Raw genomic sequence first — 57,671 nt, 5'->3', positions numbered from 1 at the left:
GGGTCAGCGGGCTGACGTCCAGCAGCAGAACGTCTTTGACATCGCCAGCCAATACGGCGCCTTGAATCGCAGCACCCATCGCAACCGCTTCGTCAGGGTTGACGTCCTTGCGAGCTTCCTTACCGAAGAAGTCGGTGACCGCTTTCTGAACCAGTGGCATACGAGTCTGACCGCCGACCAGGATCACGTCGTTGATCGAACCAACGTCGATGCCCGCGTCCTTGAGTGCGATACGGCATGGCTCGATGGTGCGCTGAACCAGGTCTTCTACCAGCGACTCCAGCTTGGCGCGGGAAATCTTCACGTTCAGGTGCTTCGGACCTGTGGCATCTGCAGTGATGTACGGCAGGTTGACATCGGTCTGCTGGCTGGAGGACAGCTCGATCTTGGCCTTTTCCGCCGCTTCTTTCAGACGCTGCATGGCCAGCGGATCACCTTTGAGGTTCATGCCGCTTTCTTTCTTGAATTCGTCGACGAGGTAATCGATCAGACGAATGTCGAAGTCCTCACCACCCAGGAAGGTGTCGCCGTTGGTGGCCAACACTTCGAATTGGTGCTCGCCATCCACTTCAGCGATTTCGATAACCGAGACGTCGAAGGTACCGCCACCCAGGTCATAGACGATGACGGTGTGGTCGCCCTTGGCTTTGTCCATACCGTACGCCAGCGCCGCAGCGGTGGGTTCGTTGATGATGCGCTTGACCTCCAGACCCGCGATCCGACCAGCGTCTTTGGTCGCCTGGCGCTGACTGTCGTTGAAGTACGCTGGAACGGTGATGACCGCTTCAGTCACCGGTTCGCCGAGGTAGTCTTCGGCGGTCTTCTTCATTTTTTTCAGGACTTCCGCAGAAATTTGCGGAGGCGCCATCTTCTTGCCGCTGGCCTCGACCCAAGCGTCACCGTTGTCGGCTTTGACGATTTTGTAAGGCACCAGCTCGATGTCTTTCTGAACGACGTTTTCTTCGAAACGACGACCGATCAGACGCTTCACCGCGTACAGGGTGTTATGCGGGTTGGTGACGGCCTGACGCTTGGCGGACTGACCGACCAGGATTTCCCCATCGTTCGCGTACGCGATGATCGACGGCGTGGTACGCGCACCTTCGGCGTTTTCGATGACCTTGGCGACACCGTTCTCAAGCACCGAGACGCAGGAGTTGGTGGTCCCCAGGTCGATACCGATAATCTTGCCCATGTTTGACTCTCCCGAAACTTTAATTAGGTTGCCGCAACTGCATTTACAAATTGCGGTAATTCTTTAAATGCATGGCCTTGTAATGGGGGCCGCTCAGCCGATTTCAAGCCTGCTCATCAATCGATGGCGCAACGGGCGACGGCGCCTTGCTGACCACGACCATGGCTGGGCGAAGCAGACGACCGTTGAGCTGATAACCTTTCTGGAACACCTTGAGCACGCTGTTTGGCTCGACCTCAGCGCTTTCCTGCATCGCCATGGCCTGGTGGTGCTCGGCGTTGAAAGGCTGGCCATGCGGATCGATGGCTTCCAGGTGGTAACGCTTGAGGGTGTCACCGAACATTTTCAACGTCAGCTCGATGCCTTCGCGCATCGGGCGGATGCTCTCGTCGTCCGGATTGGACAACTCCAGACCGCGCTCGAGACTGTCGACGATGGGCAGCAAGTCGCCAGCGAATTTTTCCAGGGCGAATTTGTGTGCTTTCTCGACGTCCTGTTCGGCGCGACGGCGGACGTTTTGCAGATCCGCAGCAACACGCAGGGACTGGTCTTTTGCTGCGGCCAGTTGCTCTTCCAGCACTTGCACGCGGGTCGCCAAATCCTCTCCGGAAGTCGCCGCTTCAGCAGTCTGGTCCTGGGCTTGCGTATCCGGGTTCTGTTCGTCAGCCATTGTTCTCTCCTCCTGATCACTTCCGTGAGCTGAACTCACGCTTCTGCCCGGGTATATGGGGCCGCAATCCACGGCTTCAAGGGGTGAAAGTGCGGGATTGAACGAATAACCCCACAAATATTCCGACATGACCGTTCGCCACTCTCCGGCCAACGGCGCCTTGGGCGCCTGCTGGAAATTCCAGACGACCTGCCCGCTTAGGCCGAGGCCGGGCATTGTCAGCAAGAATCAAAACACTGTATAAATAACCAGACCTCACGTTTGGGAGCCGCTCGCATGCTGGTGCACCTGTCCATACATAACTACGCCATCGTTGAACACCTCGATCTGGAACTGGACCGAGGCATGAGCGTGATTACCGGAGAAACCGGTGCGGGCAAGTCGATCATGCTCGACGCGCTAGGCCTGACGCTGGGCGATCGCGCCGACAGCGGCGTGGTCAGGCCGGGCGCCGACAAGGCCGACATTCTCGCGACGTTCGACATCGCCGATATTCCGGAGGCCCGCAGTTGGCTCGCTGAACGCGACCTGGAAAATGACGGCCCGTGCATCCTGCGGCGAGTGATCACGGCCGAGGGGCGATCCCGGTCCTACATCAATGGCACGCCCTGCCCGCAAGGCGACCTGAAAGCCTTGGGCGAGTTGCTGATCGACATTCACAGCCAGCACGAGCATCAGTCGCTCCTGAAAACCGACACCCACCGTCGCCTGCTGGACGAATACGCAGGCGCGACCGAACTGGCGCGCCAGGTTCACCTCGCTGCGCAGCGCTGGCGCCAGACCCGCCAGGAGCTGGAGCGTCTGTCCAATTCTGGTGACGAGCAACGCTCCAAGCATCAACTGCTCAGTTACCAGCTCGAAGAACTCGAAGGCTTGAGCCTGGGCGAAAACGAGCTGGAATACCTCGAACAGGAGCACACCACGCTCACGAATGCCGAGAGCCTGCTGGGCATCTGCCGACAGGTGGTCGAACTGTGCAGCGAAAGTGATTCGGGCAATGCTCTGAACGCACTGACCGCCAGTCTCAATCGCCTGACCAGCGTCAACAACTCGCCCGATGCGCTGAACGAAGCGACCAACCTGCTCTCCAGCGCGCAGATCCAGGTCGAAGAAGCGGTCGGCGAAATCAACCGCTTCCTTGATCGCTTCGAAGCCGATCCGGCACGCCTGCAACAGGTGGAAGAACGGCTCGACACCATTTATACCCTCGCCCGCAAGCACCGGGTCCAGCCAACGGAAGTTCCCGCGCTGCATCAAAAGCTGCTGGACGAGATCGAAACGCTCAACGCCAATGACGAAGCCATCGAACGTCTCGAGCACGAACTGGGGTCTTACGCCCGCCACTATCAGGAGAAAGCACGGGAGCTGAGCGACCTGCGGCACCGCGCCGCCCCTGACCTTGCCTTGGCGGTGGAGCAGGAAATTCAACGACTGGGCATGCCAGGTGGTCGTTTCAACATCGAGTTGCGCCAAAGCGCCGACAAGGAGCTTTCTCCACACGGACTCGAGCACGTCGAACTGCTGGTCAGTGCCAACCCCGGGCAGCCCCTCAAAGCGCTGGCCAAAGTCGCATCAGGGGGTGAGCTGTCGCGCATCAGCCTGGCGATTCAGGTGATCACTGCACAAACCTCCCGCGTGCCAACACTGGTGTTCGATGAAGTCGACGTCGGCATTGGCGGCCCTACGGCGGAAATCGTCGGTCAACTGCTACGCAGGCTGGGCGAGCGCGGCCAGGTCATGACCGTCACTCACTTGCCACAAGTGGCTGCCCAAGGCCATCAACATCTATTCGTGCACAAAGTGCGCGAGAACGACGCGACGCGCACTGCAGTCGCCAAGCTGACCAAGAACGAGCGTGTCGAAGAGGTGGCAAGAATGCTGGGCGGCATCGACCTGACGAAAGAGTCGCTGGCCCATGCCAAGAAGATGGTCGTGACGACGAAGTCTTGATATCCACCCGCCCTCTGGCGGAATGACGCGCTGAAACGACAAAGGCGACCCGAGGGTCGCCTTTGTTTTGTCTCGAAAACGACTTACGCCTTTTTCTTGCGCACGTAGAGCACGAGATTGTGATCCACCAGTTCGAAGCCATGTTCGGCCACGATCTGTTTTTGAAGCTCTTCAATGCCCTTGTGAAAGAACTCGATCACTTCGCCGGAATCCACGTTGACCATATGGTCGTGGTGGCCTCCGTCTGCCAGTTCGAATACGGCATGACCGCCGTCGAAGTTGTGGCGAACCACCAACCCGGCTGCTTCGAACTGAGTCAAAACACGGTAAACCGTCGCCAGACCGACGTCTTCGTTGGCCTCCATGAGTGCCTTGTAGACGTCCTCCGCGCTCATGTGGCGCTGCTCTGCAGAATCGAGCATTTGAAGGATCTTGACCCTTGGCAGGGTCACTTTAAGTCCAGCTTTGCGTAGTTCGCTATTTTCAACCATGGTCAGCTTTCTCGCAGACGCTGCTTCGCAGCTTCTCTTAATGCAGGTATGATCGGGGTTTACGTTGCCAGCCAAGATAGTGGAAGTCGCCCACCGATGCAAAACACCAAGCTCTTGCTAACCAGTTTCACCTTCGTGGGACTGCTCGCACTCGCCGGTTGTTCATTCCCCGGGGTTTATAAAATCGACATCCAACAGGGCAATGTCGTCACGCAAGACATGATAGACCAGTTACGCCCCGGAATGACCCGACGGCAAGTAAGGTTTATCATGGGCAACCCCCTGTTGGTCGACACCTTCCACCCTAATCGCTGGGACTATCTGTACAGTCTCCAGCCCGGTGGCGGTGAACGTCAGCAGGAACGTATCAGCCTGATGTTCAACGGCAGCGACCAGTTGGTGAGCCTGTCTGGCGACTTCAAACCCGGTGTCAGCCGTGACGAAGCCATCCTCGGCAAAGGCAGCGATACCACTGTCACCCCCGAAAACAAAGGGGATCAGCCGCAGAAAGAAGAGCCACCGAAGCCAGGCTCACTGCTGGAGCAGATCCAGAACGACGTCGACAAAGTCGAAACCGTCCCCGTTCCCTCTCAGGAACCCCTGGACACCAACCCGCAGTAATTCCACCTGCCGCCTCCGCGTGGCGAGTAGAAAAAAGCCCGGAATACCCGGGCTTTTTCATGCCTGCTCAATCGACCCCATGTAAAAGTTAAATCGACTTCGCCTGCCGCTTCGCCTTGGCTGCTTTCTCGGCGCGGAGACGACGCACGGCTTTGGGATCGGCGAGCAGGGGTCGGTAAATCTCCACCCTATCGCCCGCGTTGAGAATGCGTTCCTGAGGATGGGCGATGACTTTGCCGAATACACCCAAGGTGCAGCGCGTCACGTCCAGCCCTGGGATTGTTCGAGCGATACCCGAAGCGTCGACCGCTGCCGATACCGTCGCGCCCACAGGCACATCGACGGCCAATAGCGTCTGATGCTCAGGTGTGGCATACACCACCTCGACGCGCATCAGAGGCTCAGCCATACAGCTCTTTGGCCCGCTGGCAAAACGCATCGACCAAAGTGTTCGCCGCCTGGTTGAACAGCGGGCCCAAAGTGGCGCGCACGATCGAGCCGGAATAATCGAACGACAAATCAAGGCTGATCTTGCAGGCCTTTTCGTTCAAGGCTTTGAATGTCCAGACGCCATGCAGTTGGCTGAAAGGGCCTTCTTCGAGATTCATCTCTATGGACTGCCCCGGCGTCAGCGTGTTGCGGGTGATGAAGTGCTGGCTCAGCCCGCCCTTGGCCACTTCCACCCGTGCACGCATGCTGGTTTCACTGTGCTCTAACACTGTTGCCCCTGAACACCAGGGCAGGAATTCCGAATACCGGGCCACGTCATTGACCAGGTCATACAGTGCCTTGGCCGGATACGGCAGCAGGGCCGAACGTTGAATATGCGTAGTCATGTCAGCGTCATTTCCAAAGCTGAGCGGCAAAGACAATCAGAATGCCGATCGGCGCCACATAGCGCATCAAAAAGAACGTCAGAGCGAAAAGGACCGGGCTGCGCACCGACAATTCGTCGCGCACCGCTTCACGGCCCATCACCCAACCCGCGAAGATCACAAAACACAAACCGCCCAGCGGCAGCATGATCCTCGACGTGAAGAAATCGATCACCCCGAAGAAATCCAGCCCCGCTGTCGCGCCCCATTGATAGAGGTGGAAGGCGCCACCTTCGTTCACGAAAAACTTGGCCTGCTTCCAGATGTTGAACGAGAACACCGTCCCCAATCCCACGAACCAGCAGATGAACGACAGCCAGAACGTTACCCAGCCGCGACGGACTTTGGTTCGCTCCACCAGGTACGCAACCATCGGCTCGAGCAGCGAGATCGCTGAACTCCAGGCCGCAACGGCCACGAGAATGAAGAACACCACGCCCATGACCGTACCGAACGCAACGTTACCAAATGCGAAAGGCAAGGTAACGAACATCAGCCCCGGCCCCTCGCTCGGGTTGAGGCCTGCGGCGAACACGATCGGGAACAGAGCCAAACCTGCCAGAAGGGAAACGAAGGTATCCAGCAATGCAACGCCAACGACAGTGGCGCTGATCGACGCCTCCTTGGTCATGTATGCACCATAAATCATGATCGAGCCAACACCGACGCTCAGCGAGAAGAAGGCATGCCCCATCGCCGGCAACAGCCCTTCCATCACTTTCTCCGGCTTGAAGTCGAACATGAAATGCAGGCCTTCCATGAAGTGCCCGGTGGTCAGGCTGTAACCCAGCAGAATGACCATCAGCACGAACAGCAGCGGCATCAGGATACGCAGGCTGCGTTCGAGCCCCGCGTTCACGCCCTTGGCGATGGTGATTGCCGAGAGCAGCATGAACAACGTGTGCCAGCCCACCATGCGCCAGGGGTCGGCGATCATCTCACCGAAGAACCCGCCTACGCTGTCCGGGGTGACCTCCCGAAAACTGCCCTTGCCGACGTCAAGGATGTACTCCAGCGACCACCCCCCCACGACGCTGTAGAAGGAAAGGATCAGCAAAGCCGTAATCATCCCGCCGAAGGCGCCCCAGGACCATTTGCCGGAGTGCCCGGCTTCATGCGCCAGCACTTTCAACGCGTTGGCCGGGCTCTGTCGGGCGCGCCGACCGATCAGGGTTTCAGCCATCATCACGGGAATGCCGATCAGCGCGATGCACGCCAAAAACACCAGCACGAAAGCGCCGCCGCCATAGACGCCAACCATGTAGGGGAATTTCCAGATGCTTCCCAACCCCACGGCCGAGCCTGTGGCGGCCAGGATGAACACCCAGCGGCTTGCCCAACTACCGTGAACCGAAACCTTGTCCTTCGACATCGTTGACACGCCCAACACCCAAAAAAGAGCGCGCATTGTCCGGGATTCACACTGTGCGCTCAAGCACACAGGTCACGTCGTCTCCCCATAGCCGAGAGCACCGTTGATCCCTATAATGCGTCGCCTATGGCCAAGCTCAAGAAACATCCCACAGGGACCATCGCGCAAAACAAAAAGGCGCGACACGATTACTTCATCGAACACAAGTTCGAGGCCGGTCTGGTCCTGGCCGGTTGGGAAGTAAAAAGCCTGCGTGCCAACAAGGTGCAGCTGGTGGACAGTTACGTGCTGCTCAAGGACGGCGAGGCCTGGCTGATGGGCAGCCACATCACGCCGCTCACGACCGCCAGCACTCACGTCATCGCTGACCCGACACGCACCCGTAAACTGCTGCTCAACAAGCGCGAACTCGATCGGCTCAATGCCTCGGTCGCGCAGAAAGGCTACACCGCCGTCGCGCTGTCGCTTTACTGGAAGGCGCACCTGATCAAGTGCGAAATCGCGCTGGGCAAGGGCAAGAAGGAATACGACAAGCGCGACACCGAGCGCGCGCGGGATTCCGATCGCGAACTCCAGCGGGCGGTGCGCAACAAGGGCAAGGAAGACTGATCCGATTAGCGTGCTCTACAGACGCCGACCCCTGTCGGGGTCTGTGAGCTTGCACAAAAGCGCTTTCACCACAGGCGCGTCGGGCTCTAAATCCCGTTCCGCCTTTCCGCGCGCGCCGTGCGCTGCACCTGCTGACGCACTTCTTCCAGCACTTCCTGCACATAGAGCAGATGACGGCTGGACACTTCCCTCGCCTCCTCAGCGCGCCCTTCGATGATTGCCAGGTACAGCTCGCGGTGCTGCTTGATCAGCATGTCGCGGGTTTCCGCGCGCTGCTTGTACATGCCACCGATGTTGATCACCACATTGCGCTTGAGCAGGTCGAACAACCCCCGGATGGTGTGCAGCAAAACGGCGTTATGGCTGGCCTCGGCAATCGCGAGGTGAAAATTGGCATCGGCGGCGCCCTCTTCCGCACGGCTCACTTCGTCGACTCGGCTGTAACAATCCTGCAGGGCATCGAATGCCTCGCGCAGACGAACGCGATCAACATCCGTGGCGCGCATCGCCGCGTAGTAAGCACAGGAGGCTTCCAGGGTGTGACGGAACTCCAGCAGGTCACGCTGGGCCTCGGAACTGCTTTCGAGCAAATGCAGCAACGGGTCACTGAAGGTCGAGCCGAGGCTTTCGACGACGTAGTTGCCGCCACCCTGGCGACTGACCAACAGGCCCTTGGCCGTCAGTTTCTGAATGGCTTCGCGCAGCGACGGGCGCGACACGCCAAACTGTTCAGCCAGGACACGCTCGGCCGGCAGCCGCCCACCGGGGCGTAGCGTGCCTTCCAGAATCATTCGTTCGAGTTGTTCGACAATATCGTCAGACAAGCGGCGCTGACGCACCTGATCAAAGCCCATACCCCATCACTCCGCATCCCCTACTGCCCACGCCTCACACTACAGCGGGGGCGCATATTCTCGCCGATTGTCATCCGACATTCATCCGGCAGATGTAGGAGAAATCAACGTTTCAGGAAAAAAACGAGATAACTGCTACAAAAGTTCTAGAGCCATAAATTGACACGCCAATGCCAAGGCTCTTAACCTAGCGCCAAGACATTGTAAATTGGTATTACCAATTTATCGATGCCGGTGACCAGTGGCCATCCCCACGGGGCACCGCAAGCGCTTCGCGACGGCGAAAGCTTGAGCTGGTGGGCTGTGCGACTCGTTCGTCAGCATCGGCAGGACGACAGACCAGCAGTTGTCGCTTGCAGAGCAGCGCACGTACGACACGGACACCGGGCCTAACCAAAAACAATTAGGGGCCTCCTACATGCAAACCTGGCAACAGTTCTACACACCCCTCGGCAGCCTGGGCCTTTCGGCGCTGGTTGCAGTCATTCCGATCGTGTTCTTCTTCGTGGCGCTGGCCGTCTTTCGGCTGAAAGGGCATGTCGCGGGCACCATTACCCTCTTGCTTGCCGTGCTGATCGCGATCTTCGCTTTCAACATGCCAGCGGACATGGCTATCGCCTCGGCCATTTATGGCTTCTTCTATGGCCTGTGGCCGATCGCCTGGATCATCGTCGCGGCGGTGTTCCTCTACAAACTTACCGTCAAAAGTGGCCAGTTCGAGATCATCCGCAGCTCGGTCATGTCGATTACCGACGACCAACGCCTGCAGGTGCTGCTGATCGGTTTCTGCTTCGGCGCTTTTCTGGAGGGTGCAGCCGGTTTTGGCGCGCCAGTGGCGATCACGGCTGCGTTGCTCGTCGGCCTGGGCTTGAACCCGTTGTATGCCGCCGGGCTTTGTCTGATCGCCAACACCGCGCCGGTCGCCTTCGGCGCATTGGGCATCCCGATCATTGTGGCGGGCCAGGTGTCGGGCATCGATGCATTCAAGATCGGCGCCATGGCGGGCCGTCAGTTGCCCGTGCTATCGGTGTTCGTACCGTTCTGGCTGATGTTCATGATGGACGGTGTGAAGGGTGTGAAAGAGACCTGGCCAGCAGCCCTGATCGCAGGCGGCAGCTTCGCCATCACCCAGTACCTGACCTCCAACTTCATCGGCCCTGAACTGCCGGACATCACCTCTGCATTGGTCAGCCTCGTGGCTTTGACGTTCTTCCTGAAAGTCTGGCAACCAGCGCGCGCCAGCGACGTGCAAGTCGCCAGCGCAGGCGGCGGTGCCGTGGTGATGGGCGGCGGACCGGGCGGCTTCGGCCAACCACGCACGACGCAAAAATCCCCCTACTCCACCGGCACTATCATCAAAGCTTGGTCGCCCTTTCTGATCCTCACCGTGGTCGTGACCATCTGGACGCTCAAGCCTTTCAAAGCATTGTTCGCTGCGGGCGGTGCGCTCCAGGCGCTCACCAAGAGTTTCCCGGTCCCCCACCTGGATCAACTGGTGATGAAAGCCGCCCCCATCGTTGCCAACCCCACGGCGATGCCTGCGGTCTACAAGTTCGACCTGCTCGCGGCATCGGGCAGCGCCATTCTGATCTCGGCCATTCTGGCGATGATTGTGCTGCGGATTGGCGTTAGAACTGGTCTGACCACTTTCAAGGAAACCTTGATCGAACTGCGCTGGGCGATCGTGTCCATCGGCATGGTGCTGGCGTTCGCTTTCGTCATGAACTACTCAGGCATGTCCACCACGCTGGCCCTCGTACTGGCCGGCACTGGCGCTGCGTTCCCGTTCTTCTCGCCATTCCTGGGGTGGCTGGGAGTGTTTCTGACCGGGTCGGACACCTCGTCCAACGCCCTGTTCGGCTCGCTGCAGGCGACGACCGCGCACCAGGTCGGGGTAAGCGACGTGCTGATGGTGGCCGCCAACTCCAGCGGCGGCGTGACCGGGAAGATGATTTCGCCACAATCGATTGCAGTCGCTTGTGCGGCCACCGGCCTGGTCGGCAAGGAATCGGACCTGTTCCGCTTCACCCTCAAACACAGCATTTTCTTCGCCGCCATCGTCGGCTGCATCACCTATGCCCAGGCGTACTGGTTCACCGGCATGCTGGTTCACTGACGAGAGAGGCCCGGGCGCAAGCGAATGCGCCCGGCGCCTGCTCGGCTCAATCGGCTTTTTCCCTATAGCAGCGAGTCCTCATGATCATTTCTGCCTCTACCGACTACCGCGCTGCAGCGCAACGCAAGCTGCCGCCCTTTCTCTTTCATTACGCCGACGGCGGTGCGTACGCCGAACACACCCTGCGGCACAACGTGTCAGACCTCGCCGGCATCGCGCTGCGTCAGCGGGTGCTCAAGAACATGTCCGAATTGAGCCTGCACACCACGCTGTTCAACGAAACCCTGAGCATGCCGGTGGCGCTCGCGCCGGTCGGCCTGTGCGGCATGTACGCCCGCCGTGGCGAGGTGCAAGCGGCACGGGCGGCGGCGGCCAAAGGCATCCCATTCACCCTGTCCACCGTGTCGGTGTGCCCCATCGAGGAAGTCGCACCCGCCATCGACCGCCCGATGTGGTTCCAGCTGTACGTGCTAAAGGATCGCGGCTTCATGCGCAACGCCCTCGAGCGGGCCAAGGCAGCCGGGGTCAAGACCCTGGTGTTCACCGTCGACATGCCCGTGCCCGGCGCGCGGTACCGCGACCTGCACTCTGGGATGAGCGGTGCCAGCGGCCCGACCCGCCGCGTCCTGCAAGCCATGGCCCACCCACAATGGGCCTGGGACGTGGGCGTCAACGGCCGCCCGCACGATCTGGGCAACATCTCCGCCTACCGGGGCAATCCGACGGGCCTCACGGATTACATCGCCTGGCTGGGCGCCAACTTCGACCCGTCCATTTCGTGGAAAGATCTGGAGTGGATTCGCGACTTCTGGGACGGCCCGATGGTGATCAAAGGCATCCTCGATGCCGATGACGCGCGTGACGCTGTGAAATTCGGCGCGGACGGCATCGTCGTGTCCAACCATGGCGGTCGCCAACTCGACGGCGTCCTGTCCAGTGCCCGCGCCTTGCCCGCCATTGCCGATGCCGTGAAAGGCGAAATAAAGATCCTCGCCGATTCGGGCATCCGCAGCGGGCTGGACGTGGTGCGCATGATCGCGCTGGGCGCCGACGCCGTCCTGATCGGTCGCGCCTTCATCTACGCCCTCGCCACCCACGGCGAAGCAGGCGTAAAGCACCTGCTCGAACTGTTCGAAAAGGAAATGCGCGTGGCGATGGTACTGACCGGTGCCAAGTCCATCAGCGAGATCACCCGCGACTCCCTGGTGCGTGAATCTCTGATCCCGTAACGCGCCGTCAACCTGCGCACGCGGCACGTCAGATGCCGCGGCAGATGAGGAAAAACCGATGACCCTTCCCGCCACTTTCCTGGCCGATGTGAAGCGCCTGATACCTGCTGAACGGCGCTTCGACGACCCGCTCTCGACCCTCGCGTTTGGCACCGATGCCAGCTTCTACCGGTTGATTCCCAAACTGGTGATTCGGGTCGAGTCCGAGGAGGAGGTGGTCACGTTGCTCAAACTGGCGCAACTGGACAGCGTGCCCGTGACCTTCCGCGCGGCAGGCACAAGCCTGTCCGGCCAGGCCATCAGCGACTCGGTGCTGCTGGTGCTCGGCGACAATTGGAACGGGCGGGAAATACGCCGCGACGGCGAACAGATTCGTCTGCAACCGGGGGTGATCGGTGCGCAGGCCAATGCCTGGCTGATGCCGTATGGTCGCAAGATTGGCCCCGACCCGGCGTCGATCAATGCCGCGAAAATCGGCGGCATCGTGGCCAACAATTCCAGCGGCATGTGCTGCGGCACGGCGCAGAACAGCTACCACACCCTCGCCGGGATGCGCCTCATTCTGGCTGACGGCACCCGGCTGGACACTGAGGATCCGGCGAGCGTTGCAGCGTTTCGCGTCAGCCATGGCGCGCTCCTCGAACGCTTGGCCGAGCTGGGTCGTCAGACCCGCGCCAACACCGAACTCGCTGCGAGGATTCGCCACAAATACCGCCTTAAAAACACCACCGGGCTTTCACTCAACGCGCTCGTCGATTTCGATGAGCCCCTCGACATCCTCAGCCACCTGCTGGTCGGTTCCGAAGGCACGCTGGGCTTCATCAGCGCCGTGACCTACGACACCGTGCCCGACCACCCGAGCAAGGCCTCGGCGCTGATCGTCTTCCCGGATGTGGAAACCTGCTGCAACGCGGTGACGGTCTTGAAAACCCAGCCCGTGTCGGCCGTGGAATTGCTCGACCGCCGGAGCATGCGCTCGGTGCAGAACAAACCGGGGATGCCCGCGTTCGTGCGCGAGTTGTCAGAAAACGCCTGCGCCCTGCTGATCGAAGCCCGGGCCGCCACGCAGCCACTGCTGCACGAACACCTGGCGCAAATCATGGCGTCGATCGCCCAGTTTCCGGTGGAAAAGCAAGTCGACTTCACTGAAGACCCCGGCGAGAACGCGCGCCTCTGGGCCATCCGCAAAGACACCTTCCCCGCCGTCGGCGCGGTACGCGAGACCGGCACCACGGTCATCATCGAAGACGTGACCTTTCCCGTCGAACAGTTGGCCATTGGCGTGCGCCGCCTGATCGAACTCTTCGACAAACACCATTACGACGAAGCGATCCTGTTCGGGCATGCGCTGGAGGGCAACCTGCACTTCGTCTTCACGCAAGGGTTCGGCGACCCTGAGGAAATCGCGCGGTACTCGGCTTTCATGGACGACGTCACGCAGTTGGTGGCGGTCGAATTCAACGGCTCGCTCAAGGCCGAGCACGGCACTGGCCGCAACATGGCGCCCTTCGTCGAACTGGAGTGGGGCAGTGACGCCTACCAACTGATGTGGACGATCAAACGCCTGCTCGACCCTCGCGGCATCCTCAACCCGAACGTGGTCCTAAGCGAAGATCCGGACATCCACCTCAAGCACCTCAAACCCATGCCAGCCGCCGACATGCTGGTCGACAAATGCATCGAGTGCGGCTTTTGCGAGCCAGTCTGCCCCTCGAAAGGCCTGACCCTCAGCCCCCGCCAACGCATCGTCATGTGGCGCGATATCCAGGCAAAAAAACGCGCAGGCGCCGACACCGCCGAGCTGGAGCGCAACTACCACTACCAAGGCATCGACACCTGCGCCGCCACCGGGCTCTGCGCGCAACGCTGCCCAGTGGGGATCAACACCGGCGAACTGGTGAAAAAACTCCGCGCTCAAGAGGCAACCCACGGCAAGACAGCCGGCTGGCTGGCGCAACACTTCAGGGCAGCTCTGCAAGGCGCACGCTTCACGCTGCACGCTGCCAACGGCGCCCGCATGCTGCTTGGTGCTCCGAGGCTGGAGAAACTGTCCGCCGCACTGACCAAAGCCTCATCAGGCCGCGTTCCGCAGTGGACGCCCGCCATGCCGCAACCCGAAGCCGAGATCCGTTTCACGCCGCCCCGTGAAGATCAGCGTCCCCGCGTGGTCTACCTGGCCGCCTGCGTTTCGCGCGTGATGGGCCCCGCGGCGGGCGACCGCGAGCAAACCTCACTCCTCGACAAAACCCGCGGCCTGCTGGAAAAGGCCGGGTACCAGGTGGTGTTCCCCGAGGGGCAGGACAGCCTGTGCTGCGGCCAGCCGTTCGCCTCCAAAGGCTACGCCGAGCAGGCCGAAGACAAGCGCCAGCAGCTGCTGGCCGCACTGAGCAACGCCAGCCGTGGCGGGCTCGACCCGATCTATTGCGACACCAGCCCCTGCACCCTGCGCCTGGTTCAAGACCTCAAGGACACGCGCCTCGACCTCTACGACCCGGTGCGCTTCATCCGCACCCACCTGCTGGACAAACTGGTGTTCACGCCGCAGCAGGAAGCCATCGCCGTGCACGTGACCTGCAGCACTCAACACCTGGGCGAAAGCCAAGCGCTGATCGAACTGGCGCGCCTGTGCAGCGTCAACGTGGTCATTCCGGAAGGCATCCATTGCTGCGGTTTCGCGGGCGACAAAGGCTTCACCACGCCCGAGCTCAACGCCCACTCGCTGAGAACGCTTAAAGACGCCGTTCAGCATTGCAGCGAAGGCATCTCGACCAGCCGCACCTGCGAAATCGGGCTCACCCGCCACGGTGGCATCGACTACCACGGGCTGGTCTACCTGGTGGACCGCGTCACCCAGCCCAAAAATGCATGATGCACACAAATGGGGCAAGATGTGCCCCTTTTCCCTGTCACATCCTGCAACATGGCTTTTTCATAGCATTCGCAAAAAAAATAGAACCCCTGCATTCGGCCACAGTCCATCTCCGTAAGCGCTGATCAACAAGCGCTTGCCACCCTACTCAGGACATCAGCCCATCTGTTGAGGCGAGTCCACAGGATCAAGGAGATACACATGAAGCGCACAGCACTGACTGGTTTGTTTCTGACCGCTGCACTGATGGGTTCCCCGGTATTCGCTGCCGACGACCTGTGCGGCGCCAACCTGCAAACGCTGAAGGATGCTCACACCTCGACGAGCACCAACTTGAGCGCAGACACTAAAGACGAACTGGAAAAAACTCTGGCCGCAGCCACCGCTGCGCAAAAAGCCGGCGATGACAAGAAGTGCATCGAGCTCACCACCAAAGAGATCACCACTCTCAAAACGGGCGGCGACGGCTCTGACGGTGGTAACGCCAAGTAACTCGCTGCGGGCACTGCGGCCAGCCTTCGGGCTGGCCAGGCGACGCGGCTTCAGGCTCGGAGTCGACGTATCCCATTGATTCGGGTACACTCCGCCGCCTGACTGCCTGGAGCAGCAGAATTGGGGCCGATTAGGATTCGACGCCGGTGATGAAACTCTAGGGGCATGCCGACTTGGTAACAGAAGTCGTAAATCCACTGTTGCAACTTTCTATAGTTGCCAATGACGAAACCTACGGGGAACAAGCTCTCGCTGCGTAAGCGGCGCTAGCCTTCCTTCTGGTAGCTTCGGCTCCAGCAATCATCAGGGGATGCCTGTAAACCCGAAATGATTGTCATACAGAACAGGATCGCCGTGCAGTACGCTGTGGACGAATCGGCTAAAACTTACACAGCTCGCCCAAAGCACCCTGCCCGTCGGGTCGCTGAGGGTTAACTTAATAGACACGGCTAAGCATGTAGGCCCGAAAGCGGAGTACTGGCGGACGGGGGTTCAAATCCCCCCGGCTCCACCAAATGATCAGAGAAAGACGTCTATGGACGTCTTTTTTTGTGTCTGGGATTTGGCAATTAGTGCGCCTGTATTTCAGCGACATTTGTCTACGGCGCTCACACTCGGGCTCGCCCACCGCCACAGATCGCTTTAAGCAGGCACGTAAAAATAGCGCAACGGAACCAACCGTTTCGTTTCCGGATCTGTGGCCGGGTAATGCGCCATCAGCGTCCGAGCCAGCTCATCCAGCGTCCACATTGTCAGATGGACGTTCGCCCTCTCCCCCTCATAAAACGCCTCTTTAGTGAACCCGCCGGTACTGACATACAGCCCGCGATCATCCTTGTGCCTACCGCCCAGAAAGCTACGGATTTCGTTACTTCCCATTCTGGCACTTCGATGTTTGACCTCTACGACAATACGTGGTGGCTCAAAACCAAAGCCGTCAGGAGAGGCAATGATGTCCTTACCGCGGTCTGCGCCAGCCGGAGATACAAGAGTTTTGTAGCCCATCGCGCGCAAGATCCCTGCCACCAGCTCCTGCATTTCAGCCCAATCCAAACTGTTGATTTGGTCTTTGATGCGTTCGAAAGCGATCTCTTCAACACCTCTCAGTGGATCTTCCAAGGCTTCTGGATCTTCAACCGGATCTTTCGATGTAACAGAGACCGCATTACCAGTCGCTAGAGCCAACAACTCTTTCTGGGCATCCTCTGCAACTTTAAATACGGTTAACGTAGAGCCCAAGCTGTTTCTGCTTGCGCTAGTGAGCTTGTCGCGATCAACCTCCAGCGCAAGCCACTCAACAGGTCGGGTTAGAGACATTCCCTGATCTGCGAGATCAAGCTGAAGCTGGCACGCACCAGTGAAGCGACCGACCAGATAGGTCCGGTTCGCAGGGGAATACGTAACGACCGTGTCACCGATACTGATTTCGTTAACGAAGCGGTATACCTGCGAAGCACCCGAGACGGCACTTGCGTCCTTTATTCCCGGCTGTAGAACTTTATAAATCTGAATCAATGCCTTCCGAGAAATTCCCGGCTTGGCTTCTGTCGCTAATTGAGCCCAACCGATTGCCGCAATATTGCGATCTCTGAAATCGTCATAAAGTCGGCCCCCGTCACCTCGGATCATCCACATCGCTGCCATGCTAATACTCGTCATTCCTGTTAATTCGAGGCAAGACTTTAACAACGGTTATCGCCCGTGTGAACGTAAAGCACGAGATTGCTACATAACGAGACTGGCGCTGTCAGGTTCCAGAGCAACAGCGAGGACGAACAACATATCGCCTCGCTTCCCGCTATCGATTTTGGCGCAAAGGGTCGTGCCAGATACGCCCTCATCATCAACACGCCAGAAAGAGCCCTGTGTAGATTGCAGTTTGCATCCCGGAGCTAGCCCGTTCACCTCCCCCCAGCGATGGATGCTCTTACACATGTGGCCCTCGTGCGCCAGATACACCGTACCTCGCTGCCCTGCAGCAACCTATCCGCTTGGCCACTATCGCGCCGACCTATGCCCGTCTCTTTCTTCGGGAAAGAGACGGGCACTTCTAACGCTGCTGCAGCCCTGATCACACAAGGCTTTGCGGCATTCCCCCTCGTGATAATCGGCGTGACAAACGCCGATGTCACCAGCAACAGCGATGTAGATGATGATGCCGCAGACCACGGAATGGACTGAACCTGACTGACAGTCAGGTATGCCCAGGTCATCGCATTGCTGCTTGCACATGGCTCAGGATCTTCAGGCGCTGGTCTCGTCAGCCAGTGCTGCCTCCAGCCGCCCACCGGCAACGGTGTTAAGGAGGCCAGATCATGAGATGCCCTAGCTCCCGGACGTAAGGATCCGCCAGTCCCGCGTTAGAGGACATCCCCACAGGTCGCAGGGGCCTTGATCCCTGATAACAGTCAACATTCTTGGCGGAATGACGTGGGGCGAGGATCGGAGAGCGAACGATGAGGTGACCGACATGGCATTGGTGGGTAAACGCGATGGCCGTAATTTTGGCTACGGCAGGCAATTGAGTTACGCAGGGCCGCAAGCGCTGAAAGACATGTTCGGCGGTGGCCACTACGGCACGGTCAAGGCGCACTGTGATCGGTGGCAGGCATTCGTGAAGTGGTGCCGTTCCGAACAGGGGCCCAGTATCAATGATGCGCGGCAAGTTGATCGAAAGGTGTTGGCCGACTACGCAGCGTATCTGCGCGACATGGTTAGGCGCGGCGACCTCGCCGTCAGTACCGCACAAAACCGACTATCCAGCGTTAACAGGACCATGGCAGCGCTTCACGGTGATCAATGCATGAAATTGCCAATCCCGAACAAGACATTGGGTGTGCAGCGCACCGGAGTTCGCCAGTCGATGCCCCAGGGCCAAGACCGTGCGCAGGTGAAGCAGATAGTCGATGCGCTTTGCCGCCAACATCAGCTAAGGGCCGCCGTAATCGTTCTGTTGGCGCGAGCCATGGGGATGCGCTTGCGTGAAGCTATCTTGGCTGACCTGCCACGGCTAAGCCATGAGGCTAATGATCTAGGAAGGATTAATATTCAAGATGGCACCAAAGGCGGTCGCGCCGGTGTGTCGGCACCTCGGTGGATTGCGGTGGATGAGCCAGCTCGAGTTGCCTTGGCGTTTGCGGCACAGGTGTCGTCGGCGGAAAGCAGCAACATGATTGCTCCAAGCGAAAGCTATGAAGACGTTGTACAAAGAGTTGCCCGGCCCGCCCGGGAGGTCTTGCACGCTTTCCACCTCAAGGGTTTCACGAGCTGAGAGCGGCTTTTGCTTGCGAGCACTATGAACAGATCACCCAGCATCGCGCGCCTATAATGTGCTACACCATAGATTGGCGTCTTGACCGTGAGGCTCGCATGCAGATCAGCGTGGAGCTGGGGCATGGCCGTATCGATGTGGTCGCTGCCTATGTCGGGGGGCGGGTATGACCAAGGCCTTTGATATGGAACTGTTTATGACTGGTGTGCTAACCGGGTCGCAAGCAACACGGCAGCGGCATTTACTGCAGGCGAAGGTTATCCACGCTGCTCTAGCTGAGCGGTGGGGGCAGGAGACGCCCTGGGGTTGGAAGCGGAAGCATCTGGATTGGTTTATCAGGGATCACCTTAAGCAGTACAACAGCGGTACGCGGTATTATTATTTACTGACTGACCGATTGATATGTCGACGCTTGGAAACGTCATGGACTTTTGCCTTTATCAAAATTTAGAAATGCGTCATGACCGTCTGCCTCAAGAGTCAGCAATCAACCAAAACACTAAGGAGCCATTGTGATGCGGTTGATAGCGAGCCGCTAACGTTGCTCTCGACCCCAGCCTATCGACGTCACCCATTCTTGAATGCGGCCTTTACCTAGACCTATACGCCAGATGGCTCTATGCTATCCCTCTACACCTCATGGAAGATAGACTATGTCTAATGACTTGCAATTGACGCAAAACGCTCAATTCTACCGCCCTGACAGCGCAGTAACTGACGCTTTACGCATTGCTATACTGGACGCTGCCAGCTCTAATATGACCCAAGGTAGTCAGTTCATAGATAATGTCATGAGCCAGCCGGCCTCCCTCGCTGATGGATCCCCTTACATTTTCAGCTTGCGGGTATTTGAAACTGTACGAGAAGTGCATTTCTGGAAGGCCCCACTTAAAGATAAAGTGTATGCATTTATATTAATTGTCGAAATTGACGACTGCATAGTTGTGTTCAAAAAATCATGCGCAAGCATAGCAGAGTGCATGGAAAAAAACGCTAATCTTATTCGCAGCACGGAATTAACATCAGCCTTTAGCGATACAGACGCACAATTCCAAAAAATGACAATGCGCAACATGACGGTATCAGACCGAGCAATGCGCAGCCGGGCCTTTGAAGCTTCTGATCTGAAGGGTTTGATGAGCCTTCACTCGGCAGGACGATCTATTCCGTATTTTTTCAAATTGAGGGTTAAAGGTCGATCTAAAACAATTTCCGCACAGAGCGGACGTGTTGTTGAGGCATCTGAGCGCAAATCGATTGCCGATGCAGTGACATGGGCCAAAGCACAGCTTCATGACATCAACAACCCGTCTCAAGACAAGGAGTTTCTAGACTCGTTTGCTAGACTCGTAGATCTAGACTCAGTCTGGGCCGCGACTACACCGAACGGAGTTCTTCTCGAACATAACATTTTTACCGAGAACATTGTGAATCAAAGCATCCCTGTGTTTTATACTGGCAAGCGCGGGCGGGTGTTCGAGTTAAAAGACAAGCATCTGAAGAATCTTATTTCAGAGATGGAAAAGGTGTATGAAGTAGGACCTACACCAGGATTCGAGCTTCAAGGTAGCATTCGTCGTGCTAGCCTAAGAAAAAACCTAAACTCAATAACCCTAGACAGTCCAATTCTAAGAAAAATACATTTCGAGCAAAACGGAAAACCAGTAACACTTCAGGCCTATATAAAGAAACAAAATATGCCGACCATTACATTCAACAATCCTCGTTACATGTATTTCATGGGGCAGTGCTTTGAAGATGGCGCAGGAGTTAACGAGATTCCAGAGCTCCTCAAAACGCTCACCATTCTTCCGGCTCTTGCAAATGCTACTTCAGAGAAAGGCAGCTTTACAAAACGCATTACCAAATTCGATGCCGACTCTGTATTTGACATCGTAGAGCAAGCCCACCAGGCTGACGACTACATTTTCTGCGATGACTTGGGCAATGAATGGGCTGACCATATCACATTCAACATGGCCGAAATTTCAGTATCCTTTATTCACTCAAAACATGGTGAACCTAGTAAGTCGGCTAGCAATCTTCATGACGTTGTCGGGCAAGCTTTGAAAAACATAGGAAATATGGACATAGACATTAAAAAAACGCTGGAAAAATACACCAAAAAATTTAAGACTACTTATCGCGGAGGAAAAATATCCAGAATAAGAAAGAGGGCTCCTGGGCGTTTCGAGACCTATCTACCAAAAATACACTCTGACTTTAGGTTCAATCGCAGGTGTATCATTTGCTGCTCATTTATCTCGAAAAAAGTTATCACTCGAGAATTTAATAAAATCAAGAATGGCAGACCGGTGGCCGGTTATACAACTCAGCTCTATTGGATTTTATCCTCCTTCATAAACGCCACAAAAGAAGCGGGAGTTCATCCCATCGTTTACTGCAGAGCTTAGGTACTAAAAATAACCTTGAACCTCGCCGCTGATCATGTCTGCGAGTTATTCCAACGTTCACAAATTTCTCGTTTAACGCTGGGCTAGCCTTCCAATTATTAGACATCGCAAGTCAGCGTATACATGTAGATCATGATTGCCTGCAGAATTCTAGCCGTTCAAGTAGAGGGCCCATAATATGACAGCGAGTAATAGGTCGAACGAGAAAAACAGATAAAGGTCCCAACTAGAGCCGGCACTGACTAAGTGCCATGCTCTATGCTGAGAGGTGACGAATGACGGATGACCACGTAGTTTTTCGGCTTTATAACCACAGGCGCTATGGAGGCCTCCCTAGAGTGAGGCCACACTTATCACCCGGCGCTATAAGCTGAGTGTGTGGGTGCCCTTCTTGTAGTGCGGCCCAACGCAGTGCTCTGATGCATCAAGTTCAGGATCAATCATAGATGTCGTCATGATGACCTGATAAGGCTTAGAGTAGCTTGAGAGCGATTCGACTACCATCCTCTGAAAATTCTGGCTTCTGTCTGGAGCCATTCCTTTGTCTTCAGTGTTATCTAGAAGGTAGAGCCTAGGGTACCTCATGGTATCGTCTTCAATTGACTCCTGAAGTATGGCTAAGTGGAAACTGTTTTTAAGAATGGTTTCAGAACTGGCGGAAAACTTGGAGCGACCATCCACCAACATCATGTCTTTTCCAAAATCAAACTGCACCAGCGAGGCCTCTGTAAAGTCTGGCTCAAAGTTTCCATCTTTTTCCAAAAGAGCTTTAGTTTTCTCAGATAGGTTATATTCAACCTTTACGCGACGCTCATGGGTTAGCTCCCGATTCTGCTTAATCCGGTCGGCAAGGTCAAGCATGGTTGCATTCAGTTCAACCTTTTTCTGGACAAGTCCTTCAACCGCAGAAACCAGTCTCATTTTATCCGTGGAATTCTTGATCCGCTCCTCCAAGGCGCCTATCTGACTAGATAAATTGTTGAGTGTAAGCATGCGCTCTGAACTAATTTTAAGCGTCGTGACATGTTTGGCTTTGAGACTTTGCAGATTGTGCTGGATTGTGTTGATGTAAAGATTATGTTCCGCAAGCCTAGCCTTGAACTCTTCAAGAACTTTGGTACTTTCTTTCTTCTGAAAAACAAGCTCATTCAAAGCAGCCAAGTAAGATGCTTCTCTGGAATCTTTGTCGAGATCCGTTTTGCAAAGATGGCATTTTTGCTTATCTGACTCGGAAATCGCAGAGAGGCAGCTCGGGCAAAACTTAAATCGAACCTCCCCAAAGAAATCATAAGCCTCTCTTGACTCTTTTAGAGACTTGATTCGTGCCTCAATGGCCGTAATGAAGAGTTCGGACTCAACTATCTCATTTAGGATTTCTGCGCGACGTGAGAGCCTAACATCAATATCCTTTGTGAGTTTATCTATTTCAATGTTAAGTCTTTCTGCTTCAACTTTTATTTTTTCATCCGAACTATCGTCGGGTTGGCTAAGCAGCTTATCTCTTTCTTGGGTAAGTCGCAGCATCTCCAGCTGGGCGTCAGTAATCTCCTTGTTGAGGTGCTCTACGCGGAGCACGCCTTCCACTGGAGTGATGAATTTGTAGATAGAGTCGAGCTGACCTTCTATTTTTGCAAATTCAGCTTCGGCTTTGGAGAGCTGTTGTTTCAGCCCATAAATGCCAAGATCGTCAAGGCCCAGCATGAAATCGCCAATGGCTTGCCGCATACTAGGTCTATCAAAGGTAGAGTGTTCAGCTCGGAGTATTTTGTTAACCGGAGTGCCTTGGTCTACGAAGATAAGTCGCAGAACCTGGTGCATGGTCAAGTTGGCAAAATCTTCTGTTTGGCTGTGCGGCCAACCAAGTAGGTCAAAGAGTTGCTGGGAGAAGCTCAGCTTTTCATCGGTGCGATTTAGGCCATATTTTTGCCAATCAGAGGTCTGTGCTTTCTGGGACTGATCAAACGAACCGTCAAAAAATAAGATTGGAGGCTTGCCGCCAGGATCGATGGCTCTGCAGATGGTAATTACTCTGCCGTTCAGCTGTAATTCTGCGATGAGCCAATTGCAGGATTTAGCCTCCTTAGTCCATCGGTCTTCCGAGATGTCGCCGCCAATGCAGTTGAACAGTAAATCCATGATAGTGGATTTTCCGACGCTGTTGGCACCTCGGATAATGTTTACGCCAAGGTGGAACTTCTGATCGAATACAAGCCTTTCAGATTTCGCGATCAAAAATCTTTTAATGAAAAATGTGCTGGCGTTAAAGGTCATAAATATACTCCATCAATCCTGATCTTTTCTTGAGTCCATTCATTCCGCCGAATTGAACAACTGGAAGCGCTTCCGTGATGACTTTAAATGCAGGGCTATTTACGAAAGGATCACTTACCAAGTTCACCTTATAATCTTGCGAAATTGATTCTGACTCTAGCTTCATCACACCTTGATCAAAAGAGCTTTTTGAGAGAACACCTTTTGCAATTAGCTCAAGAATAGCGGTTTTCTGAAAGCTCTCTAAATCAAAAAATACTCTCGCAGGATTTGTAATGCTTTCATACTCATCAGGTACTTGTTTGACGAGACTTTTGTACTTCTGTATTTCTTTAGGCCATGGCGATAGCTTTTTTAACTGACCAGGAAATAGATAGTAAAAATCCAAGATTCGCAATAAAGGCCACGATATGTCTTTTTGAGTTGCACTCAGTATAGAAACAATACGATACACACAATGGTTGGCGTCAAAAGCTGGATGGTAAATGAGCACTTTACACCTCCCAAACCAAGTGACACTTTCCAGTTAGAAAGTAAAGCATTCCAGAAATTGTATGAAGATCGATGGTAGGATCTTCGGCCATTACCTCTCGATATATAACCTCTACAATGCCACTCATAATGACAGCGTCGATTACTTCAGATGGCTGACGTTGTCGAATCAGTGGTTTGATTTGAGAAGTAAAATAGAAATCTATTTTTTGGAGGATGTAATAAAAAATCCACTGCCGCCTACGACTTAATTGAGATCGCATTATGCGCTTGGCGAATGCATCTTTTCGCTCCACTGCGACTTCAAGCAAATCTTGCCTGCCGGCATTCGTCAGTTTCTTTTCAAGCCCAATGACCGGAGATCGGGAATTTTGCGACGTGAAAAAATCTAATCTTTCCATGAAATACTGAAAATCATCATCATTTTCGCTTAGTGCCTGAAATCTAGCCAAAGCAGAGGCCATTCCCTGGGGGTCAGCTGGAGGCAATACAATCTTGTAGGTATTGTTATCACCTACATGAACACTGCCATGGATCTCTGATTTATTTATTGAGGCACTGTTCATTTAGATTTTTCGGAGTTATTATCGCCAACTTGCACGGAGCCATGAATAACCGAACCTTTCATGGTTAAATTATTGCCATGCAACTTTGATTTTGTACCAATATTGATCAACGTTACGCATAGCACGAACGTTGCCACAACAATGAGGCACAAGAGGCCGAACAACTCGCCATGGGTGAGGTTCTTCAGGTAAGGGGACGACAGTACTTGCGGGTAAATTGTCCAGCCGAGCAAGCCAGCCAGTGCAGCGCTCCCACAGTATTTCAGCGCGGATTTCCAGAATTCGTCCATGATGGGTCCATGTTTTGAGGCAAAGCGCTATCATTGCGTATAACCAAGTCGTCGTAAAGGTTAAAGCCAGGACGTAGTTTTGCTTTCCGCTACGGGTGAATACACGGACAGGGAGCGGATGGCTAGCATCCGCTCGTAGGACGTAAAGTCGGCGCTCAAGCTGTGATCGAACGAAGGGGGCACACGACCCTTGATGAGCTCAATCATCCGGCTGGTCCCATAGGAAATGTAATCGTGTGCAATCCAGTGTTGTCCATTCGGCGTCCCTGAAGGGCGCGATCAGTTGACCTTCTTGCACAACGAACCACTCACGAAGGTTTTCAGAGTAGCGCTCTGCGTATCTGGGTAGAGTGCCGAATGGGTAGCGAATACTCGCACGCAAAAACTCTTACAATCCATATCCGGATTTCCTACATTTTTCACCACCGAAGCCCAAGAGGTAGCCCCGTGAGTGACTCAGTCCCCCCATCCGCGCCACTTGTTGACGCAGAGAATCTCGCCGCATCCCTGCAGTGCTTCGCCGATGATCGCGACTGGCAGCAGTTTCACTCCCCCAAAAATCTCATCCTGGCTCTCACTGGCGAGGTAGGCGAGCTATGCGAAATTTTCCAATGGATGAGCGATGCCGATTCGATCTCAGCCGCCAAAAATCCCGAAATCGGCCAAGCCGTCAAAGACGAACTGGCGGACGTACTGATGTACCTAGTTCGCCTGAGCAGCGTACTCGGCATTGATCTCAACGAGGCCGTGACACAGAAACTCGCCTCGAATGGCCAAAAGTACCCCGTCGATAAAGCCAGAAGCAGCAGCAAAAAGTACGACCGACTCTGACCAACACGCACCTAAGGACAACCCGTGATCGTTTACGCTGCGACCAAACAGCAATTTCTCAAAGACAACGATAACGATGACATTGAGGAGGTGATCCTCAGGCATTACAAGGAAGCCACCGGCAAGAACGTTGGCGCCTCGGAAATCAGGTCGTGGCAAGGGTCCCTGACGTACATGGCCAAGGTCCTTAGAGATGAGGGTCTCCCGAGCGATGCAGGCCTGGCCATCGAATTGCACATTCCGCAGTCGTCGAAGCGAATCGACTTTCTACTCACCGGTCGCGACGAAAAACAGACAAAAAAGGCCGTACTGATCGAGCTGAAGCAATGGAGCAAGGCCAACGCCACGACCAAAGACGCCATCGTCAAAACGGCATTGGGTGGCGGCCTCATTGAGACCATTCACCCGTCCTATCAGGTATGGTCCTATGCAGCGCTGCTGGAAGGCTTCAACGAGGCGGTGTATGACAAAAGCATCGAAATCCGTCCGTGCGCCTACCTCCATAACTACGTCAGCGACGGGGTCATAGATTCAGCCCACTATGAGCCCCACATCAGCAAGGCTCCGCTGTTTCTGAAAGGCGCGGAAGAGCTCAGCAGACTCAGAACCTTTCTGAAAAAGCATATAAGTCATGGCGATAACAAAGAGGTTCTTTACGAGCTGTCCAAAGGAAAAATTCGCCCATCCAAGGCGCTAGCCGAAGCCCTCGCGGGGTTGATGAAAGGCAAACCCGAGTTCGTGTTGATTGACGATCAGAAAGCAATTTTTGAGTCGGCGCTTGCGGCGGCAAGCGAGGCTTCGGACCAAGCACCCAAGGTGATGATCATCGAAGGTGGACCGGGTACCGGAAAAACCGTTCTGGCTATCAATCTGCTGGTGAAGCTCACTCAGTTGAAGCTGATGAGCAAATACGTCTCCAAGAATGCCGCCCCTCGCAAGGTCTACGAAAGCAAATTGGTTGGCACCATCAAGCGTAGCCATTTCTCGAATTTCTTTTCAGGCTCTGGGGCATTCATCGACACTGAGCCCAACACATTCGATGCGCTCATCGTGGACGAAGCTCACCGGCTGAATGAGAAAAGCGGGCTTTATGGGAACCTTGGCGAAAACCAGATCAAGGAGCTGATTGAATCAGCGAAATGCTCCATTTTCTTTATTGATGAGGACCAGCGTGTAACCTTGAGCGATATCGGCAGCAAGCAGGCGATTCGCGCCTTTGCGAACGCCAAGGGTGCTGTGGTTGAAGAACACGTGCTGTCTTCGCAGTTCCGCTGCAGTGGTTCTGACGGTTACCTGGCATGGCTGGATGACACGCTAGGCATTCGCTCGACGGCAAATCCGACGCTTGAGACCCAAGAGTACGAGTTTAAGGTGTTCGACTTACCTCAGGCGATGCATGACGCAATCAACGAGAAAAACCACGGGAACAAAGCTCGTGTGGTCGCGGGCTATTGCTGGCCTTGGTTGAGCAAGAAAGACCCCACCGCTGCTGATATCGTGATCGGTGAATACAAACGCCAATGGAACCTGGATCAGGATGGCAGCCTATGGATCATCGCTGAAAACTCCATCGAGCAGGTTGGCTGCATTCATACCTGCCAAGGTTTGGAAGTCGACTACATCGGGGTGATTATCGGACCGGATCTGGTCGTACGTGACGGTCAGGTAGTGACATCCCCGGATGAGCGCGACAAGCACGATAAATCGATTCGCGGCTGGAAAAAAATAATGAAAGAGCAACCTGCCCTCGCGAAAAGTGAAACAGACCTGATCATCAAAAATACGTACCGAACCCTGATGACAAGGGGAATGAAGGGTTGCTACCTGTACTGCACTGACAAAGAGACGGCGCAATACTTCGAGAGTCGGCTTAGCCAACACGGCAATCATTGACGGTATCGTTTGCTAGGAGCCGCCCCTACCGGCAAGCGCAGGGGCAACGATCAACAGGATGACCATTAGCTTGATAGATTCGGCCCCGATTCATTTTCGGGGACGGTTCTCAAAAGGCACCATCCATCGGAATCCAAATCACACATCGTTCCAACTGGTATTCCAAGCAAGTTGACCAACAAATCATTAACCAGAAAAAACAGATAGATACCGGCTTGTTTCAAATTACCCCGGCCCACCAAATTATCAATCGTAAAGCGTCCCGATACGGGCCCCACCCCGGCCCATCACCGCTTCCTACCCGACCCTCCCCCACGTCCCAGAAACCGGGTACCCCGCCTCCAACGACAGCGTGAGCGCACCCCCTTCAGTACCGAGTTTGACTCCACGTTTGGAGCGGTGGTTGCCACCGAGTCAAGTGAGCGGTTTTGACGCACACCCCAGCGTTGTGACAACGTTAACAAGCGCGTAAACTCCCCCTCATCCGGGTCGCCCCTTCCCATACTCATAATAGTTTGCTGACTGCATTGCACCGCACAGGCGTTGAGCCTCGCGCGGTGTTTTGGCTTGTCGGCATTTTGTCTGTTATGGGGCGTGGCGCTCCCTTGAATCTGATTTCAACTCGAGGCTGGCACGCTTTAATGAACACCACCGATGCTCGCACTGGAAGTTGGCTCAGCGTGATTGCGCTGGCCCTTGCGGCCTTCATTTTCAATACCACGGAATTCGTGCCGGTGGGGCTGTTGAGTGCCATCGGTCACAGCTTTGACATGACGACCGCGCAGGTCGGCCTGATGTTGACTGTCTACGCCTGGATCGTGTCGCTGACGTCGCTACCCATGATGCTGATGACGCGCAACATTGAACGGCGCAAGTTGCTGACGTTCGTGTTTCTGCTGTTCATCGCCAGCCATGTGATGTCGAGTCTGGCGTCGAGCTTTGCCATGTTGCTGGTCAGTCGCGTCGGGATTGCCTTGGCCCATGCGGTGTTCTGGTCGATCACCGCGTCGCTGGCCGTGCGGGTCGCGCCTGTGGGCAAGCAGGTTCAGGCGCTTGGCCTGCTCGCTACCGGGACTTCGCTGGCCATGGTGCTGGGCATCCCGCTCGGCCGTGTGCTGGGTGAGGCGCTGGGCTGGCGGATGACGTTCCTGGCGATCGCTGTGACTGCAACGCTGGCCGTGCTGGTTCTGATGAAGTCGCTGCCGCTGTTGCCGAGCCAGAACTCAGGCTCGCTGCGCAGCTTGCCGATTCTGTTCAAGCGTCCGGCGTTGGTCTCGCTCTATGTCCTGACGGCCTTGGTGATCACCGCGCAATTCACGGCCTACAGTTACATCGAACCCTTCGCGCAGGCGGTGGGGAGGATGAGCGGCGACATGATCACCTTGATCCTGTTGCTGTTCGGTGGCTCGGGAATCCTGGGGTCCATCGTGTTCAGCCGCTACAACAACCGCTATCCACGGGGGTTGTTGATTACCGCGATCAGCGCTCTGGCCTTGTGTCTCGTGCTGTTGCTGCCACTCTCGGGCCAGGCTTCGTGGGTCGCTACGTTGAGCATCGTCTGGGGCATGGCGATCATGTGCTTCGGGCTGGTGATGCAGGCCAAGGTACTGGCCATGGCGCCAGACGCCACGGACGTGGCGATGTCGCTGCATTCGGGGATCTACAACATCGGCATCGGCGGCGGCGCCCTGCTCGGGAGCATGGTCATCAGCCAATTGGGCATCGCCAATATCGGGCTGGTGGGCGGCCTGGTGGCGCTGAGCGGCTTGGCGCTGGCCTGCCTGGCGACCTACCGCTACGGCGAATCCATCCGCGCCTGATCGCCTTTCCCTTCCCGCGATTTGCGGTTCCGCTGACGGGTGGGTCGAGGGAGTTCCTTGACCCACCATCATTCGTATCGATAGCCAACATTCCTGTTATTGCCTTCCGCTCATTTTTCATGGGCGTAACATGGCCTCACACCCAAACACGAACGAGGGCAGGAAAATGGTTATTCATCTTTTGACTTGCTTGACGCTCGCAGCGCTCACCAGCTACGTCGTTGCCCTCAAACTGTTCGCGCTGGAACCCGTGCCTGTCACGGCGGACGAACAGCCCAATCGTGTTATGGCTCGAACTTAATCAAGTTCAAGTAGCTGACACTTATCAGCAGATAGTCGCTTTCAACTTTCCGATGATGCGGAGCACTCGACATGACCCGAGACGTCACCCTGCACGTTAGTTTTCCCAAATTTGGTAATAACTATTACTCACAACATGTCGTCGTGCGCAAAAACCGCCACAGCCTGATTGAAGACAAACGTTTCGATGCCTTCATGATGCCTGCGGCGGAAAATCACTTCAGTAATGAAGTGGTGGGGTTCAATGATCAGTTCCGTTTCTTGACTGATGTGTTGGCCACGCACCTTCTGGAAGTCGAAGCCACGCGACCCGCCCGCAAAGCGCGTCCTTTGGGGCAGTCGCGGGCTGTTTGATTCAAGCCCTCGAGTTGAAACAGCCTTCGTCGATCAGTGGCACTCACCCATGAATGGCATGGAGCGTACGCCAGGGTCGTCGGGTAGCGGATTAATGGAGCGCAGCGTCTTGCCACTCAGCGGGAAAGGCGTTGGCGTTGCCGTTTAATCAGCGCGGGGATCTGGCAGAAATTCGTGATCCGCTGTCTCATGCAGCAGGTTCGCTCAGAGCGCGAACCCCTCACTGACCTTCTGCGGAAAACACCATGAAACACGCGCTGCTCACCGGCCTGCTCCTGACCGCCTTCGCCCTCCCCTTTTTGGCGTCCGCCAACGACGACAACAGCCAGTGCCAGATGAATTTGAGCAAAGTCCGGGATGCGAAAGTCGCGAAACCCGACCTTAGCGATGCCGTAAGAAGCGACGTCGACACCACCGTCCATCGCGCTGAATCAGCGCTGGCCCGCCACAACGATGATGGCGCGCGCGAGTGCGTGGCGCTGACGCAACAGGCATTGCAGAAGATTCAAAGTAACTGAAGGAACGGCGCCCCCGAATCGGATACTCCTACATGCCTCGGGGGGCGCTGCGCTTCACGCTCGTTATGTCCAGACGAGCCCGCTTTCCGCGAGCAGACGCTGCGTCATTTCAATACCAGCAACCGATACACCCCGGCGTCGTTTTCGATCCCGTGGGTGTCGTGGGTGAACCCCGGGAAGGACCGGTCGAAGCTTTCCAACGCTTTCAGGTAGGCGAGCAACGGCCCATCCGCAGGCCCTGCATTTTCCCCCGGCATGAGCAGCGGAATTCCCGGTGGATAAGGCACGATCCCGGTGGCCGCGATACGCCCGGCGGCCTCTTCCAGCGTGACCGACTCGACCTCGTTCTTGACCAGCTTTTCATAGGCTTCGACCGGGCTGAACTCAGCCTTGGGCAATGTGCCGAACGCCTGCGCCATGGCCGCGGTGGTTCGGGTTTCCTTCATTGCAGCGAAGATCTCTTGCGCCAGATCCTTCAATCCCATCCCCGCGTAACGCTGCTGATTGGCGGTCAGCAAATCGGGCAGGCACAGCTCCAGTTCGAGGTTGGTGTCGTAGTCGCGCTTGAAGTCCAGTAGCGCATTGACCAACGTGCCCCATTTGCCCTTGGTAATGCCGATCGAGAACAGGAAGAGGATGGTGAAGTCGGTGGTTTTCTCGACCACGATGCCTTGTCGCCCCAGGTACGCGCTGAGCACGCATGCCGGGATGCCAAAGTCGAGCAGCTTGCCGTCGTCCCCCATCCCCGGGCTGAGGATCGACACCTTGATCGGGTCGAGCATGCAGTAGCCGTCTTCGATGTCGCCGAAGCCGTGCCAGACCTCGTTCGGGTGCAGTACCCAGCAATTGGGGTCGGATTTGAGTTTGACCGGGTCCACTTCATGGAAGGGAATCGACGTCGCGCCCACAGGCACCGTGGGCGGCTGCCAGCAGGCGAAAAACCAGTCGTCATGGCCGAGCATGTCGCTCTGCATCCGTGAGATGACTTGGCGAAAGGCGATGGCTTCTTCGATGGATTCATTGGTCAGGATGTGCCCGCTGGGCGCTTCCATCATCGCCGAGCTGACGTCGCACGACGCCATGATCGCGTAGTTCGGCGAGGTGGAGGCGTGCATCATGAATGACTCGTTGAAGCGCCCGTGGGGAATCGGGTTGCGGCCGTTGCGCACATGGATCATCGACGCCTGAGACAACGCCGCCAGCAGCTTATGGGTCGATTGCGTGGCGAACACGGTAGGTTTGGAAGCATCGTGATCGTCCGGGCTGCCGTGCATCGCGAACCGGTCCTTGTACAGCGGATTGAACCGGGCGTAGCCATACCAGGCTTCATCGAAATGCAGGCGATCGACACTCTGGCCCAGCAATTCCTCCACGCGGGTGACGTTGTACGTCAGGCCGTCGTAGGTCGAGTTGGTGACGATGGCATGCACCGGCGTCGGGTCGATGTGGCTTTTGACCAACGGGTTATTAGCGATGGCCGCTTTCACGCCCTCGGCGCTCAAGGTCTGGGGCAGGATCGGGCCAATGATGCCGTAGCGGTTGCGGGTCGGTACGAGGTAGGTGGGAATGGCGCCCGACAGCGTCATCGCATGCTCGGCGGATTTGTGGCAGTTCCGGTCGCACAGGGCGATCTGGTCGCGGGTCACGCTGGCCATCAGAATCACGCGGTTGGACATCGATGAGCCATTGGTCACGTAATACGTGCGATGAGCCCCGAACACCTTCGCCGCGTAGCGCTCGCCTTGCCCGATCGGCCCGCTGTGGTCCAGCAGCGAACCGAGCTCACCCACCGAAATCGACAGGTCGGAGCGCAGCAGGTTTTCGCCAAAGAACTCATAGAACGCGCGCCCTGCCGTGCTTTTCAGAAACGCCGTGCCGCCCGCATGCCCCGGCGTGTGCCACGAATATTCATAACTGCGCGCGAACTTGAGCAAAGCGCCGAACATCGGCGGTAACACGGCTTGGCGGTAACGCTCGATGGCCGCCAGAATCCGCCCACTGAGGAAGCGGCTGGTGTCCTCGGGCAACCAGATGAAATCGTCGGCGTGCTGCATGACGATCAGCGGGACACTGGACGCGGTGCTGCGATCACTGATCAGAAACACGGGCACCCGGGTATTACGTTCACGCAGCGCGGTCAGGAGGTCGATGCATTCCTGATGGTCCGCGCTGTCATCCATTTCCCAACTGAGCAACACACATTGGATCGCCGGGTCGGTACTTAGAATGGACTTGGCGTCGCTCAGGCTCTCGGATGTCAACACGCTGATGGAGCGCTCTTCGACGTCGGCGATCAGTTGAATCAATGCCCGGCCGAATACGCTGCGCTTGTCCGGCTGTTTGCTGACCAGCAGCGCCAGCATGCCGAGCAGGTGTCTGTATTCCGTCATGGTTGAGTCTCCAGGGTGGCCTGACGCACGTTTTTGACAGGCAGATCGTTCACAGGGATAGGTTCACCGACGATGTGTTGCGCTGAAACGGTCTGGGTCGGCACGCTGTTGTTGAGTGCCTCCAGCTTGATCAAGCGCGTATTCACAAAGCCGAACAGCGTGTAGCCAACGATGGTGGCCACGCCACCCAGCATCAGCGCTTGTGCACCCGAGCTGTAGAGGGCCAAGTAGCTATAGGCGGCGGCGATCCACGCCACGATATTGGTAATGAGTGCCTTGTCTGGCGGAACGTTCGATACTTTTTGCAGGGTCATCAGGGTCGCCATGGAGAGGATGTAAGGCACCAGGTTGGTGACCACGGCGAGGTTCACCAGGGTGTCGAACTGTTTGGCAAGGTCGGGGCTGATGGTCAACAACGCCATGGCTGTCTGCATCGCCAACAGAATCAGCATGCTGATGATCGGCACGCCATGTTTGTTGGCCTTGGCGAAGACGGGCAGGAAGTACCCGGTGTCAGCCGAGCTTTTGAACACCTGTGCCACGGTGAACTGCCAACCCAACAGGGAACCGATGCACGCCAGCACCATGAGGCCCATGACCAGGCTGCCGATCATGGGGCTGAACATTTTGGCGAAGACCAGGCCGAACGGCGCGGTGGACGCCACGAGCTCGGCGTTGTCGACGATCCCGGCAATGACGTTGGTCGACACGATGTAGATGACCGCCGCCCCCAATGTGCCGCCGAGCACTGCAATCGGCACGTTCTTCTCAGGGTTCTCCACCGCGTCGCCGTTGGCGCACGCCGATTCCAACCCGAGAAATGCCCACAGCGTGATCGCCACCGAAGCCCCCGCCGCGTCGTACCACGGCATGTCATGGGGGTTCCAGCCAGCGGCGTACACGCTGCTGTCGAACCAGAACCAGCCGATGGTCGATACCAACACGACAGGAGCAATTACCCCCCATACCGTCACAGCGCCAATCTTCCCGGTAATTCGCGCACCGCCAAAGTTGGCGAACGTGGTAATCCACAACAGCGCGATGGTGGCCAGCCCCACCTGCAATGCGCCAAGTTTGATACCGAACAAGGTTTGGATATATCCCACGGCCGTAATACTGATCGCCACGTTCGCAATCAATAACGAGAGACCATAGGTGTAGTTGGTGATGTAATTGCCGGATTTACCGAACGTGTATTCGGCGTATCCCCCCATCCCGCCGGTCTTTCGGCTGAGCATTCCGCATCGCGCAAAGGCATAGGCCAATGCCAATGAGCCGGTGGCGGTAATCAACCAGGAAAGAATGGAAATACCGCCGACTTCGGCGAGTTTGGTAGGCAATAACACAATACCGGAGCCCAACATGTTGACGGCCGTCAACATTGTCAGTTGTCCCACGCTCATTTTCTTCGCGACTGACATTCCGTTGCCTCATGGGATGGAGTGAGAGGCTTTTAGCTATAGCAAAGGATCGCCGCTTGGCAAGAAAGTCATACTTTATAAATAAATAGCGAAGTGCCAGATTTAACGGCTCTACTTGTTTAGCTAGGGGGCGGCTGTAATTGGAGGGGCATTGAAGTCCAGAGGGTCAAAGACAACACCCGTGGACACAGCGTGGGTGAGCCTGTTCCAGCAGAAGTGTAACGGCGAGGAAGCGCTTCTGCCGGCGGTTGCCGTCTCGAACGCACTGCCCCACACGCCGTTGTCGTGCCTGATGCACGAACGATCAAACCAGCAACGTCACCAAAGCAAACCCGACGTACCACACGATCGCCGAGCGGATCAGCAACTCCCAGAGCACATTGAGGCTGTTCACGCCCTCGGCGCCCACCACCGGCGCGGGCACCTCACCGGCGACGCACCCTGCGCGAGTGATTAAGGCCGAGGCGCTGATGTTCCAGTTCAACAACTCGGTGAGCATCACGCGGCTGACCGCCACGAAGTTGCCCACCAAGGCGAAGCTGGCGGCGAGCAGACGCACGGGCACCCAGTCAAAGGCATGGCGCAATTGAGTCGCGCGCTCGACCAATGCGGGCGTCTTGCCCCGCTCCGAGGCCAGCGCGAGCAGACGGTAAGCCACCGCAGCCACAGGCCCGAGCAGGAAATACCAGAAGATCACCGCAAAGAACCCCTGATACACCTGCCACAGCAAGTAGGTCTGCGCGCCGCCCAGCAACTGCTCTTCATTCTCGGCCCGCACGCCCAGATCACGTTCGGCGACCAGCACGGCTGCCTCCTGATCCCCACGGCGGCAGGCGTCGCGAAACGACCCCAGGTTGGCTTTGATATCGCCGCGCCCAAGGCTGTAGACCAACGCCCAGAGATGAATCGGAAGCGCTAGCCAGCCGTAAGCCACCGACCCGACGATCACCAACACCAAGGCCAGTATCAGCACTGGCAGGAGCACCGTCAGCGTCAGAATCCACCAAGGATGCCTGGCCGTGCGCGGGTTCGATTCAAGGCGACTCAGTTGCGCCAGCCAAGCGCCGTCCCGCTGCACGCGATGGCGCAGCGCGGAAAATTTCTCGATCCAAACCGCCAACAACAACACCAGAAAACTCATTACCCACTCCAGAAATCAAACCGCCAACGCTGAACGAAAACGCACCCAGTCAAAGCATGGCCCCGGATCGGTCTTGCGCCCCGGTGCGATGTCGCTGTGTCCGCAAATACGGTGCGTGGTAATGGAAGGCCAAGCTGACTGCAACTGTCGGGTCAGCGTGATCAACGTGTCGTATTGCGCATCGGTGAAGGGCTGGTCGTCGGTGCCTTCCAGCTCGATGCCGAGTGAAAAATCATTGCATGCCTCACGGCCTTCGAACAGTGAAACCCCAGCGTGCCAGGCACGGTCCAGGCAAGAGACGAACTGCGTCAGTTCGCCGTCGCGTTCTATCAAGAAATGCGCTGAAACGCGCAATTCGGCGATGCCTTCAAAATAGGGATGCTCTGTGACGTCCAGACGGTTCTGAAAGAATTGCTGCACTTTGCCGGTCTTGAACTGCGCCGGGGGCAGGCTGATGTTGTGAATCACCAGCAGCGAGATTTCTGCCTCTGGGCGGGCATTGAAATTCGGTGAGGGGCAATGGTGCGCGCCGTGGCACCAGCCCGAGGCGGGGTCCAGTTGCATGGAGGGTCCTTGGATCGGAATCAATCCGCGAAGTATGCCCGCGATGGGGCACGAGCGGGGCATAAATCCGAATCAGGACGGCACCGGCCCGATCAAGACTCCGTCGAAGAACGGGCAACGCAATAACCCGCCCGGCTGCCTGGGTTAGACGGCCCTCCTCACCCTTTGAGCTTGCGCAGGTTACCCAATACCGATTCCAACGCCCGATCGAACAACAGCGAATCATCCAGCACGCGAATCGTCCCGCGCCGGAATTCGACCGCCAGGCCCATACGGGTTTTTTCCAGCACTTTCATGCCGGTCCGGTTCACGAACACATAACGCCCGCTCGGCTCGACGATCGCGGCCAGTTTGCAACGCAGCTTGTGATTCTCGTCTTCCTGAATCTCGACCCAGTTGCCCAGGCGCAGCTTGTCGACCTGAACCAGGCTTTCATCGTTCTCGGGCAGGTGCGGGCTAGGTTCGCTGAACATCTGCTCACCCGGCGCCACCAGCACGATCTCCTCGACCACCGCGGTCATGGCTGGGCCTTCCACCGCTTCATTGGCCGCTGGTGCTTGCTCGTCCGGCGCGCGCGCGACGTGGTTGAAGGCCTGCACATGCAGCGCCTCGAGATGGCTGAAAAACTCGCTGGTGGCGAACGGGTCGAACGCCGCGCTGCTCAACCCGTCGCGCAGCGATTTGAGCAAGCCAGGCACCAACTCCAGCAAGCGCTGACGCGCCTCGGGTTCGTCATGGGGCTCGACACTCCAGATCAGGTCGTCCATCGCTTGAAGGCCGGCTTTCCACTCACTGGATTGCTCGCCGTGTTTGAGGCAGGTCAACAGCAACACCTTGCTCCACGCCTCTTGGAGGAGGCGAACCACGACTTCGGGCAAGGTCTTGCCACGCAGGCGGTCGTTCAACGCCTGCTGCACGCACTGCCGTGCCAGTTCGGCCAAGGCCCGGCCCTGTTCGGCGTCGCGGGTGCGCTGCTCCAGCAGTTCGCTTCGACGACGTTCTTCGCCGGTGAACGCCAGGAAATCCACCAATAGCTCGGTGAAGATCGCCGGGTCATCGACGAAATCATGCAGCAGCCGCTGTACGATCTGGTCGATACGGGTGTAGAGCGAATCACGCTGACTGTCATCGCGACCGCCCCACCCCAGCGCCGCTGCAGCAATCTCGTTGAGCAGGCGACGCGCCGGATGGCTACTGCGGCTGAAAAAGCTCTTGTCGATGACGGCCACTTTGAGCATCGGAATCTGCAACCGGCCGATCAATGCGCGCAGTGAACCAGGTAAGTTGCGGTCGTCGAGGATGAATTCGAAGAGCATCGAAATCAGGTTGATGACGTCCTCATCCATGGTGCCGACGGTGCGAAATTTCCCACTGCGGGCGCTGACGCGGCTGATGAGCTGCTCGAGCTGCACACGTAAATCGAAGTCTTCCGGCGTTTCGGCGCGCGGGACGTACTGCTGCAAGTGAGACAGCAGGCGCAGCAGATCCTGGCTGGAGATCGGGCGGGCATCGGTCACGCCCTCTGGCCGCGGCGCCAGGTTGCCGCGCACATAGACCAGCAATTCCTGCATCGCCGTAAACACTTCCTGCACGCTCTTGTCGAGCTTCTCGGCGGCCTGCACCAGCGCGGCATTCTCCGCACGCTGGGCTTCAGTCGATGCCGTGCCGGGGCGGTCGGTCGAACGGCGCGACGGCAGCACCTTGAGGTCGGGCAAGACACCCGCAGCGATCAGCAGCAGGTTGGCCTCTTCGTACAACTGGTCGGCGTTGGACAGCGCGTACTTCTCGAACAGCTTGAGGATGATCAGCTTGACCTTGATCTCCACGCCCAGGTTGTGCCCCGCCTGCAGAAAGAAATCGCACAGCAGCGTAGGACCCAGCGGGTTGGTTTCGTCAGTCAACGCTTGGGGAACCAGTTGATTGAAGCGCGCGGTCAATTGGCCGAGGGCCACACCGTCGCGGTTCATGACCTTGGTCACCATGCTGTCCACGGCCACGGTGCGTTCGAGGTCGTCATTGTGAACCAGCGAGAGCTTGTCGAAGGAAACGGGTTCGGGAAGGATGGGTTCGGCGATTTCGTATTGCCCGAGGCGCAGGAAAGCCTCGAAGAATTTGTCCAGGAAATTGCGCTCGATGCTCTTTCGCTTCAAGCGCAGGTCGCGCATGGCTTCGAAGAAAACGTTTTGCTCGGCATTGTTATGCGCGCGGTCAGCCATCTCGAACAGGGTGTCGTCGGCGTTGTCGAAGAGGGTCTGCAGGCTTTCCTTGAGTTGCTGCGCAGCCTTGTCGCGCACCTGGAGCAATACGACAGGCAGCCGAGCGACAGGCGAGGACCCCGGTTGCTCCGGCCCCGACTTGCTCAAAGGCACCACTTTACTGTCGTTCTGCATCAAGGACTCCTCTCTCCAACCCACACACAACAGCCACAGCTTCATCCAAACGCAGGCGGAGCCTGGGTTCGACCGGATTTTGAAGTTTTGTCCCTGGGTTTACGGCGATAACGTCAAGGCTATGACGTCAAATACAAGGCGCAGTATCTTGTAAATCCCGTCCGCTCGCCAGCGGACTATTCGCCCTGATTGAAATAATAGAGGTGGGCGCAGCGGCACGTGCAGCGATAGACCGCGAAAAATGCGATCTGTCGCATGAGCGGTGAAAAAACCGACCAAGTGCAGGATGAGCCACGTTTGTAGGAAAAGGCGCAGTGGGTTGGCGCCGACGACTGCCTTATACTCCGAGCACTTAGTAAGTGGAGTCCGATATGCCGAACCTACGTCTTGCCGCCCTGACCGCTGAAATCGAAGCCAATGTACGCCGTGCATTGCTGGAGGACGTGGGCAGCGGTGACATCACCGCGCAGTTGATCCCTGCCGAGCGATTGGCTAAGGCCACCGTCATCTCACGCGATGCAGCGGTGATCGCTGGCTGCGCGTGGGTCGACAGCGTGTTCCGGCAATTGGACCCGCGCGTGGCCGTGCATTGGCAAGTCGCCGACGGCGACCGGGTCACCCCCAATCAGGCGCTGTTCCACCTCGAAGGCCCTGCCCGTTCATTGCTCACCGGCGAGCGCAGCGCCCTCAACTTTCTGCAAATGCTCTCTGGCGTGGCCACTCGCTCGCAGCACTATGCCGACAGGGTCGCCGATACCCAGGTGAAACTGCTCGACACCCGCAAGACCCTTCCTGGCCTGCGCCTGGCTCAGAAATACGCCGTAACCTGCGGCGGCTGTCACAACCATCGCATCGGCTTGTATGACGCGTTCCTCATCAAAGAAAACCACATCGCAGCCTGCGGCGGCATCGCCGAGGCCATCACTGCCGCGCACAAAATCGCCCCTGGCAAACCGGTCGAAGTGGAAGTCGAGAGCCTCAGCGAACTCAAGCAGGCCCTCGACGGGGGCGCCGACATCATCATGCTCGACGAACTCAGCCTTGACGACATGCGCGAAGCCGTCCGCCTCACCGCCGGCCGCGCCAAGCTCGAAGCCAGCGGCGGCGTTACCGACGCAACCTTGCGCCCCATCGCCGAAACGGGCGTGGATTACATCTCGATCGGCACGCTGACCAAAGACGTGAAAGCTGTGGACTTGTCGATGAGGTTGAGCGTTTGAAATTGAGGCTTGCTGCGGGCCTTACTCGGAAAGTTCCAACTGCAGACTTTTCTGACGACCAAATGCTCCACAACCAGGCCGAAAATGTGACGCAGTGCTCATTTGTGCGTTTGTAAGATTTTTCTTACAGGCGCTACACTCGCGAGCGCTAAGCCGTTTGCTCCAAGCAACGCGCTTGAAAACTTCACTCTTTGTAGGGAAACAGCCATGAAAAGAACACTCCTCTGCCTGCTCGCCGTGACGCTTCTCGCCGGTTGCAGCACCATGGGAGGCGAAGACAAGTTCAGCGCCACCTACGTCAAGAACCACATCATTCCTCACAAAACGACGCAGAGCGAAGTTCAGGCGATTTATGGCGTGCCTGATTCGCAGTTCACCACCTCAAGCGGCCATGTGAACTGGCGATACAACAAAAACGGTAACCTTAGCGACGCCGCCAACCTGGTTGGCTATATCCCAGGGGCCAGCGCCGTCTCCAGCGCCCTGAGCATGACAAATCACGCCAATAACGCATCGAATGCCGCCAATACCGCTTCGGGCAAAATTTCTGGCGACACCGAACACCACAGCGATAGCCTGTCGGTTTGGTTCGACAAGAACAAAGTCGTGGATGACTGGTCCATGTGACCGCTTAGCCCGCCCTGCTTTTCGGTCGGGCCAGCCGAATAGAAAAAGCCCGGTCCTGAGGACCGGGCTTTTTGTTTGGTGCCGAAAACAGGAATCGAACCTGCGACCTTCGCGTTACGAGTGCGCTGCGCTAATCAGACTGGGATTTGAGCCCTGCCATGACGCCCCACTTCTGCTCAAAGCGCTTCAAGAAAACACTTCACGTCTTAGCCCATGGGTCAAAATCGCGCAAAGGACCACTTCAGTTAAAATTGTTGCCCACGCCGCCCCTTCGACCCCAATGGTAGGGATCAGATAAAAATTCAGAGCCACGTTAATCGCAACAGCTAACAAGAAGCCAAAGGCAAGCAGCCGCTCATTCTGCGTAGCAATCGCATTCTGCTCCAAGACAAAATTCGGCAACGCGAAGACCAACGCGAGGAACAACAACTGAATTAACTTATGGGCGCCTTCGGCATAGACATTCCCAAAAAGTATTCCGACAATCCAAGGTCCAAAGATCCAGCCAACCACCGCCAGACAGGTCCCGATGAGCAAGGCGCCAATTATGGCGTTTCGGCTAAAACGGTTACCCGCTCCTGGCTGCATAGCCAATACTCTCATGCGTCGAAACAACATCAATACAACGGGTGTCGCGAGCAACATCAATCCGTCGTGGATACGCGTAGCGACTGCATAGTGACCGATGGCCGGAATTTCCCCCAGCAGGTTTCTCAAAATGATGATGTCTATCTGATGATAGAGGGTAGAGGCGAGACCAACTGCAAAAAAGGTCAGCGAGCTGCGATAGGCCCACGTTGGGAATTGCCACTCGATGGCTGCTAGCGTCGGGAAGTGCCTGTAATGCAGCGCCAACGACAGTAGCAAGCCTGCGCTCCATGCAAGGAATATCACAGATGGAGAAGGGCCGATCGTGAGTACCGCAACCAAAACAAATATTGCGCTGACAGTACGACTGCAGAAAAGAAATACGGCATCGCGCTCAAATTTTCCCGACCCTTTCAACCATGATGACTGCCACTGCATCAGCATAATTGCGGCGAAGCATACGATACCGGACATCAGCGAGGGAGCATCGATCCAGTTGGAACAGACACCTGCGAAGACGATGAACAGGCCGGTGGTAACGAGTAGGTGCAACACCGCGACAGTAGGAAGCTGGCTGCAATGAGATCGCAGACTTGCAGAAGGCGCAGCCCGCTCGCGAAGCAGAAGCGTATTAAACCCGGCATCCTGGGCCAGCACGAGGACGCTCGCCAGCACGTAAATGTAGGTGTAATGACCGAAGGCGCTTGACCCCATGCTCCTTGCGAACAGCACAGAAAGCCCTAACGAAACTGCCGCCGAATACGCCGTCACGCCCCACTGCATCATCAATGGCGTAAGACGCTTGAGCAGCATCTGGCGCTGCACCAGTTCCATTAGCATCGGACCTGACAGGTGAAAAATCCAGGGAGGTTTTTTACACAATTCAACGATGGCAGAAACGTTAACCTATAGAAAAAATCCACTCGACCTTCTTTTTGACGGCTGAGAAAAGTCGCGAAACCTTGGTGAGCAAACGCGAGGACCTCACCCTTTCCAAGCTGAGAGTTGCCATCCATCGCGCCGGTGGGAAATGGTGCCGAAAACAGGAATCGAACCTGCGACCTTCGCGTTACGAGTGCGCTGCTCTACCGACTGAGCTATTTCGGCATGGTGATGGAAGCTATCAGGACACTCCATTGGCGGCAAGCTTTACTGAGGCTTGGACGCGATGACGCCTTGCATCCAGAACCGGGGTTGGAAATTCCCTCCAAAGTCATGTGCATATTGCTCGTTACGCAACCGAAGAGTCGGGAAGTCGTGAACCGTCACATAGCCAAGAAATCCAACAGCAAGAAATGCCGCAGCGAGCCCAAGCTGCCGCAACCGACCATTACTAGGTCGGTGGTCACTGCTAATCCTGTGAATTCCCATAAGCCACCCGGTTACAATTGCTAGCCACAGTTGCGAATAGGGCATGACAATCACCCCATCCACCATCCCCTGGGTAAGGGAGCCGACTAAACTGGCGAATAAACATATCCGCAGAAGATTGAGAGGATCATCCGATGCGCGATCAGCTCTTATTTTCCATAAGACCGAGCGCATTCCTCGAAGCATTAAAAACCCCACTAGCAGAGTAGACGGGATTCCCCATTCACTAGCCCACTGCAGAAATATTTGATGCGGATGTGCGGCAATGGGGTTAGGGATATTGGAAAAATGCATCGGACCGAAACCTAGTAAAGGTCGCGCCTTAATCATTTCCCACGCTTGATGCCAGATAATGTCCCTAGCAGAAAGGGAAGTAGTTAGGCGACCGCCCGCAGTGTTCACAAGTGATATGCCGACAGCATCGGTCATCAAGACGAAAACAATGTAATACAAGCCCAAACCTGAAAGCATTGCACCTAGTTGCCACAAAGCCCATCGTCGGCCAGCTTTACCCAAACAACCTACAAAAATAGCGGCGACTGCCATGCCTAGCCAAGTACCACGCGTCCCCCCCACAATTGCGATAACCCACCAGCAGACAAGCAATACGAAAATCCATTTTATGACAGGGCGCTTTACGTCGGAGAGAATGAGCGGCCACGCCAAAAGCGGCAAAGTAAGGGTCTGAAACTGGCCATAAAAACGGCGATTGGAAAATCCTTCAAGCAGCAAATCCAGGTCTAGAGTCTGGGCCGAACTGGTGTAACCGGCCAGCACCGACACGATAAATTGCAGGGTTTTGGCACAACAAGAAATCAACACGACTGCAATCAGAAAATTATCTATTGAACGACCAACTTGTAATCTTGAATGCGCCACACAATAAGCAATAGTATAACACCCAATCATCAGCGACACTTCACAAAAAGCCCAATATGGCTGATCCGCGAGCAAACATGAAGACAGAGCCAAACACAGCAGTACCGCAAATAGAATACCTACTGAATCGAACGCTTTTGGCGCCCCCTCTACCGAAGTTTTCCGCTGAATAATTATAGCGATCAAGCTTATAACCGCGATAACAACCTGAACTAACCGCTGCCAATCATGACCATAAAGATACGGGACGGTAATAGGCATCAATAGAAGAAGCCCAATAACAGCCCAATATCCGCTTTCTAAACGAAAACTCGCAATCAACTAGAGGACGCCCTATTAGGATATTAAAAAAGGCGCACATGTGCGCCTTTTTTGAACGATGATTGTTAAGAGCCAGTACAAGCGCTGCCTGGGTTCGCAGTAGCAGGACTCACCGTACAAGTCCAAGAGATGTTCCCGCCGGTCACAGAGGCGTTAGCAGTACTAGGGACTAACGTCACGCTGACCGTTGGGTTTGTGCGGGAGGCGGTGAGAGTGCCGCTGCCAGTACAGTTCGCGATCGTACCAGTTGGTGAAGCGTTGCAAAGAGACGTTCCGGTCAGGCCTTGGCTCCAGTTTTCCGCAACTGCAACCTTGGCTGAATCAAGACTCGCCAATAGGGAGCTAGCTTGGGCGCGCAGTGTGTAGTTCTGATAGGCAGGAATCGCGACAGCAGCGAGGATACCAATGATCGCAACTACGATCATCAACTCAATAAGAGTGAAACCTTTTTGTGACTGCATAACGTACTTCTCCAATCGTCAATTTTTTGGTCTTGCACGGTGCCAACCACGCATATCTCATGCCAACTCTAAATGAGGAATGTTCTGTGAACTGGGGTTCGGTGGCACGACGAAACACCTACAATTTTGATCAAAAAGTGACAAATATTGTCAGCCCTTGCTCCGTTTAATTGGCAGCAAAGCTCGACTGCGCTATAAACCAACCACTGTCCGTGTTTGGTGGTTTCGATGAATGATGTCGTGCTCACAGGTTTGGCCAAGCAACTGGTAGTGGCCGAACTCTTGAACGAAAAAAATGCTCAGCAGGCCCTTCAACGGGCTCGGAGCGAAAAGATCTCTTTGGTCAGCTATTTGGTGCAGAGCAAGCTAGTCAAAAGCTTAACCCTCGCGGAACTGGCGTCTGAGCAATTTGGACTGCCCTTTCTCGACCTCAACACTCTGGACAAAGACGGCCAACCGAAGGGGCTGGTTAGCGAAAAGCTGGTCCGCCAGCACTCCGCGCTACCCTTGTGGCGTCGGGGTAACAAATTATTCATAGGAATATCGGATCCCACGAATCATCAAGCCATCACTGACATCCAGTTCAGTACCGGACTCAATACTGAAGCGATCTTGGTTGAGGACGATAAACTTACGCTGGCAATCGACAGACTCTTCGATTCCCATACAGGCATGGGCGACCTAGCGGATGTTGATCTAGGGCTGGAAATTGAAACCGTAGACGAAAGCAAAGAGGCATCGATTGGCGGCCAAGACGCTGACGACGCCCCTGTCGTTCGCTTCGTCAACAAGATGTTGATGGACGCCATTCGCTTGGGGTCATCTGACCTACATTTTGAACCTTACGAAAAGGTTTTCCGTGTTCGTCTGCGCACCGATGGCATTCTTCATGAGGTCGCCAAGCCTCCGACTCAACTAGCAGGCCGTATCGCCGCTCGCCTGAAAGTGATGGCTGGCCTCGATATTTCCGAACGGCGTAAACCACAGGATGGCCGTATCAAATTGCGGATATCCAAGAATCGCGCAATTGATTTCCGGATCAACACGCTTCCCACGCTGTGGGGTGAAAAAATTGTCATGCGGATCCTGGACCCGACCAGCGCCCAGATGGGCATTGACGCGTTGGGTTACGAGCCGGAACAGAAAGCCTTGTATCTGGACGCACTGAGCAAGCCACAAGGCATGATCTTGGTCACGGGCCCAACAGGTTCGGGCAAAACGGTGTCGCTTTACACCGGCTTGAATATTCTCAATACACCGGACATCAACATTTCAACAGCAGAAGATCCGGTCGAGATCAACCTTGAGGGTATCAACCAAGTCAACGTTAACCCTCGGCAGGGTATGGACTTCTCGCAGGCACTGCGTGCGTTCCTGCGTCAGGATCCAGATGTCATCATGGTGGGCGAGATTCGCGACTTGGAGACCGCCGAAATCGCCATCAAGGCCTCGCAAACTGGGCACATGGTGCTTTCAACGTTGCACACCAACAGCGCCGCGGAAACCCTCACCCGCCTGCATCACATGGGTGTCGCTGCATTCAATATTGCAACGGCAATAAACCTGATCATCGCCCAGCGGCTCGCCCGCAAGCTATGTCCCCATTGCAAAAAAGAGGTCGAGATACCCCGCGAAACATTGGTTGCCGAAGGTTTCCCGGAGTCGAAAATTGGCTCGTTCAAGCTTTACTCTCCAGTGGGATGCGAGCAGTGCAATGCGGGCTACAAAGGCCGTGTAGGGATTTATGAAGTGGTCAAAAGTACGCCAGCCCTGGAGCGCATCATCATGGCGGAGGGCAACTCCATCGAAATTTCCGAGCAGATGCGCAAAGACGGCTTCAATGACTTGCGCACCTCTGGCCTGCTCAAGGCCATGCAAGGCTTGACGAGCCTTGAGGAAATCAATCGGGTGACCAAGGATTAAGCATGGCGACCAAAGCAGTAAAAGTCAGCGTATACGTGTGGGAGGGTTTGGACAGAAAGGGAGCCAAGCAAAAAGGCGAGATCAACGGTCATAACCCCGCCTTGGTCAAAGCGCAGTTGCGCAAGCAAGGCATCAACCCACTGAAGGTCAGAAAAAAATCGGTGTCGATCTTCGGTTCGGGGAAGAAGATCAAACCGCTGGATATCGCGTTCTTCAGCCGCCAGATGGCGACGATGATGAAAGCCGGCGTCCCTTTACTGCAGTCCTTCGACATTATCAGCGAAGGATCTGCGAATCCCAACATGCGCAAATTGGTAGATGACATCAAGCAAGAAGTCGCTGCGGGTCATAGCTTTGCAACAGCTTTAAGACAAAAGCCCCTCTATTTCGATGACCTCTTCTGCAATCTGGTTGATGCCGGTGAGCAGGCGGGGGCGCTGGAGTCCTTGCTTGATCGGGTTGCGACCTACAAAGAAAAAACAGAGTCGCTGAAATCCAAAATCAAAAAAGCCATGACCTACCCGATCGCAGTCGTGATCGTCGCGTTCATCGTCACGGGTATCTTGCTCATCAAGGTCGTCCCGCAATTCCAGTCAGTGTTTGCCGGATTCGGTGCAAAACTCCCTGCATTCACGCTCATGGTGATAGGCCTGTCAGAGGCAGTCCAAAGCTACTGGTATATCTTTGTGCTGGCGATTGTCGTTGCGTTCTTTTCTTTCAAACGGGCCTACAAAACTTCAGCTAAGTTTCGCGACCAAGTTGACCGTGCGTTGCTCAAAATACCGGTCATCGGCCCGTTGCTCTATAAATCAGCAGTCGCCCGCTATGCCCGAACGCTCGCCACGACCTTCGCCGCCGGTGTACCTCTCGTTGACGCACTCGATTCCGTAGCAGGCGCGACCGGCAATGTCGTATTCAGAAATGCGGTGCAGAAGGTCAAGCAAGACGTTTCTACCGGCATGCAACTCAACTTCTCCATGCGCAGCACTGGTGTCTTCCCTATGCTTGCGGTGCAGATGACCGCGATCGGTGAAGAGTCCGGCGCGCTTGATTCTATGCTTGATAAAGTTGCCACTTACTACGAAGAAGAAGTCGACACCATGGTCGACAGCCTCACCAGCCTGATGGAACCCATGATCATGGCAGTTCTCGGTGTCATCGTGGGCGGCCTGGTAATCGCGATGTACCTTCCCATCTTCCAGCTCGGAAACGTCGTTTAACATGTCCCTCCCCGACCTCCTGGCCAGCTCCCCGCTGGCCTTCGTTTTTTGCACCTTCGTATTAGGCCTCCTCGTCGGAAGCTTCCTCAACGTGGTGGTTTACCGCCTCCCGATGATGATGCTCCGCGACTGGAAGGTTCAGGCGCGGGAAATGTTGGCGCTGCCGCCTGAGCCGCAAGGCGAGACGTTCAATCTGATCCTCCCCCATTCCCGCTGCCCACACTGTTCTCACCGGATTCGCGCGTGGGAGAACATTCCGGTCGTCAGTTACCTGGTGCTACGGGGCAAGTGTTCGAACTGCAAGGCGCCGATCAGCAAGCGCTATCCGCTGGTTGAGTTGGGGTGTGGGGTATTGTCCGCGTTCGTGGCCTGGCATTTCGGCTTCGGCTGGCAGGCGGGGGCGGTGTTGGTGTTGAGCTGGGGGCTATTGGCGATGAGCCTGATCGATGCCGACCACCAGTTGTTGCCGGACGCAATCGTGTTGCCGCTGTTGTGGTTGGGGTTGATCGTAAACGCCTTCGGGTTGTTTGCGACATTGAGCGACGCGGTGTGGGGCGCCGTTGCGGGTTATCTGGTGCTGTGGTGTGTGTTCTGGCTGTTCAAGCTGGTCACTGGGAAGGAAGGCATGGGTTACGGCGATTTCAAATTGCTGGCCATGCTCGGCGCCTGGGGGGGCTGGCAGATTTTACCGCTGACGATTCTGCTGTCGTCGATCGTCGGGGCCGTATTGGGGTTGATTCTGCTGCGTTTACGCGACGCGCAAAGCGGCACGCCGATTCCGTTCGGGCCTTATCTGGCCATTGCGGGGTGGATCGCATTGCTCTGGGGTGATCAAATAACGACTTCGTATCTGCAGATCGCCGGTTTCAGATGACCTCTTCCGTAGCACAACCCTGGATTCTCGGCCTGACAGGCGGCATTGGCAGCGGCAAGAGTGCGGCAGCGCAATGTTTCGTCGATCTGGGTATCCACCTGGTGGACGCCGATCAGGCGGCGCGCTGGGTGGTGGAACCTGGTCGCCCTGCTCTTGCACAGATTGCGGAGCATTTTGGGCAGAGCGTTCTGCAAGCCGATGGGACGCTTGATCGCGCAGCGCTGCGCGAACTGATTTTCCAGGAACCGCAGCAGCGAGTCTGGCTGGAAGGGTTGCTGCATCCGCTGATCCGCGAGGAAATCCGGGCGTATCTGGCGCGCGCTGAGTCACCTTACGCGATTCTTGTTTCCCCCCTTTTGCTGGAGACGACCCAACATCAGATGGTGCAGCGGGTGCTGGTCATCGATGTGCCTGAAGCGGTGCAGATCCAACGCACGCTGTTGCGCGACCAGACCAACGAAGCGCAGGTCCGGGCGATCCTGAATGCCCAAGCCAGTCGTGAGGAACGTTTGAGCCGTGCGGACGACGTGATCGTCAATGACCGCGACCCAGCTTGGCTGCGAAGCGAAGTCGAGCGGTTGCATCACTTTTATTTAACTTTGCGTGGAGGCCGCTGATGAGCCAACCAATGACCGTCAATTGCCCAACCTGCGGAGCCCCGGTGGAATGGACGCCTGAGAGCAAATTCCGGCCGTTCTGTTCTGACCGCTGCAAACTGATCGACTTGGGGGCATGGGCCTCGGAAGAACATGCCATTCCGGTTGCGCCGGATGCCGAAGATGAGTTGTTTTCCGGTGAGCTCGAGCCTCGGCAACACTAAGAATGACCGTCCAGCGCCCTGCACAAAACACCCGAGGGCGTGGTTTTAAGTCCGCCGTCGGGTGTGGGGATCTGCGTTTTCCCAGTGTGATCAGTTCACTTTGCGCTGTGGGGCGCCGTGCACCATGGTGTAGGCGTAATCGACACCCATGCCGTAGGCGCCGCTGTGCTCCAGCACCAGTTGCATGACCGCGTCGTAGGTCTCCTTGTGAGCCCAGTCGCGCTGGAATTCGAGCAGCACTTGTTGCCAGGTTACCGGCACAGCGCCCGCTTGAATCATGCGCTGTACGGACATGTCGTGCGCTTCTTTGGTAGTGCCGCCCGACGCATCGGTGACGATATACACCTCGTACCCCTCAGCCAGTGCATCCAGCGTCGGGAAGTTCAGGCAGACCTCGGTCCACAGCGCGGCGATGATCAGCTTCTTGCGGCCGGTCGCCTTCACGGCATCGACCAGCTTCTTGTCTTCCCAGGAGTTCATCGAGGTCCGCTCGATGGGTTGCTGATCAGGATGCACGGCCAGCAATTCCGGCCAGATGTAGCCGCTGAAACTCTGGGTTTCGACCGACGTGTAGATCGTGGGGACGTTGAAAATCTTGGCAGCCTTGGCCAGTCCCACGGTGTTGTTCTTCAGCGTTTGACGATCGATCGACTGCACGCCGAAGGCCATCTGTGGCTGGTGATCAATCAGGATCAGAGCGGAGTTGGTTGGGTTCAGCAGTTCGCGGATGGACATGGCGTATTCCTTTTCGATTCGATGAGAGTCAGTAATGGTTGGCCGCTCTAGCTCAGGGGTCTTGTTCGTTGAGCTGGTTGCTTGCTGGCTTGGGAGTAAATTTACGGACTCGCCAATAAAGGAACAATCCCATAGAATCGGAACTCATTGTTTCCATATCAGGGACACCGATGGACCGTATCGATTGCATGCGCGCTTTTGTGGCCACTGTAGGGGCCAACGGCTTCGCCGCCGCAGCCCGAGCGCTCGACGTACCTCGCTCGAAAGTCAGTAAACAGATTCAGGCCCTGGAAGAAGCCATCGGCGTGCAGTTGCTACAGCGCACCACACGCAGCCTGCATCTGACCGAGGCAGGGGCCGAATACTACGACGCGTGTCGAGACGTCATCGCATCGCTGGATGAGGCCGAACAACGGGCGCGGACCGGAATGGGCGAAATCAGGGGCGTGCTGAGGGTCAATGCGCCGATGTCATTTGGCTTGAGCCGCTTGGGCCCGCTGCTGCCCCGTTTCAATGAGTTGCACCCCAATGTCGAGCTGCAGGTCGTGCTCAGCGACCAGCAGGTCGATCCGGTCAAGGGCGGCTTCGACGTGACCATCCGCATCGCCAGCCTCCCGGACTCTTCCATGGTTGCCCGCTCGCTGGCACCCGCGCCACGCATCATGGTGGCTTCGCCGGAGTACTTGGCCAAACACGGGGCACCGCAGTCGCCCAAGGAGCTCTCAAACCACAAATTCCTCAGCTATGGCTACTTGCAGAGCGGCATCAGCCTGCAACTGTGCAATGGCAAGGAAACCCAGAGGGTGACGGTCAGCGGGCCGCTGCACGCCAACAACGGCGACATCCTCGCGCAAGCGGCAGTGTCCGGGATGGGTATTGCACTGCTGCCCAACTTCATCATCGAGCGTGCCGTCGCCGACGGCCGACTGGTGCCAGTACTGTGTGAATGGCAGGCGCCCGCGATTTCGGTGAACGCGGTGTATCCCTCGGCGCGTCGAGTGCCGTTGAAGACCCGTGCCTTCATCGACTTTCTGGTGCAAGAGCTGGCATTGGGGTCGGCGGGGTTCTGATTCACTGGCAAGGCAGCGGTGGTCACTGAAATTAACGCACCGCAGAACGTTTCATCTTCACACGAGAGCGCTAAGCTCTCCCTCATGGATGATTCCGATTACCTCCGTCTGCTGACGATCCAGGCCGAGCAAGCCAATACGTTTCTCTCCAATGCGCGCAAATGGGAGCGAGAACGCTGGGTGTGCCAGCGTTTGCTCCAGGGCCTGAACATCCCTCATCGCACCGACGATTTTTTGCCCGCCGGGCAGGAACCGCCGGACGTACTGTTCCGCGACGCCTGTTTCGAAGTGTTTTTCGTGCTCGATGAGGGCCGACGCCTCAATGACGAATGGCGCGAAGAGTTGGAGCGTCGCCGCAGCGCCTTCTCGCTCAGCCAACTGGTGCGGCGCGAGGCCAAACCCAGACGCATACCGGCGTCGGAGTTACTGCGTCGGCTGGCACCGACCCTGCGCAAAAAGGCGCATAACTACAAAGAACGCGGACTGGACGTCAGTGAGCTGGACATCATTGCCTTCGCCAGCCTCAAGCGCGAAGTGTTGGACCTCAACAGTCACTTTCCGCCGCCCACCGAATACTTGCGCCAAGGCTGGCGATCCCTTTCTCTGGTCGGGCCCACCTACGCTCGCGTGTTGTTCGCGCACCCCGATGCGCCGGATTTCCTGAGGACCAACCTGGGCCGCAGTGTGGTATTCGATGTCGGCATCAGCCTTTGATAGCGCAAACCCGGGGCGAATGTTACAAAGCGGCATAACCTGTCGATGTCCGGTGTAACCCGAAGCCGGAGTCTGTCGTCAACGAGGCTAACGCATTACGAATCGGTGTCCGCTGACCCCGATCAATATTCATGACGAGGCGATATGACCAGCCGCCTGAACCCCGAGGACCAGAAGCGTGTCGAAGAGTATCTTCGCGCGCCCCAGCACCAGGTTGAGCGCCGCCCCTTTCGGCCGTGGCTGCTCCTTGTGCTGGTACTGGCCGTGGTGATCGGCCTGGGCTTGTTAAGCCATTTGTTGAGGGATCTGACGCTATGAGCTGCCTGGCGCTCGCTCGGATCTCGCCACGAGAGAATTCCTTAAGCCTTATGAGATATCCCCATGACTCATCGTATCGTGATCGTCGGCGGAGGCGCCGGTGGTCTGGAGCTGGCTACCCGTCTGGGTAAAACCCTTGGCAAGCGAGGTGCAGCGACTGTCACATTGGTGGACGCCAACCTCACTCACATCTGGAAACCCCTGCTGCACGAAGTGGCGGCCGGTTCGCTCAACTCGTATGAGGACGAGCTGAACTACGTGGCCCAGGCCAAGTGGAATCATTTCCAGTTCCAGCTCGGCCGCATGACCGGGCTGGATCGGGAGACCAAACGCATTCAACTGGCCGCGACCTACGACGAGCAAGGCACCGAATTGGTCCCGGCACGGACGCTGAGTTACGACACGCTGGTGATCGCGGTCGGCAGTACCACCAACGATTTCGGTACCCGCGGTGCGGCCGATCATTGCCTGTTTCTCGACACGCGCAAGCAAGCCGAACGCTTTCATCAGCAATTGCTCAACCGTTACCTGCGCGCCCACGCCAGCGAGGCGGACGTGACTGAGGAAATCAACGTCGCGATCGTCGGCGCTGGCGCAACCGGGGTCGAACTGGCGGCCGAACTGCACAATGCGGCCCACGAATTGGCAGCCTATGGGCTGGGCCACATCAAACCGGAAAATCTGCGTATTACGGTTATCGAAGCCGGGCCCCGTGTGCTGCCTGCACTGCCCGAGCGGATCGGCGGGCCGGTACACAAGACGTTGGAGAAGTTGGGTGTCACGGTGCTGACCAATGCAGCCGTCAGCGAGGTCACGGCCGATAGCCTGGTGACCAACACTGGCCAGGTGATCCCTGCAACGTTGAAAGTCTGGGCTGCCGGTATTCGAGCGCCGGCGTTCCTCAAGGCCTTGGCAGGCCTGGAAACCAATCGGATCAACCAACTGCAAGTCCGCCAGACCCTGCAAACGACTCTGGATGACAACATCTTCGCCTTTGGCGACTGCGCGGCATGCCCGCAAAAAGGCACGGATCGCAACGTTCCACCACGCGCGCAGGCGGCGCACCAACAGGCTTCGTTGCTGGTGAAGTCCATCAAGCTGCGCCTCGAAGGCAGCGAATCCCTGCCGGAATACCGCTACCAGGATTACGGCTCGCTGATCTCGCTGTCGAAGTTTTCCGCCGTGGGCAATCTGATGGGCAACCTGACCGGCAGTGTGATGCTGGAAGGCTGGCTGGCGCGCATGTTCTACGTCTCGCTGTACCGCATGCACCAAATGGCGTTGTATGGCACGTTCCGCACATTGATGCTCATGCTGGGGAGCCGAATCGGCCGCGGCACCGAGCCGAGAATGAAGCTGCATTGACACCCTCTCGGGCCAGCAAGGGGGAACGCTCCACGCCCCCCCTGCTGGCCACATTCTTGCCGAGAACTCCGCGCGAGCGCCTGTTCTGGCAACGCCCTGTCATAAAAATGTGCGGATTATTGTGATCCCATAAAGACATCACATCCCCGATGTCGCTCGATCACAGGAAGTCATCCATGCTTCAGCTTTCCCGAATGGTGCTGGCCGCCAGCCTTGGCGTCGCACTCAATCTCTATACGGTTCACGGCGTGGTTGCAGCGCAGGAAGTGACCGGTGCCGGCTCGACCTTTATTTATCCGGTGCTTTTCAAGTGGGCCACCGATTACGACCATAAGACAGGCATCAAGGTGAATTATCAGAGCGTCGGCTCCGGTGCTGGTTTGGCGCAGATCAAGGACGGCGCTGTGGATTTCGGCGCCACGGACATGCCTCTGAAATCGAGCGACTTGCAAACCTTGGGCTTGCAGCAGTTTCCCTCCGTCATTGGCGGGGTGGTGCCGGTGATCAACATCCCTTCGATCAAACCCGGCACACTGAGATTCAGCGGTCCGGTGCTGGCGGCTATTTATTTAGGCAACATCAAGAAGTGGAATGATCCGGCACTGAGCGCGCTGAACCCCGGCCTGAAACTGCCCGACAGCAATATCACCGTGGTTTACCGATCGGACGATTCCGGCACCACCTTCAACTGGGCCAGTTATCTATCAAAAGTCAGCGCTGAATGGCAGAACAAGGTCGGCTCCGGCACGTCGCTCAAATGGCCTGTGGGGATCGGCAGCAAAGGCAGCGAGGGCGTGGCGTCCTACGTGAAAAAAATGCCGAACTCGATCGGTTATGTGGAATACGCGTACATCAAACAGCAAAACCTGAACTACGGGATTCTGCGTAACGCTGCGGGAAACTACATAACGCCGAGTACGGATTCCTTCCAGGCGGCCGCTGCCACAGCGGATTGGAAAGACACCAAGGATTTTGACCTGTCGTTGCTGGACGCTCCGGGGGACAAAGCCTACCCGATTACCGCCGCCACCTTCATTCTGCTGTACAAGCATCCCAAAGATGCAGATCGACAGAAAACCGTTCAGGACTTTTTCCAGTGGACGCTGCAAAGCGGTGAAGAACAAGCGCGCTCACTCGACTTCGCGCCACTACCGGCAGACTTGAAGAGGATCATCGAGAGATCGTGGGAAGGCGCTCCAACCGCGCCATAAGGCGAAGAAGCGAGCGTTAAAGTAAACGCTCGCAGCCCCCACGACGAGGGGTAGCCGTTCACAGCACTTGCCTAGAAGCAAGCGGATGCAAGGTTCGAGGAATGGATTAAAAAGGTTTCCGATTGAGCTCACCGGAATGAAAAAAGGCGCCCCGAAGGACGCCTTTTTGATGGCTGCAGCGGCTAATTGAGCCGCGAGCCGGATTTTCTGCCCGGGAACTGCTGGGGCGAAAATGGTCGGGGTGAGGGGATTCGAACTCCTGACATCCTGCTCCCAAAGCAGGCGCGCTACCGGACTGCGCTACACCCCGATGAAACACGTGAAGCCTAACGGATGACGCAACGGGCGTCACTCCCTAAGATTCAACCCGATGAAGCCAGGTCAAAAATGGTGGGTCGTGTAGGATTCGAACCTACGACCAATTGGTTAAAAGCCAACTGCTCTACCAACTGAGCTAACGACCCAAATAATGGTCGGGGTGAGGGGATTCGAACTCCTGACATCCTGCTCCCAAAGCAGGCGCGCTACCGGACTGCGCTACACCCCGACGGTACTACCTCTGGAAATTGGCTCCGTGACCAGGACTCGAACCTGGGACCCAATGATTAACAGTCATTTGCTCTACCGACTGAGCTATCACGGAACGTATTCAATTTCAGTTGTAGCGTTTGACGCGCTTCAAAACAGAAAAATTCAGTACTTCTCTGCAAAACGAATCTTGCACCTACTGCCCTGAATCTACTGCATTTTCAGCCTCTTCGACTTGTCCGTATCGCTACGTTCACGTCTCTGAGGCGCGCTATTCTACATTCCCAGAAACAGGTGTCAACCCTCCAAATTGCTTTTAAGACAATGATTTGCGACTTTTTTTCGGCCAGCCCTTCCGAACACCCAAAACCGGATGATCCCTCCTCAGGGAGCGCACGTGCACAAAAAAGGGCGCTTCCTGAGAAGCGCCCCTCTTGGTTCTTCCTATATAGGAAGCAGTGATCAGACGAATACGATCTCGTCGTTTTCCACCGCACCTTTGATCCGGGTGCCTGGCATGAAGCTGCCCGAAAGGATCATCTGGGCCAGCGGGTTTTCGATCCAGCGTTGAATGGCACGCTTCAACGGCCGCGCACCATACACCGGGTCGTAACCGACAGCGATCAGCTTCTCCAGCGCTTCTGGCGTCAACTCCAGGCTCAAATCCCGCTCGGCCAGCCGCTGACGCAGACGCCCCATCTGGATTTCAGTGATACCGGCAATCTGGTCATGACCCAATGGCTCGAAGATCACCACTTCGTCGACCCGGTTGATGAACTCCGGACGGAAATGCGAGCCCAGAGCGTCCATCACGGCCGCGCGCTGTGCTTCGCGGTCCCCTACCAGCTCCTGAATCCGAGACGAACCCAGGTTGGACGTCATGACGATCACCGTATTGCGGAAGTCGACGGTGCGACCATGGCTATCGGTGAGACGCCCATCCTCCAGCACCTGCAGCAGAATGTTGAACACATCCGGATGCGCCTTTTCGACTTCGTCCAGCAGCACCACCGAATAGGGCTTGCGGCGCACGGCCTCGGTCAGGTAGCCACCTTCCTCATAGCCGACATACCCCGGCGGGGCACCGATCAGACGAGCCACCGAGTGCTTCTCCATGAACTCCGACATGTCGATGCGGACCATGGCTTCTTCGGTATCGAACAGGAATTCGGCCAACGCCTTGCAGAGTTCGGTCTTGCCCACGCCGGTGGGGCCGAGAAACATGAACGAACCGCTCGGGCGATTCGGGTCGGACAAACCGGCACGCGAACGACGAACGGCGTTGGAGACGGCCACCACCGCCTCGTTCTGGCCGATCACGCGTTCGTGCAGCAGGCTCTCCATTTTCAACAGCTTGTCCCGCTCGCCTTCGAGCATCTTCGACACGGGGATCCCCGTCCATTTCGAGACGACTTCGGCAATTTCTTCCTCGGTGACCTTGCTGCGCAGTAGCTGATTCTCCGGCTTACCGTGCTGGTCGACCATTTGCAGGCTGCGCTCCAGATCGGGAATCACGCCGTATTGCAACTCAGCCATGCGGTTGAGATCGCCACGACGGCGCGCCGCTTCCAGTTCCTGACGAGACTGCTCGATTTTCTGCTGAATCTGCGCAGACCCGGTAACTTCCGCTTTCTCCGAGGTCCAGACTTCTTCGAGATCGGCATATTCACGCTCCAGGCGAGCAATTTCCTCCTGAAGTTTCTCCAGGCGCTTGAGCGCGGCTTCGTCATCTTCCTTCTTGAGGGCCTGGGATTCGACCTTGAGCTGAATCAGACGGCGCTCCAGGCGATCGAGCACTTCGGGCTTGGAATCGATTTCCATGCGAATGCGGCTGGCCGCTTCGTCGATAAGGTCGATGGCCTTGTCCGGCAGCTGGCGGTCGGTGATGTAGCGATGGCTCAGTTTGGCGGCCGCGATGATCGCGCCATCCGTGATCGCCACCTTGTGATGGACCTCATAACGCTCCTTCAGGCCACGGAGGATCGCGATGGTGTCCTCTTCGCTCGGCTCGTCCACCAACACTTTCTGGAAGCGGCGTTCCAGTGCGGCGTCTTTCTCGATGTACTGGCGGTACTCGTTGAGCGTCGTGGCACCGACACAATGCAGTTCGCCTCGGGCCAATGCCGGCTTGAGCATATTACCCGCGTCCATCGAGCCCTCGGCCTTGCCGGCACCGACCATGGTGTGCAGCTCGTCGATAAACAGGATGACCTGGCCTTCCTGCTTGGAAAGCTCATTGAGCACTGCTTTCAGGCGTTCTTCGAACTCACCGCGAAATTTCGCACCAGCGATCAGCGCCCCCATGTCGAGGGACAATAAGCGCTTGCCCCGCAGGCCGTCCGGGACCTCACCGTTGATGATCCGCTGCGCGAGGCCTTCGGCAATCGCCGTTTTACCCACGCCTGGTTCGCCGATCAGGACCGGGTTGTTCTTGGTGCGACGCTGAAGCACCTGAATGGTCCGGCGGATTTCGTCGTCGCGGCCAATCACCGGATCAAGCTTGCCCTCTTCGGCACGCTTGGTCAGGTCAACGGTGTATTTGTCCAGCGCCTGGCGAGATTCTTCAGCGTTCGGGTCGTTGACCGCATCGCCGCCACGCAGGTTGCTGATGGCGTTTTCCAGGGCTTTTTTGCTGACACCCTGCCCGAGCAACAATTTGCCGAGCTTGCTGTTTTCGTCCATCGCGGCAAGCAGCACCAGCTCACTGGAGATGAACTGATCGCCTTTCTGCTGAGCCAGGCGATCAGCCTGATTGAGCAGACGCGCGAGGTCCTGCGACATGTTCACGTCGCCATTGGGGTTTTGAATCTTGGGCAGTTGATCCAGCTCTTTACTCAACGCCTTGCGCAGGCTGTTGATGTCGAAGCCGACCTGCATCAGCAGGGGTTTGATCGAGCCCCCCTGTTGCTCCAACAGGGCTTGCATAAGATGCGCGGGCTCGATGGCGGGATGGTCCATGCCCACCGCCAGGGATTGGGAATCCGATAAGGCTAGCTGTAACTTACTGGTCAAACGGTCAATACGCATTGGTCACCTTCCTAATGGGCAGGCCGGAGCAATGAACACACCTTAATGAAGAAACCTGCCAGATAGCCCTTAGATGCGGCCGATTCCACAGGATTCAAGCGACAGGTGCTTGACACAGATCAACATTAGC

Annotated in this window: 47 protein-coding genes, 5 tRNA genes, 1 other RNA gene and 1 pseudogene (1 of these 54 only partly in view); 27 read left to right on the top strand and 27 right to left on the bottom strand. The window is 56.5% G+C overall.

Features of this window, described 5'->3' with window-relative positions:
* Positions 1-1,195: the 5' portion of a molecular chaperone DnaK gene (dnaK, locus tag N5D61_RS16785; protein ID WP_108237934.1), read on the bottom strand. The gene continues 722 nt to the left of window position 1, outside the view; the window shows 1,195 of its 1,917 coding nt (coding positions 1-1,195); it begins with the start codon at positions 1,193-1,195; its stop codon lies beyond the left edge, outside the window.
* Positions 1,196-1,298: 103 nt separating this feature from the next.
* Positions 1,299-1,994: a nucleotide exchange factor GrpE gene (grpE, locus tag N5D61_RS16780; protein WP_256601388.1), complete on the bottom strand. Its 696-nt coding sequence runs from the start codon at positions 1,992-1,994 to the stop codon at positions 1,299-1,301.
* Between the two features lie 147 nt (positions 1,995-2,141).
* Here grpE and recN point away from each other — a divergent pair, with 147 nt between their 5' ends.
* Positions 2,142-3,815, top strand: a complete 1,674-nt coding sequence (gene recN, locus N5D61_RS16775; RefSeq protein WP_279893598.1) for a DNA repair protein RecN — start codon at positions 2,142-2,144, stop codon at positions 3,813-3,815.
* 83 nt (positions 3,816-3,898) lie between these two features.
* On the opposite strand, the gene fur is transcribed toward recN, so the two are convergent.
* Positions 3,899-4,306 carry a ferric iron uptake transcriptional regulator gene (gene fur / locus N5D61_RS16770; RefSeq protein ID WP_108237931.1) on the bottom strand — a complete coding sequence of 136 codons (408 nt, stop codon included), beginning with the start codon at positions 4,304-4,306 and terminating at the stop codon, positions 3,899-3,901.
* Positions 4,307-4,402: 96 nt separating this feature from the next.
* Between fur and N5D61_RS16765 the strand changes: the two genes are divergently transcribed.
* Positions 4,403-4,927, top strand: coding sequence for an outer membrane protein assembly factor BamE (locus tag N5D61_RS16765; protein WP_279893597.1), 525 nt, complete (start codon positions 4,403-4,405; stop codon positions 4,925-4,927).
* Between the two features lie 88 nt (positions 4,928-5,015).
* Here the strand turns inward: N5D61_RS16765 and N5D61_RS16760 are convergent, their stop codons facing one another.
* From N5D61_RS16760 to N5D61_RS16750, 3 genes are read right to left on the bottom strand one after another with little or no spacing between them, the layout of a single operon-like run.
* The gene (locus N5D61_RS16760; protein WP_279893596.1) at positions 5,016-5,336 is read right to left on the bottom strand and encodes an RnfH family protein; all 321 of its coding nucleotides are present in this window, start codon (positions 5,334-5,336) and stop codon (positions 5,016-5,018) included.
* On the bottom strand, positions 5,329-5,763 hold the full coding sequence (locus N5D61_RS16755) for a type II toxin-antitoxin system RatA family toxin (protein WP_279893595.1): 435 nt from the start codon (positions 5,761-5,763) through the stop codon (positions 5,329-5,331). The genes N5D61_RS16760 and N5D61_RS16755 overlap by 8 nt, the downstream gene beginning before the upstream one ends.
* 7 nt (positions 5,764-5,770) lie before the next feature.
* Positions 5,771-7,174 carry a sodium-dependent transporter gene (locus N5D61_RS16750; RefSeq protein ID WP_279893594.1) on the bottom strand — a complete coding sequence of 468 codons (1,404 nt, stop codon included), beginning with the start codon at positions 7,172-7,174 and terminating at the stop codon, positions 5,771-5,773.
* 126 nt (positions 7,175-7,300) lie between these two features.
* Here N5D61_RS16750 and smpB point away from each other — a divergent pair, with 126 nt between their 5' ends.
* Positions 7,301-7,783: an SsrA-binding protein SmpB gene (gene smpB, locus N5D61_RS16745; protein WP_108237927.1), complete on the top strand. Its 483-nt coding sequence runs from the start codon at positions 7,301-7,303 to the stop codon at positions 7,781-7,783.
* A gap of 86 nt (positions 7,784-7,869) precedes the next feature.
* Here the strand turns inward: smpB and N5D61_RS16740 are convergent, their stop codons facing one another.
* Complete coding sequence (locus N5D61_RS16740) at positions 7,870-8,637, bottom strand: GntR family transcriptional regulator (RefSeq protein ID WP_108237926.1); 768 nt, start codon at positions 8,635-8,637, stop codon at positions 7,870-7,872.
* 418 nt (positions 8,638-9,055) lie between these two features.
* Between N5D61_RS16740 and N5D61_RS16735 the strand changes: the two genes are divergently transcribed.
* The 5 genes from N5D61_RS16735 (at position 9,056) to ssrA (ending at position 15,857) form a co-directional block, all read left to right on the top strand.
* The gene (locus N5D61_RS16735) at positions 9,056-10,753 is read left to right on the top strand and encodes a lactate permease LctP family transporter (RefSeq protein ID WP_279893593.1); all 1,698 of its coding nucleotides are present in this window, start codon (positions 9,056-9,058) and stop codon (positions 10,751-10,753) included.
* Between the two features lie 80 nt (positions 10,754-10,833).
* Positions 10,834-11,982 carry an FMN-dependent L-lactate dehydrogenase LldD gene (lldD, locus tag N5D61_RS16730; protein WP_279893592.1) on the top strand — a complete coding sequence of 383 codons (1,149 nt, stop codon included), beginning with the start codon at positions 10,834-10,836 and terminating at the stop codon, positions 11,980-11,982.
* Between the two features lie 58 nt (positions 11,983-12,040).
* Complete coding sequence (locus tag N5D61_RS16725; RefSeq protein ID WP_279893591.1) at positions 12,041-14,851, top strand: FAD-binding and (Fe-S)-binding domain-containing protein; 2,811 nt, start codon at positions 12,041-12,043, stop codon at positions 14,849-14,851.
* Positions 14,852-15,052: 201 nt separating this feature from the next.
* On the top strand, positions 15,053-15,343 hold the full coding sequence (locus N5D61_RS16720) for a hypothetical protein (protein ID WP_279893590.1): 291 nt from the start codon (positions 15,053-15,055) through the stop codon (positions 15,341-15,343).
* A gap of 122 nt (positions 15,344-15,465) precedes the next feature.
* Positions 15,466-15,857: a transfer-messenger RNA gene (gene ssrA, locus N5D61_RS16715) on the top strand.
* Between the two features lie 128 nt (positions 15,858-15,985).
* Here the strand turns inward: ssrA and N5D61_RS16710 are convergent.
* The gene (locus N5D61_RS16710; RefSeq protein WP_279893589.1) at positions 15,986-16,987 is read right to left on the bottom strand and encodes a restriction endonuclease; all 1,002 of its coding nucleotides are present in this window, start codon (positions 16,985-16,987) and stop codon (positions 15,986-15,988) included.
* Between the two features lie 826 nt (positions 16,988-17,813).
* Here N5D61_RS16710 and N5D61_RS16705 point away from each other — a divergent pair.
* Together N5D61_RS16705 and N5D61_RS16695 are read left to right on the top strand one after the other, a co-directional pair.
* Positions 17,814-18,784 (top strand): annotated as a pseudogene (locus N5D61_RS16705) (integrase domain-containing protein).
* A 483-nt stretch (positions 18,785-19,267) separates the two neighbouring features.
* Positions 19,268-21,028, top strand: a complete 1,761-nt coding sequence (locus N5D61_RS16695) for a hypothetical protein (RefSeq protein WP_279893587.1) — start codon at positions 19,268-19,270, stop codon at positions 21,026-21,028.
* A gap of 363 nt (positions 21,029-21,391) precedes the next feature.
* On the opposite strand, the gene N5D61_RS16690 is transcribed toward N5D61_RS16695, so the two are convergent.
* The 4 genes from N5D61_RS16690 to N5D61_RS16675 are packed head-to-tail and all read right to left on the bottom strand — an operon-like array spanning position 21,392 to position 24,647.
* Positions 21,392-23,299, bottom strand: coding sequence for a hypothetical protein (locus N5D61_RS16690; RefSeq protein WP_279893586.1), 1,908 nt, complete (start codon positions 23,297-23,299; stop codon positions 21,392-21,394).
* Positions 23,289-23,792 carry an ABC-three component system middle component 5 gene (locus N5D61_RS16685; RefSeq protein ID WP_279893585.1) on the bottom strand — a complete coding sequence of 168 codons (504 nt, stop codon included), beginning with the start codon at positions 23,790-23,792 and terminating at the stop codon, positions 23,289-23,291. Before N5D61_RS16685 ends, N5D61_RS16690 begins: the two co-directional genes overlap by 11 nt.
* A 1-nt stretch (position 23,793) precedes the next feature.
* A complete protein-coding gene (locus tag N5D61_RS16680) occupies positions 23,794-24,357 on the bottom strand; it encodes an ABC-three component system protein (RefSeq protein ID WP_279893584.1) in 564 nt (187 codons plus the stop codon).
* On the bottom strand, positions 24,354-24,647 hold the full coding sequence (locus N5D61_RS16675; RefSeq protein ID WP_279893583.1) for a hypothetical protein: 294 nt from the start codon (positions 24,645-24,647) through the stop codon (positions 24,354-24,356). The genes N5D61_RS16680 and N5D61_RS16675 overlap by 4 nt, the downstream gene beginning before the upstream one ends.
* 447 nt (positions 24,648-25,094) lie before the next feature.
* Between N5D61_RS16675 and N5D61_RS16670 the strand changes: the two genes are divergently transcribed.
* The 5 genes from N5D61_RS16670 to N5D61_RS16650 all read left to right on the top strand — a co-directional run bounded on the left by N5D61_RS16670 (position 25,095) and on the right by N5D61_RS16650 (position 30,363).
* Positions 25,095-25,478 (top strand): nucleotide pyrophosphohydrolase, encoded by a 384-nt coding sequence (locus N5D61_RS16670; RefSeq protein ID WP_279893582.1) that lies wholly within the window; start codon positions 25,095-25,097, stop codon positions 25,476-25,478.
* A 24-nt stretch (positions 25,479-25,502) separates the two neighbouring features.
* Positions 25,503-27,371 carry a DUF2075 domain-containing protein gene (locus tag N5D61_RS16665; RefSeq protein ID WP_279893581.1) on the top strand — a complete coding sequence of 623 codons (1,869 nt, stop codon included), beginning with the start codon at positions 25,503-25,505 and terminating at the stop codon, positions 27,369-27,371.
* Positions 27,372-28,012: 641 nt separating this feature from the next.
* Complete coding sequence (locus N5D61_RS16660; RefSeq protein WP_279893580.1) at positions 28,013-29,191, top strand: sugar transporter; 1,179 nt, start codon at positions 28,013-28,015, stop codon at positions 29,189-29,191.
* Positions 29,192-29,563: 372 nt separating this feature from the next.
* Positions 29,564-29,845 (top strand): hypothetical protein, encoded by a 282-nt coding sequence (locus tag N5D61_RS16655; protein ID WP_108237907.1) that lies wholly within the window; start codon positions 29,564-29,566, stop codon positions 29,843-29,845.
* Positions 29,846-30,090: 245 nt separating this feature from the next.
* A complete protein-coding gene (locus tag N5D61_RS16650) occupies positions 30,091-30,363 on the top strand; it encodes a hypothetical protein (RefSeq protein WP_108237906.1) in 273 nt (90 codons plus the stop codon).
* Between the two features lie 104 nt (positions 30,364-30,467).
* Here N5D61_RS16650 and N5D61_RS16645 read toward each other — a convergent pair whose 3' ends face one another.
* From N5D61_RS16645 to N5D61_RS16625, 5 genes are all read right to left on the bottom strand, one after another.
* The gene (locus N5D61_RS16645; protein WP_279893579.1) at positions 30,468-32,753 is read right to left on the bottom strand and encodes an Orn/Lys/Arg decarboxylase N-terminal domain-containing protein; all 2,286 of its coding nucleotides are present in this window, start codon (positions 32,751-32,753) and stop codon (positions 30,468-30,470) included.
* On the bottom strand, positions 32,750-34,174 hold the full coding sequence (potE, locus tag N5D61_RS16640) for a putrescine-ornithine antiporter (RefSeq protein ID WP_279893578.1): 1,425 nt from the start codon (positions 34,172-34,174) through the stop codon (positions 32,750-32,752). The genes N5D61_RS16645 and potE overlap by 4 nt, the downstream gene beginning before the upstream one ends.
* A 304-nt stretch (positions 34,175-34,478) precedes the next feature.
* Positions 34,479-35,315 carry a regulatory signaling modulator protein AmpE gene (gene ampE / locus N5D61_RS16635; RefSeq protein WP_108237903.1) on the bottom strand — a complete coding sequence of 279 codons (837 nt, stop codon included), beginning with the start codon at positions 35,313-35,315 and terminating at the stop codon, positions 34,479-34,481.
* 15 nt (positions 35,316-35,330) lie between these two features.
* On the bottom strand, positions 35,331-35,879 hold the full coding sequence (gene ampD / locus N5D61_RS16630; protein ID WP_279893577.1) for a 1,6-anhydro-N-acetylmuramyl-L-alanine amidase AmpD: 549 nt from the start codon (positions 35,877-35,879) through the stop codon (positions 35,331-35,333).
* A 158-nt stretch (positions 35,880-36,037) separates the two neighbouring features.
* A complete protein-coding gene (locus N5D61_RS16625; RefSeq protein ID WP_279893576.1) occupies positions 36,038-38,269 on the bottom strand; it encodes a DUF1631 domain-containing protein in 2,232 nt (743 codons plus the stop codon).
* 371 nt (positions 38,270-38,640) lie between these two features.
* On the opposite strand from N5D61_RS16625, the gene nadC reads away from it, so the two are divergent.
* Together nadC and N5D61_RS16615 are read left to right on the top strand one after the other, a co-directional pair.
* Positions 38,641-39,489, top strand: a complete 849-nt coding sequence (gene nadC, locus N5D61_RS16620; RefSeq protein ID WP_279893575.1) for a carboxylating nicotinate-nucleotide diphosphorylase — start codon at positions 38,641-38,643, stop codon at positions 39,487-39,489.
* Between the two features lie 207 nt (positions 39,490-39,696).
* Positions 39,697-40,116, top strand: a complete 420-nt coding sequence (locus N5D61_RS16615; protein ID WP_108237899.1) for a hypothetical protein — start codon at positions 39,697-39,699, stop codon at positions 40,114-40,116.
* Positions 40,117-40,302: 186 nt separating this feature from the next.
* Here N5D61_RS16615 and N5D61_RS16610 read toward each other — a convergent pair whose 3' ends face one another.
* The 4 genes from N5D61_RS16610 to N5D61_RS16595 all read right to left on the bottom strand — a co-directional run bounded on the left by N5D61_RS16610 (position 40,303) and on the right by N5D61_RS16595 (position 43,736).
* The gene (locus N5D61_RS16610; protein ID WP_279893574.1) at positions 40,303-41,538 is read right to left on the bottom strand and encodes a polysaccharide biosynthesis C-terminal domain-containing protein; all 1,236 of its coding nucleotides are present in this window, start codon (positions 41,536-41,538) and stop codon (positions 40,303-40,305) included.
* 197 nt (positions 41,539-41,735) lie between these two features.
* Positions 41,736-41,811: transfer RNA gene (locus N5D61_RS16605), tRNA-Thr, on the bottom strand.
* A 42-nt stretch (positions 41,812-41,853) separates the two neighbouring features.
* Complete coding sequence (locus N5D61_RS16600; protein ID WP_279893573.1) at positions 41,854-43,275, bottom strand: O-antigen ligase family protein; 1,422 nt, start codon at positions 43,273-43,275, stop codon at positions 41,854-41,856.
* A gap of 65 nt (positions 43,276-43,340) precedes the next feature.
* Positions 43,341-43,736: a pilin gene (locus N5D61_RS16595; RefSeq protein WP_108237896.1), complete on the bottom strand. Its 396-nt coding sequence runs from the start codon at positions 43,734-43,736 to the stop codon at positions 43,341-43,343.
* Between the two features lie 228 nt (positions 43,737-43,964).
* Here N5D61_RS16595 and pilB point away from each other — a divergent pair, with 228 nt between their 5' ends.
* From pilB to yacG, 5 genes are read left to right on the top strand one after another with little or no spacing between them, the layout of a single operon-like run.
* Positions 43,965-45,659 (top strand): type IV-A pilus assembly ATPase PilB, encoded by a 1,695-nt coding sequence (gene pilB, locus N5D61_RS16590; RefSeq protein ID WP_108237895.1) that lies wholly within the window; start codon positions 43,965-43,967, stop codon positions 45,657-45,659.
* 2 nt (positions 45,660-45,661) lie between these two features.
* Entirely contained in the window at positions 45,662-46,879 is a 1,218-nt protein-coding gene (locus tag N5D61_RS16585) for a type II secretion system F family protein (protein ID WP_108237894.1), read from the top strand.
* Position 46,880: 1 nt separating this feature from the next.
* Positions 46,881-47,753 carry an A24 family peptidase gene (locus tag N5D61_RS16580; RefSeq protein ID WP_108237893.1) on the top strand — a complete coding sequence of 291 codons (873 nt, stop codon included), beginning with the start codon at positions 46,881-46,883 and terminating at the stop codon, positions 47,751-47,753.
* On the top strand, positions 47,750-48,370 hold the full coding sequence (gene coaE, locus N5D61_RS16575) for a dephospho-CoA kinase (protein ID WP_108237892.1): 621 nt from the start codon (positions 47,750-47,752) through the stop codon (positions 48,368-48,370). The genes N5D61_RS16580 and coaE overlap by 4 nt, the downstream gene beginning before the upstream one ends.
* Positions 48,370-48,573, top strand: a complete 204-nt coding sequence (gene yacG, locus N5D61_RS16570) for a DNA gyrase inhibitor YacG (RefSeq protein ID WP_108237891.1) — start codon at positions 48,370-48,372, stop codon at positions 48,571-48,573. The genes coaE and yacG overlap by 1 nt, the downstream gene beginning before the upstream one ends.
* 90 nt (positions 48,574-48,663) lie before the next feature.
* Here the strand turns inward: yacG and N5D61_RS16565 are convergent, their stop codons facing one another.
* On the bottom strand, positions 48,664-49,308 hold the full coding sequence (locus N5D61_RS16565) for a hydrolase (RefSeq protein ID WP_108237890.1): 645 nt from the start codon (positions 49,306-49,308) through the stop codon (positions 48,664-48,666).
* 170 nt (positions 49,309-49,478) lie between these two features.
* On the opposite strand from N5D61_RS16565, the gene N5D61_RS16560 reads away from it, so the two are divergent.
* The 5 genes from N5D61_RS16560 (at position 49,479) to pstS (ending at position 53,986) form a co-directional block, all read left to right on the top strand.
* Positions 49,479-50,378, top strand: a complete 900-nt coding sequence (locus N5D61_RS16560) for a LysR family transcriptional regulator (RefSeq protein WP_108237889.1) — start codon at positions 49,479-49,481, stop codon at positions 50,376-50,378.
* A gap of 84 nt (positions 50,379-50,462) precedes the next feature.
* Positions 50,463-51,092 (top strand): DUF1780 domain-containing protein, encoded by a 630-nt coding sequence (locus N5D61_RS16555; protein WP_108237888.1) that lies wholly within the window; start codon positions 50,463-50,465, stop codon positions 51,090-51,092.
* Positions 51,093-51,236: 144 nt separating this feature from the next.
* Positions 51,237-51,410 (top strand): DUF3094 family protein, encoded by a 174-nt coding sequence (locus tag N5D61_RS16550; protein ID WP_108237887.1) that lies wholly within the window; start codon positions 51,237-51,239, stop codon positions 51,408-51,410.
* Positions 51,411-51,473: 63 nt separating this feature from the next.
* Complete coding sequence (locus tag N5D61_RS16545) at positions 51,474-52,775, top strand: NAD(P)/FAD-dependent oxidoreductase (protein WP_279893572.1); 1,302 nt, start codon at positions 51,474-51,476, stop codon at positions 52,773-52,775.
* A gap of 194 nt (positions 52,776-52,969) precedes the next feature.
* Complete coding sequence (pstS, locus tag N5D61_RS16540; RefSeq protein WP_279893648.1) at positions 52,970-53,986, top strand: phosphate ABC transporter substrate-binding protein PstS; 1,017 nt, start codon at positions 52,970-52,972, stop codon at positions 53,984-53,986.
* A gap of 233 nt (positions 53,987-54,219) precedes the next feature.
* On the opposite strand, the gene N5D61_RS16535 is transcribed toward pstS, so the two are convergent.
* The 5 genes from N5D61_RS16535 to clpB all read right to left on the bottom strand — a co-directional run bounded on the left by N5D61_RS16535 (position 54,220) and on the right by clpB (position 57,541).
* Positions 54,220-54,296: transfer RNA gene (locus tag N5D61_RS16535), tRNA-Pro, on the bottom strand.
* A gap of 78 nt (positions 54,297-54,374) precedes the next feature.
* A tRNA-Lys gene (locus N5D61_RS16530) sits at positions 54,375-54,450 on the bottom strand.
* Between the two features lie 6 nt (positions 54,451-54,456).
* Positions 54,457-54,533: transfer RNA gene (locus N5D61_RS16525), tRNA-Pro, on the bottom strand.
* Positions 54,534-54,553: 20 nt separating this feature from the next.
* Positions 54,554-54,629: transfer RNA gene (locus N5D61_RS16520), tRNA-Asn, on the bottom strand.
* Between the two features lie 347 nt (positions 54,630-54,976).
* The gene (gene clpB / locus N5D61_RS16515) at positions 54,977-57,541 is read right to left on the bottom strand and encodes an ATP-dependent chaperone ClpB (protein ID WP_108237884.1); all 2,565 of its coding nucleotides are present in this window, start codon (positions 57,539-57,541) and stop codon (positions 54,977-54,979) included.
* Between the last annotated feature and the right edge of the window lie 130 nt (positions 57,542-57,671).

This window comes from Pseudomonas sp. GD03842 (assembly GCF_029841165.1).
Lineage (GTDB): Bacteria > Pseudomonadota > Gammaproteobacteria > Pseudomonadales > Pseudomonadaceae > Aquipseudomonas.
This window is presented reverse-complemented; position numbering and strand designations above follow the sequence as displayed.

What these genes read in the sequence shown, in the direction of transcription:
- grpE (WP_256601388.1), bottom strand. Translation starts at nt 1,994, where the DNA reads ATGTCGGAATATTTGTGGGGTTATTCGTTCAATCCCGCACTTTCACCC.
- recN (WP_279893598.1), top strand. Translation starts at nt 2,142, where the DNA reads ATGCTGGTGCACCTGTCCATACATAACTACGCCATCGTTGAACACCTC.
- fur (WP_108237931.1), bottom strand. Translation starts at nt 4,306, where the DNA reads ATGGTTGAAAATAGCGAACTACGCAAAGCTGGACTTAAAGTGACCCTG.
- N5D61_RS16765 (WP_279893597.1), top strand. Translation starts at nt 4,403, where the DNA reads ATGCAAAACACCAAGCTCTTGCTAACCAGTTTCACCTTCGTGGGACTG.
- N5D61_RS16760 (WP_279893596.1), bottom strand. Translation starts at nt 5,336, where the DNA reads ATGGCTGAGCCTCTGATGCGCGTCGAGGTGGTGTATGCCACACCTGAG.
- N5D61_RS16755 (WP_279893595.1), bottom strand. Translation starts at nt 5,763, where the DNA reads ATGACTACGCATATTCAACGTTCGGCCCTGCTGCCGTATCCGGCCAAG.
- N5D61_RS16750 (WP_279893594.1), bottom strand. Translation starts at nt 7,174, where the DNA reads ATGTCGAAGGACAAGGTTTCGGTTCACGGTAGTTGGGCAAGCCGCTGG.
- smpB (WP_108237927.1), top strand. Translation starts at nt 7,301, where the DNA reads ATGGCCAAGCTCAAGAAACATCCCACAGGGACCATCGCGCAAAACAAA.
- N5D61_RS16740 (WP_108237926.1), bottom strand. Translation starts at nt 8,637, where the DNA reads ATGGGCTTTGATCAGGTGCGTCAGCGCCGCTTGTCTGACGATATTGTC.
- N5D61_RS16735 (WP_279893593.1), top strand. Translation starts at nt 9,056, where the DNA reads ATGCAAACCTGGCAACAGTTCTACACACCCCTCGGCAGCCTGGGCCTT.
- lldD (WP_279893592.1), top strand. Translation starts at nt 10,834, where the DNA reads ATGATCATTTCTGCCTCTACCGACTACCGCGCTGCAGCGCAACGCAAG.
- N5D61_RS16725 (WP_279893591.1), top strand. Translation starts at nt 12,041, where the DNA reads ATGACCCTTCCCGCCACTTTCCTGGCCGATGTGAAGCGCCTGATACCT.
- N5D61_RS16720 (WP_279893590.1), top strand. Translation starts at nt 15,053, where the DNA reads ATGAAGCGCACAGCACTGACTGGTTTGTTTCTGACCGCTGCACTGATG.
- N5D61_RS16710 (WP_279893589.1), bottom strand. Translation starts at nt 16,987, where the DNA reads ATGGCAGCGATGTGGATGATCCGAGGTGACGGGGGCCGACTTTATGAC.
- N5D61_RS16695 (WP_279893587.1), top strand. Translation starts at nt 19,268, where the DNA reads ATGTCTAATGACTTGCAATTGACGCAAAACGCTCAATTCTACCGCCCT.
- N5D61_RS16690 (WP_279893586.1), bottom strand. Translation starts at nt 23,299, where the DNA reads ATGACCTTTAACGCCAGCACATTTTTCATTAAAAGATTTTTGATCGCG.
- N5D61_RS16680 (WP_279893584.1), bottom strand. Translation starts at nt 24,357, where the DNA reads ATGAACAGTGCCTCAATAAATAAATCAGAGATCCATGGCAGTGTTCAT.
- N5D61_RS16675 (WP_279893583.1), bottom strand. Translation starts at nt 24,647, where the DNA reads ATGGACGAATTCTGGAAATCCGCGCTGAAATACTGTGGGAGCGCTGCA.
- N5D61_RS16660 (WP_279893580.1), top strand. Translation starts at nt 28,013, where the DNA reads ATGAACACCACCGATGCTCGCACTGGAAGTTGGCTCAGCGTGATTGCG.
- N5D61_RS16655 (WP_108237907.1), top strand. Translation starts at nt 29,564, where the DNA reads ATGACCCGAGACGTCACCCTGCACGTTAGTTTTCCCAAATTTGGTAAT.
- N5D61_RS16650 (WP_108237906.1), top strand. Translation starts at nt 30,091, where the DNA reads ATGAAACACGCGCTGCTCACCGGCCTGCTCCTGACCGCCTTCGCCCTC.
- N5D61_RS16645 (WP_279893579.1), bottom strand. Translation starts at nt 32,753, where the DNA reads ATGACGGAATACAGACACCTGCTCGGCATGCTGGCGCTGCTGGTCAGC.
- potE (WP_279893578.1), bottom strand. Translation starts at nt 34,174, where the DNA reads ATGTCAGTCGCGAAGAAAATGAGCGTGGGACAACTGACAATGTTGACG.
- ampE (WP_108237903.1), bottom strand. Translation starts at nt 35,315, where the DNA reads ATGAGTTTTCTGGTGTTGTTGTTGGCGGTTTGGATCGAGAAATTTTCC.
- ampD (WP_279893577.1), bottom strand. Translation starts at nt 35,879, where the DNA reads ATGCAACTGGACCCCGCCTCGGGCTGGTGCCACGGCGCGCACCATTGC.
- N5D61_RS16625 (WP_279893576.1), bottom strand. Translation starts at nt 38,269, where the DNA reads ATGCAGAACGACAGTAAAGTGGTGCCTTTGAGCAAGTCGGGGCCGGAG.
- nadC (WP_279893575.1), top strand. Translation starts at nt 38,641, where the DNA reads ATGCCGAACCTACGTCTTGCCGCCCTGACCGCTGAAATCGAAGCCAAT.
- N5D61_RS16615 (WP_108237899.1), top strand. Translation starts at nt 39,697, where the DNA reads ATGAAAAGAACACTCCTCTGCCTGCTCGCCGTGACGCTTCTCGCCGGT.
- N5D61_RS16610 (WP_279893574.1), bottom strand. Translation starts at nt 41,538, where the DNA reads ATGGAACTGGTGCAGCGCCAGATGCTGCTCAAGCGTCTTACGCCATTG.
- N5D61_RS16595 (WP_108237896.1), bottom strand. Translation starts at nt 43,736, where the DNA reads ATGCAGTCACAAAAAGGTTTCACTCTTATTGAGTTGATGATCGTAGTT.
- pilB (WP_108237895.1), top strand. Translation starts at nt 43,965, where the DNA reads ATGAATGATGTCGTGCTCACAGGTTTGGCCAAGCAACTGGTAGTGGCC.
- N5D61_RS16585 (WP_108237894.1), top strand. Translation starts at nt 45,662, where the DNA reads ATGGCGACCAAAGCAGTAAAAGTCAGCGTATACGTGTGGGAGGGTTTG.
- N5D61_RS16580 (WP_108237893.1), top strand. Translation starts at nt 46,881, where the DNA reads ATGTCCCTCCCCGACCTCCTGGCCAGCTCCCCGCTGGCCTTCGTTTTT.
- coaE (WP_108237892.1), top strand. Translation starts at nt 47,750, where the DNA reads ATGACCTCTTCCGTAGCACAACCCTGGATTCTCGGCCTGACAGGCGGC.
- yacG (WP_108237891.1), top strand. Translation starts at nt 48,370, where the DNA reads ATGAGCCAACCAATGACCGTCAATTGCCCAACCTGCGGAGCCCCGGTG.
- N5D61_RS16565 (WP_108237890.1), bottom strand. Translation starts at nt 49,308, where the DNA reads ATGTCCATCCGCGAACTGCTGAACCCAACCAACTCCGCTCTGATCCTG.
- N5D61_RS16560 (WP_108237889.1), top strand. Translation starts at nt 49,479, where the DNA reads ATGGACCGTATCGATTGCATGCGCGCTTTTGTGGCCACTGTAGGGGCC.
- N5D61_RS16555 (WP_108237888.1), top strand. Translation starts at nt 50,463, where the DNA reads ATGGATGATTCCGATTACCTCCGTCTGCTGACGATCCAGGCCGAGCAA.
- N5D61_RS16550 (WP_108237887.1), top strand. Translation starts at nt 51,237, where the DNA reads ATGACCAGCCGCCTGAACCCCGAGGACCAGAAGCGTGTCGAAGAGTAT.
- N5D61_RS16545 (WP_279893572.1), top strand. Translation starts at nt 51,474, where the DNA reads ATGACTCATCGTATCGTGATCGTCGGCGGAGGCGCCGGTGGTCTGGAG.
- pstS (WP_279893648.1), top strand. Translation starts at nt 52,970, where the DNA reads ATGGTGCTGGCCGCCAGCCTTGGCGTCGCACTCAATCTCTATACGGTT.
- clpB (WP_108237884.1), bottom strand. Translation starts at nt 57,541, where the DNA reads ATGCGTATTGACCGTTTGACCAGTAAGTTACAGCTAGCCTTATCGGAT.